We start from the raw sequence: 55497 nt of genomic DNA, 5'->3' as shown, positions 1-55497 counted from the left end.
GGCGTCAGCCCCTTCGTGACGTTCTTCGGCTCCATCGGCATCCAGGGCGTGGACGTCATCATGAACCTCGTCGTCCTCACCGCGGCCCTGTCCTCCCTGAACGCCGGGCTCTACTCCACCGGCCGGATCCTGCGCTCCATGTCGGTCGCCGGCTCCGCCCCGAAGTTCGCCCAGCGCATGAACAAGGCCGGCGTACCCTACGGCGGCATCGCCATCACCGCCGGGGTGTCCCTGCTCGGCGTGCCGCTGAACTACCTCGTCCCGTCCCAGGCCTTCGAAATCGTCCTCAACGTCGCCTCCGTGGGCATCATCGTCACCTGGGCCACCATCGTGCTCTGCCAGATGCAGCTCAAGCGCTGGGCCGACAAGGGCTGGCTGAAGCGCCCCTCCTTCCGCATGTTCGGCGCCCCCTACACCGGCTACCTGTCCCTGCTGTTCCTCGTGGGCGTGCTGGTCATGGTCTTCATCGACTCGCCCCTGACCCTGCTGGTGACCCTCGTCGCCTGCGCCCTCATGGTCGCCGGCTGGTACGCCTGCCGCAAGCAGATCCACGACATCGCCGAAACCCGCGACGGCTTCACCGGCATGTCCCCGGTCGTCGCCAACCGCCCCGGCCCTGGCGGAGCCGACCGCATCTAACCCCCTCCGGTTAAGCGCGAACGGACACTTGGGGCCCCGGGTTTGAGGGCCCCAAGTGTCCGTTCGCGCTTGGTCCGGGAGGCTTGAAAAGACGACGGCGGCACGTCCGGTTCTGTTCCCACGGAACCGGACGTGCCGCCGTCGTTCTGCTTTTAAGTAGGCGCAAATCCCCTTGACGGGTGCACTGCCCGGGTCTACCGTCAGCCTCATCCCGGGTATTCAACGACGGATCAATGTAGGGAGTCATCATGCCGGAATTCATGGATGTCCACCACAACATGAAGGGGATTACCAAGGAGGACCTGCTGGCAGCCCACAATGCCGACCTTGCCATTCAGGACGACGAAAAGGTCAACTTCAAGTCGGCCTGGGCAGACCCCGAATCAGGACTGGTCTACTGCCTGTCCGAGGCGCCTTCCGCGGACGCCGTCCAGCGCATTCATGAGCGCGCGGGCCATCGGGCAGACGAAGTCCACCCCGTTCCCCTGAAGGTCTGAACCCGCAGTCCGCATTTCTGCACCACTTCCACGCGCCCGCGGACACCCCGCCTGCATCCACCCGGGCCTGCACTCCGGGGTCACGGGGCAAAGTGGTGCAGAACTGCACAGTTTCTGCTCCAGATCCAGGATAACGGCCCTCAAAGGAAGCGGATGCATGGACGTTGTTGTCATCGATACCCCGCAGCTCGGGGACCGCAGCTACCTGGTGCACGACGGCCGCGTGGCCCTGGTGATCGACGCGCAGCGGGATACGGACCGGATCGAGGAAGCAGCGAGCGCCGCGGGAGTGCGCATCACGCACGTTGCTGAGACCCACATCCACAACGACTACCTCACCGGCGGCCTGATCCTCGCCCGCGCCCATGGTGCGAAATACCTCGTCAACGCTGCGGACGCTGTGGGCTTCGAACGGGAACCCATCGCGGACGGCCAGACCCTGCAGGTCGGCCGCCTTTCGCTCCGCGCCTTGGCCACCCCCGGACATACCCACACGCACCTGTCCTACATCGTCACGTCCGACGACGGGACACAGGCGGTGTTTTCGGGCGGCAGCCTGCTGTACGGCTCGGTCGGGCGGACGGACCTGCTCGGGCCCGCGGATACTGACGCCCTGACGAGGGACCAGTACGCCTCGGTGCGCCGGCTAGCCGACGAGGCCGGACCGGAGGCCGGGCTGTACCCCACGCATGGCTTTGGATCGTTCTGCTCGGTGGGGCCGTCGACTTCCTCCAAGGCCTCCACCATCGGCGAGCAGCTCGAGGTCAACCACGCGCTCAAGGATCCCGATCCGGACCACTTTGTCGCCGAACTCCTCGCAAACCTGGCGGCGTATCCCTCCTATTACGCCCACATGGCCCCGATCAACTTCACCGGCCCGCGGGAGGCCGAGCTGGCCCTGCCCGAGCCGCTTGATCCCGAGGAGCTGTCCGGCCGGCTGGCCCGGGGCGAATGGGTGGTGGACCTGCGCCGCCGCATCGCGTTCGCCAGCAGCCACCTGAAGGGCACCGTGAGCTTCGAATACGGTTCGGGACGGTTGTTCAGCTCTTACCTTGGCTGGGTCCTGCCCTGGGGTGAGAAGCTGACCCTGGTGGGCGGACGGGATGACGTGCAGAACGCCATCCGGGACCTCTCCCGCATCGGTATCGACCGGCCCGGCGCCGCCATCGGCACAGACCCCGCAGCACTCGTGCCAGGCGCCCCGTTGGCGTCCTATCCGCGGGCGGACTGGGCCGCCGTCGAGCATGAAAAGGCGGCCGGGGAGACCGTGCTCGATGTCCGGCGGGAGGATGAGTACGCCCAGTCCCACGTCACGGGAGCGGTGAACGTCCCGCTGCACGACCTGCTTGGCCAGCTCGACGAACTGCCCGAAGGCCGCCTCTGGGTCCACTGCGCCTCAGGATACCGGGCCGCCGTGGCCGCCAGCCTCCTCCAGCGGGAGGGCCGGGACGTGGTGCAGATCGACGCCCGGTTTGAAGATGCCGCATCGGCCGGCATTCGGCTCGAAACGGCCGGGCTGCACGCGCGCGGGCCGCAACACGCGCACGGAAGCCACAAGGATCAACACGTCGAAGGAGAACAGTGATGGCAACGGAAGGAAAAGTGGTCGTCGGCGTCGACGGCTCGGAATCATCCGTACAGGCTTTGCGCCTGGCGGCCCGGCTGGCCCCAGCCCTGGACGCCAGGGTCCACGTAGTCGCGTGCTGGGACTTCCCGCAGATGTACGCCGGGTACGTGCCGCCGGACTTCGCCGCGTTCGAGACTGCGGCGGCAAAAATGCTGTCCGAGACCCTCGACAAAGCCTTCGGCCCTGACGCCCCTGAAGGCATCACTCAGGACCTGATCCGCGGACCGGCACCGGCGAAACTGGTCGAGGCCGGTGCAGGCGCGGCGATGCTGGTGGTAGGACGGCGCGGCCACGGCGGGTTCCTGGGCATGCACCTGGGATCGGTGAGCTCGGCGTGCGTCTCCCACGCTGCCTGCCCGGTGCTCGTGGTCCACACCGATGGCAACCACCGCACCCACCACCTTTGGAAGGGCTCCAAGGGCCGCGGCGAGCCCGCCGCTTGAGTTCTGACTCGGCGAGGGCCCGTAACGCAACGCTCCCGCAACCCCGAGCGGCGGCGCGATCCCCTATGCTCAGCAGAGCACCTCAGCCTGGCTCAGCGACGAACCAAACAGGAGAAACTTCATGACCAACTGGCGGATCAGGGATTTTCACTCGTCTGACCTGGACGGCATTCTGCACCTCTGGGAGTCGCTCAAGGCCAACAACGTCGAACCCGTCTACGCGCTCTCCGAAGTGCTGGCATCCTGCGAAAAGGACCACGCCGTGGTGGCCGTGCAGGGAGACCTCGTGGTCGGTGCCGCCGTCGGCCGCGCCGCCCACGACCAAGGCTGGATTGTCTTTCTCGCGACCCTCCCCGAGTACCGCGGACGCGGGATCGGCACGTCGCTGCTGGCCGCCGTCGAAAACCGGATGGCCCCGCACGGGCTGAACAAGCTCTCCGCCCTGATGCCCGAGTCCGAGACCCGGGTGGAGGCCTTCCTGAGCCGGGGCTTCCTGCTGAAAAAGAACCTGCGCTACTTCGAGCGGACCATTCCCGTGCAGCGCCAGGAACTCGAGCCGCTCGGCCTGCTCGGCGGCCGGGTCCTCGCGCGTGACCTGTGGGAGAACGTGGCCGGCATGCGCCGGGAGAAGGAACTGCTGGAGCGCCGTCTGGTCCTCCCGCTGGCCGAGGCCGACCTCGCCGATGAGTACGGCGTGGTGCCGCCGCGCGCCGTCGTGCTGTTCGGACCGCCCGGCACGGGCAAGACGACCTTCGCGAAGGCAATCGCATCGCGCCTGGAGTGGCCGTTCGTGGAGGTGTTCCCCTCCCGGCTGGCGTCAGACCCCAAGGGCCTGGCGGGAGCTCTGCGCGAAACGTTCCTGGAGATCGCCGAGCTCGAGCACGCCGTGGTGTTCATCGACGAGGTGGAGGAAATCGCGGCCCAGCGGTCCGGCGAGCCGCCGTCGCCGCTGCAGGGCGTCACCAACGAGCTCCTCAAGATCATCCCGGCTTTCCGTGAACAGCCCGGCCGGCTGCTGGTCTGCGCCACCAACTTCATCCGCGCCCTCGACTCGGCATTCCTGCGCCACGGCCGGTTCGACTATGTCATCCCCATCGGCCTGCCCGATCGCCAGGCCCGCGAAGCCATGTGGCAGCGCTTCATCCCGGCCGCCGTGGTTGATGACGTGGACGTGGAGCTGCTCGTGGACCGGACCGAGGGCTTCTCCCCCGCGGACATCGAGTTCGCGGCCCGCAGCGCCTCCCAGCGCGCCTTGGAGAAGGCAGTGTACGACGACGGCGGGCTGGCCTCCGGGGGTGCCGTTGCCATCCGTGAGGCAGTCCGGAAGGGGCCCGCCACCCAGGATTACCTTGACGCCATCGCTGAAACTCGGACCACGGTGAGCAAGGAAGTCCACGAGCAGTTCCTCGAGGACATCGACGCCCTGGGCCGGGTCTAGCAGCGGGCATCGGACGTCACGGGCCTCCGTTTCGACGGTTCCCTGCCTGCTAGACGTCGGGTGCGGCCGTCGATCCGGCAGGGAACCATCGAAATGGCGGAGAGGAGGAGAACCGCAGAGCTGTCCTACAGTCGCACTGGCGGCGTACCCGGAGCAACCTCCCTCTGGTCGCGCTACTGTTTGATTCATGCCCACTAATCCGCTTCGGCACGCCATGGCCCGCATGGGCGGCCGCGATCCGCATGAAAAGCACCGCACAGCCACGCCTCTGGAGCTGTTCTTCGACCTGACGTTCGTCATAGCCTTCGGGGTGGCCGGGAGCCAGTTCGCCCATGAGATCGCGGAAGCCCGTTTCGGCACGGGACTGCTCGGCTTTTCCTTCGCGATGTTCGCCGTGATCTGGGCGTGGATCAACTTCACCTGGTTCGCCAGTGCCTACGACACGGACGACTGGGTGTTCCGAGTGGTCACCATGGTCCAACTGCTCGGCGTCCTGATCCTGGTCATGGGCATCGAGCCCATGTTCCACTCTCTGGTGGAGGGGGACCATGTGGACAACACCGCCATTGTTGGCGGTTACGTCATCATGCGGCTCGCCCTGGTCTTCCAGTGGATGCGCGCCGCACGGCAGGACCCTGCCCGGCGGCAGACCTGCCTGCGCTACGCGAAGTACCTGGCAGTGGTCCAGCTCGGCTGGATCGCTGTGCTGGTCATTCAGGCGGACATACCCACCACTTTCATGATGATTGTGCCGCTGTACGTGCTCGAGCTGGCGACGCCTTACGCTGCCGAGCGGAACGCGACCACGCCATGGCACGCACACCACATCGCCGAACGCTACGGGCTGCTGGCCATTATCGCCCTCGGGGAGTGCCTGATCGGCGCCATAGCGACGCTGCGGGCAATCGTGGCGAACCACGGCTGGACCCTGGACGCGGCACTGGTGGGTTTCGGCGGCACAGCCTTGGCCTTCAGCATGTGGTGGATCTACTTCATCGTGCCCGCCGGCCGCGCACTCCACCTGCAGCGGCACCGTTCGTACATCTTCGGCTACGGCCACATCTTCATCTTTGCAGCGATTGCGGCCACTGGGGCCGGCCTCCATGTGGCTGCCTACTACATCGACCACTCGGCCCACATCAGCGCGGCGGTCGCGGTGGCCAGCATCGCAGTGCCCGTCGCGCTCTTCAAGGTCTCGCTCACCGCGCTTTCCAGCGTCATGACCTGCGTCGACCGTACTCTCCTCGCCGTCACTGGCGGCCTGCTGGCGGTTCTGGCCGGAAGCGTAGCCCTGGCGGGCGCAGGCGTTTCTGTCCCCGTCTGCCTGCTCATCATTGTGGCGGCGCTCGGCACATCAATCGTCATTGACGAGAGGCGGAGCACCGCACGGCTGCAGGCCGCGCTCGAGAACCTGGAGCGGCGGGCCAAGACGGGGTGAAGCTTGGGGTCTCGACAAGCTCCACCAGCGGGGCGGCTGTTGCTACACTCCCGGCCAGACCCACGGCTCACGCGGCAGGGACGCCGGATTGAAGGCGCTCAGCGCCGCTTCCGGGCTGTCGCCGGGCAAGCCCAGTGAGACCAAAATTCTCCGGCGCGCCTCCCTCGCAGAGATCCCGACGGCGGCCAGGTCGCGCAGCGTGACCGCGCCGTCGCGCTTCGCCAGCCGGGCGCCGTCGGAATTCACCACAAGGGGCACGTGAGCATATTCCACGGAAGGAATAGCAAGGAGCGAGGCCAAATATGCCTGCCTGGGGGTCGAAGGCAGCAGGTCATCGCCCCTCACCACCTGGTCTATGCCTTGCTCGGCATCATCCACCACCACAGCCAGGTTGTAGGCCGTTACACCGTCGTTGCGGCGGAGCACGAAGTCATCCACCACCCCGGTAAAACTCCCGTGCAACGTGTCCTCCACCGTCCAGTGGTTAACCGCGGAGCGCAGCCGGATGGCGGCAGGCCTCCAAGTCCGCTTCGCCTGGATTTCTGCCGTGGAGAGGTCCCGGCAGGTGCCCGGGTAGGCGCCTTGCGGCGCGTGCGGCGCGGACGGTGCCTCTTGGATCTCCCTGCGTGTACAGAAGCATTCGTATGTCAGCCCAGCAGCTTCCAGCCGCCTGATCGCTTCCTGATACAAGCGCCCACGGTCGGTCTGGTGGACAACGGGCCCGTCCCACGTCACGCCGATTTCCGCCAGGTCTCGCAGCTGCTGAGTCTCCGCGCCGGCGCGGGCACGGTCCAGGTCCTCAACGCGAAGCAGGAAGCGCCGCCCCGTGGACCGGGCGAACAGCCAGGCCAGCACCGCGGTGCGCAGATTCCCGACGTGCAGCTCGCCGGACGGACTGGGGGCGAAACGGCCGGCGCGGGTCATGTCCTCCAGCCTAATCCGAACACCACAAGAGCCCCTCAGCTACCGCGCAGTCCCGGTACAAATCGGGGCTCGGTGGCTCACGGGCTCTTGCCGTGCCGGTCCGCGCTGAGGAGGTTCGGCACTGCTTGCGGAATGACGATGCGTGAACAAGTGTCAATCAGCGGCGGCTTCCTTGCAGGAAACGATGTCCAGGGGCCGGGTGGTGTGCCGGATGCCTGTAAGCCTACGGGCTCCGGCGGTGGCCTTTACCCGTGTTGCCACTATTTGAGCAGAGGCCCTACAGTAGGCGCAACGGGCACCTGCGGCAGTAGTCAAAGTGATCAACTGCTGCGGGTAGAACTGGTAGGAAGTGAGCACATTGCAGCAGCTGGACGCTACTGACAGGCGGATTTTGGCAGCGCTCGACGAGGATCCGCGACTCCCCATCATGGTGCTCGCCCAACGCCTTGGCCTGGCGCGAGGAACGGTCCAGTCGCGCCTGGAGCGAATGACGGGCTCCGGGGCCTTGCGCCCCAACAGCAGCCGCGTGCTTCCCGCCGCGCTCGGCCGGGGTGTGGCCGCGGCGGTCAGCGCCGAACTGGACCAGAGCCACCTGAATGAGGCCATCGCCGCCCTCCGGGAGATTCCGGAAGTGCTGGAATGCCATGCCCCCGCCGGCGATACTGACCTGCTGATCCGGGTGGTGGCCACCAGCCCGGATGATCTGTACCGGGTTTCGGAGGAGATCCGGCTGTGTCCCGGCATCATCCGTACGTCAACGAGCATGTTTCTCCGCGAGGTCATTCCCTACCGGACCACTGGGCTGCTCAGCACGTGACGGCGCGCCGGCCCGCCACGCCGATGCTGCGCGAATCATTGGGGAAAACTGCGCAAAATCTGACGGCAGCCCTGCGGTGCCGACTGTAGCCTGATTCAGCATCTGCCGCCGCATCCTGCGGGCCGGCCGGTGCGCATCCATCCCAAGGTCTCAGCCAGGGTTCGGTCTCAATAAGGAACTCCATGCGCTCTTTTTCCCGTTCAATCGCCGCAACGACCGGGCTGCTGGTCTTCGCCGCCGGACTGGTTTCCCTGCCGGCCAGCCCCACCTTCGCCGCTTCGGATCCCACTGCCGACGGCGCCGCACTGCCGGTGGAATCCCTCGAAGACTACGAGCACCACTCATATGAATCGGCCCCCGGGGTCCCGATGGACGGCCCGCCGGACGGGCTTGCCCTCGACACAGAGGCCGGAACCCTGGCGACCGCCCCCATCAAGGTCAAGCTGGTCACCGCGAAACTTGCCGATACGGGAGCCAGCATCGTCGACGTTGAGGCGGGCAAGCGGGCAATAGCCGCCACCAGCAACTACTGGAAGGCAATGTCAGGCGGCCGCGTCTCAATGACAGTGGAGCCGGCGTGGACGAAGGTCGGGCATCTGTCCAAAGCCACGTCCACCCAGCCGTACTGGGACGTGATCAACACGATCACGTCAGAATTGAAGTGGTCCTACAGCACCAACACAGCGCTGGTGATCTTCATCCCGACAGAACGACTGGGCGGCTGGGCCCTCGGCGTCGCCTACAGCAGCAACGGCAACAGCGGCCGTGTCCTGATGCCAAAAATCAGCGGCTTCACAAACCCGGTGATGACACACGAGTTCGGACACGTGCTGGGCGCCATGCATGCGGACTCATTGCAGTGCAGCAGCGGCGTTTCGGACGTGGGCACCACGAGCACAGGGCAATTCCAGGACGCGACCTGCTCCATCCGCGAATACGGCGACAGCACGGACCTCATGGGCATGTCCAACTTCACGATGCCGGTCATCAGCTCGCCCTCCTGGGAGGCCCGCGGGCTCGGCCAGGGGACAGAAGTGCGGAACATCGGCGTGGCCACGGGCATCAAGACCTATACCCTCCTGCCTTGGGGCGGAACCGCGCCAAATCGCGCCCTGAAGTTCACGGACCCGGTGAGCAGGGAAGTCTATTACCTGGAACTCAGGCAACCCGTCGGGTCCTACGACAGCTACCTCGGTGCCAGCACGGAGGCAGGAAACCGGGGCGTCAAAATCGTCCAGCGCGGCGGGGCTACCGCTGCATCAACACTGATCCTCATGCCCTCGACCCGGCCGTTCGCAGGAACGTACGCCACGAACCATGCGTGGCAGGCCGGACAGACTTTCGTGACCCACGCGGGGACCCGCGTCACCGTCAATTCCGTGTCGGCCACGTCCGCCACCGTCACCATCAATGCGGATCCGGGCACGAGGACAAAGATCCAGTTCTCTGCCGGTGACTTCAACGGCGACGGCCGCGCGGACATGATCTCCCGGGAGTCCGACGGATCCCTGTTCCTGCACGCCGGCCAAGCGGGCAACAAGATCGCGGCCCCGGTCATCATCGGCTCCGGCTGGAACGCTTTCAACTCTGTCTTTGGCAACGGCGACTTCGACGGAGACGGGCGGACGGACCTGATAGCACGCAGCTCCGACGGCGGGCTGTGGCTCTACCCCGGCAACGGGACAGGCGGCTTCCTGGCTCGGACGCAGATCGGTTCCGGCTGGTACATCTTCAAGCGCATTGTTCCCGCCGGAGATTTCGACGGCGACGGGCATACGGATCTGTTCGGCGTCCGCAGCAGCGACGGGACATTGTGGCTCTACCCCGGCAACGGCACCGGCCGCTTCCTTGCCCCCAAGCAGGTCGGCTCTGGTTGGAACGGGTTCGCCTCCCTGGCCCCTGCCGGTGAACTCGGCGGCAGCGAATCCGGACTCCTGGCCCGCACGAGTGCCGGCACCGTTTACCTCTACCCCGGCAACGGAACCGGCGGCTTCAGGGCAGCACGGACCCTCGCCACAGGGTGGAGCAACGTCTCGGACCTTATTGGCGGCCAGGACTTCACGGCCGACGGGACCACGGACGTCCTGGCAGCCAGCTCCACCGGTACGCTGACGTCCTATCCCGGCAGCGGGACGGGCTTAGCCTCAAAGCTGGCAATCGGAACCGGCTGGGGCACGTTCAGTCAGGTCTGGGAAGCCGGGGACTTCGATAGCGACGGCAAGCCGGACGTCCTGGCGATGTCAGCCCAGGGCGCCCTGATCCTCTACCCCGGCAACGGGTCGGGCGGGTTCCGGCCGCCACGTCAGATCGGCTCCGGCTGGCAGATCTTTGACCGGGTGCTGTCCGCCGGTAACTTCAACGGCGCCGGCGGACCGGACATCGTGGCTCGCACGGCGGACGGAGCCCTCTGGCTGTACCCGACGGACGGAAAGGGAAACTTCCAGTCCCGGAAGGCGATTGGCAACGGCTGGGGCATTTTCACGCAGATGCTCGCGCCCGGGGACTTCTCCGGCGACGGCCGCAACGACATCGTCGGCATGACGGCGGACGGCAAGCTCTGGCTGTATCCGGGCAACGGAACCGGCGGCTTCCAGACCAAGAAGCAGATCGGATCGGGCTGGGGCATCTTCGACCAGGTGGTTGCTGCGAACGACTTCAACGGCGACGGAAAGGCCGACATCATGGCGCGGACCGCAGCCGGCGAGCTGTGGCTGTATCCCGGCAACGGAACATCGGGTTTCCTGTCCCGCAGGCAGCTTGCCACCGGATGGACTGACCAGGAATCGTTCGCCAGCGTGGGCCGCTTCGGCGGGACGGCGAACCCCAATGTCATTGCCGTATCAGCTGACGGCAAGCTGTGGCTGTACACCGGCACGGGAACCGGGGCCTTCCAGAACGTGGTTCTGAACCCCCGCTGACCGGGCATCCTGCACAAGCGGCAGGCCGCGGAAGAACTCCTTCCAAGGCCTGCCGCTGTTTAACCCATTGCCGCTATACAGGCGGGCCGGCGTTGGACTTAAGGTTCTTCATTACCAGCGTCGACGTCAGCCGTTCGACGCCGGGCAGGACCGTCAGCTCGCTGTCGTAAAACCGCTGATAGGCGGGGAGGTCCTCGGCGATCACCTTGAGCAGGTAGTCCGGGGAACCGAAGAGCCGCTGCGCTTCCACAATATTCGGGTTCTCAGCTACGCGGTTCTCGAAAATCTCCATGGTGGACTGGTCAACCTGCCGCAGCGTCACGAAGACGATCGCTTCAAACCCCAGTCCCACGGCACTCGGATCGATATCGGCTTTATACCCGCGGATCACTCCGGAGCTTTCCAGGTCACGGAGCCGCCGATGGCAGGGGGCCACGGTGAGCCCGACCTTCGCAGCGAGGGCCGTGGCGGTCATGCGGCCGTCCTCTTTGAGGTGGCGCAAAATATTTCGGTCAATATGATCCAGCACGCAAGAATCTTACTCCTTAGGCGCGGGGTGGGGCGAAAAGAGGGAACACTTGTGGCCCCGAATTTCCTAGACTTTTCCCATAGCCCATCTAGGAGGAGCAGCACCATGAATCCCGAGTTATTCCTAGCCTTCGTGCTGATTGCGGCGGCCCTGGCCTGCACTCCGGGAGTGGACTGGGCGTACTCCATTGCGGCCGGGCTCGGCCGGCGCAGCTTCCTCCCCGCCGTTGCAGGACTGTGCAGCGGTTACATACTGCACACGGTGCTCATGGTGGCCGGTTTGGCAGCCGTGCTGGCAGCTTTGCCGGGGCTCCTCGGATGGCTCACCGTGGCCGGGTCGGCCTACCTGCTGTGGCTGGGCGCCGCCACCATCCGCTCGTGGCGTGGTGCGAGCTTCACGGTGGCGGACGACGTCAACACGAGCCGGAACCAGCTGCGCACGTTCTTCCAGGGCATGGGGACAAGCGGCATCAATCCCAAGGGCCTGCTGTTCTTCGTGGCCCTGGTGCCCCAGTTCGTCAGCCCGGAGGCTCCGCTGCCCGTACCGGTGCAGTCAGGCCTCCTCGGCCTGACCTTCGTGCTGCTGGCCGCCGTCGTCTACACCGCGGTGGCCCTGCTGTCCCGCCGGCTGCTGCAGTCGCGGCCGGGCGCAGCCCGGCGGGTGACCCTGGCCAGCGGAATCATCATGCTCGTCCTGGGCGCCGCGCTCCTGTCCGAACAGCTTCTGCCGCTCCTCGCAGGACACTGAGTCAAAACACTGACTCAGGGCTTACGCTCCATGAACCACTCGGTGAAGGCACTGGCACGCCCGTCCGGCGCGAGCCGGATCACCCACAGGTTCTCGTAGCTCGGCCGGTCATCCAGATAGGTGGTGCGGCCCTGGACGAAGGCGAGGTCGCCGTCCGAACCCAGCACGGACCACTCGAACCTCCAGTCCTCAGGCTCATCCGCGGAGGCGATCCAGCGCTCCACAATCTGCTCGCGGCCGCGCCAGGCATCGGGGTCGTAGGGCCGCGTGGCGTACACGGCATCCTCGGTGAAGAGCGCCCGGATGTCCTCGGGCTCATTCGTTTCCCACGCGGCGATGTACTTTTCCATCCACTGCCTGATCGCATCGGTCATTTGTCCGTTGTACTCCGGCGGCCACCTGCCCACAAGGTCCCGGGACACATGGGGCGGCCTCCGCGACAGAAAGCCTCAGTCCCCGTCCAGCCTCTTCCACTCCTGTTCCCAAACCCTGCGTGCCTCCACGTCCTTGCGGATGACCTCGAAGGTTTCCAGCTCCGCGCGCCGGCGCCGCCAGTCGCGCGGGTTCAGGGACTTCCGGCCGTTGTCCAAGGCCAGCATGGCCCGGTCGGTGATGGCGTCGTTGCGCAGCGCCATGCTGGTTTTCCGCCGCCGCAGCACCTCCCTCAGCGCCCGCTGCGCATGCTCGTGGGCGCCCAGGCGGCGGAGCGAACGGGCACGGACCAGCAGCAGGGCGGCGGACAGGTCATCGGCGTTGAGCAGGCCCTCTGTCCAGACCACCACCTCCTGGTCGCGTCCGAGCGTGTAGGCCAGGGCGCATTTGGCCAGTGCGGTAGGCAACGACGGCGGCAGCATGGTCAACGCTTCCAGCGCCGCTTCCGTCTGGCCAGTCTCCCGTAGGGACTGGGACAGGGCAAGGAACACCGCCTCCTCGCTGAACAGCACCGGAACCTCGACGCGCTCGGCGACCTCCACGCGGGTGACCACGCGGGTGAGGTAACTGGCGGCGAACTGGTTCGCTTCGTCGTCGTTCCTGATGCCCAGTCCGCGCTGCAGCAGTTCCACGGCACGCAGGTACCCGCCCTGTTTGTGGGACAGCAGCCCGGCCATCACGTAGCAGAGCCCGGCCCAGCCGGGATGTTCGCGGCCTACCGCGATAAGCCGGTTGGGATCGGTGCTGTTGAAGATGGCGTCGTAAACCGCCTTGGCAGGCCTCCCCGGGAGGAGTTTGAGCCTGGGGATGCTGCCTTCCACACCGATCAAATCGGAATCCCGGCCGCCCAAGACGCCGTGGATCATCCCGCCCACGCCTTCGGCGATCTCGCGCACTGGCGTCCGGACCTGTCCGGCGCCGAACGGGGTGAGGTCACGGCTGTCGCGGTAGATCGGTCCTGGAATCTGCCCGGCGCTCATTCTTCCATGCTAATAGCCAGGGAAATCTAGCCCGACGCCGCGCCCACCCACACGCCGATCAGCCAGGTGCTGGCGGCAAGGCAGGCCAGCCCGAATTCCACCAGGATGCCCAGGCCGGTGGCTTTGAGGGCCGCCCAGCTGGTGGTCAGGGCGGTGCCGATGTTCCGCGTCCGCTGGACCTCGCTCAGCAGCAGCCCGGCGGCAAACCCCACGAAAAGGCCCACGACGGGAATGACGAACATGCCCACGATGCCCAGCACGATGCCAAGCGCCACGCTTCGGTTCGGAATCCGGTGCTGCTTAAGCTTTCGCCCGGCGAGCACGGCACTGGCAGCCATGCCGGCGAGCACGAAGACCATGCCGACGCCGAAAACGACCCACCCGGTGACACCTTCGCCTCCCCAGATAGCCCAGGCCAGCAGGCTGAGGCCGATCAGGAAGCTGCCCGGCAGGACGGGGATAACGGTGCCGGCCACACCCACAAGGATGGCCAGGCCGCACAGGACAGTCACTACGGTCTGGGCGTTCATTCCACCAGTCTAGGGTCAGGCAGCGCGGCTGTTTTCGGGTGGGCGCCCTGACGTCACCCTCTGAGGAACGACGACGGCGGCGCCTCCTGCGAGAGGAGGCACCGCCGTCGTACTGCTGTTCAGTTGCACTGCCGTTCAGCTGTGGAGACTCAGACTGCTTCTTCCGCTGCCACTGCGGCGACAGCGGCCGTAACGGCCGGGGCCACGCGGGGGTCAAGCGGGCTGGGCACGATGTAGTCCGCGGACAGGTCCTCCGCGGCCAGCTCGGCGATTGCCCGGGCGGCTGCCAGCTTCATTGCCGGGGTGATCCGGCGGGCACCGGCGTCCAGGGCGCCACGGAAGATTCCGGGGAAGGCCAGGACGTTGTTGATCTGGTTGGGGAAGTCGCTGCGGCCGGTGGCGACGACGGCGGCGTACTTCGCAGCGACCTCGGGCAGTACTTCGGGGTCCGGGTTGGACAGTGCGAACACGATGGAGCTGTGGTTCATCAGCTTCAGGTGTTCCTCGTCCAGCTTGGAGGAGGAAACGCCGACGAAAACGTCAGCGTTCAGCAGGGCTTCGCCCGGGCCGCCGGTGATGCCGCGCGGGTTGCTCCGCTGCGCCATCTGCGACTTCTTGCTGGCGGGGTCAGCGGCGATGTCGGCACGCTCGCTGTTGATGACACCGCGGGAGTCGAGCAGCACCACGTCCTTGATGCCGGCGGTGAGCAGGATCTCCGCGACGGCGATCCCGGCGGCGCCGGCACCGGAAACCACAACACGCAGGCCTTCGATGTCGCGGCCGGTCACCTTGGCGGCTCCGGTCAGCGCGGCGAGGACCACGACGGCGGTGCCGTGCTGGTCGTCATGCATGACGGGGCAGTCGAGGGCTTCGATGAGCTTTTCTTCCAGCTCGAAGCAGCGCGGGGCCGAGACGTCCTCGAGGTTGACGGCACCGAAGCTGGGGCGCAGCCGGACGAGCGTTTCCACGATCTCGTCCACGTCCGTGGTGTTCAGGACCAGCGGAATGGAGTCCAGCTCGCCGAACGCCTTGAACAGGGCGGACTTGCCCTCCATGACCGGGAGGGAAGCGCTGGCGCCGATGTTGCCGAGGCCGAGTACGGCGGTGCCGTCGCTGACCACAGCCACCAGGCGCTGTGCCCAGGTGTGGGTCTTGGCCAGTTCCGGGTCGGCGTGGATCGCGCGGCTGACCTGGGCAACGCCGGGTGTGTACGCGATGGACAGGTCGCGCTTGTTGGCCAGCGGGACGGTGCTTGCGATGGAGAGCTTGCCGCCCTCGTGGGCGGTGAAGATTTCCTGCTCGGTCAGGGCTTCGGCCGCAGTGTTGTCGATAGAGGCGATCGTTTCGGTGGACATCGTTGTCTCCTGGGCTAGCCGTGGAAGCACGGCACGGGATGCTCAAGCGTGGAAGGCTCAAGATGGTCAGGTGCGCGCTTCTCCGACGGCCCGAGGGTGGGGGTCCGTCCGGAAGCCCGCGGCTACGGGGGTGCTAGCCACTCCGGTCCTGCAATCGTAAACGGCTGGGGGGGAGCGGCCTCGCCAGATCGGGCACGATGTCCGATATGCGGACACACTTGTGACCCAAGTCACGTGATTTGGCGTCCAAAGGCACCCGCTGGTCTAGACCTGTTACGCTGTGTGGCGCATGGACCGGGGCTTTGGGGCCACGAGCGCGCACGCTTTCTTGAGGTCTTCCTCCGCCTCGAACAGCGAGAGCCGCCGGCAGCGCACCGACTGGACTAGACCAGTGACGGTCAGCAGCAGCACTTTGGAGATAGTTTCGTCGCCACTGGCGGCCGTCACCGCCCGCTCCGACAGCGCGTCGATCTCGCGCAGCAGGGCTGTGGTGTCCCGGCCCTCGACGTAGACGCCCCTACTAAGGCACTGCTCGACGGCCGGCTGCATGACCCGCATGTGGAAGATTTCCATCACCACCCCGGACAGGGCATGCACGCGCACCGTGCCGCCGCCCGGCCACGTGTTCACCTTCAGTTCGCCCAGCTGGTGCCGGTAAAGGGCAAGCATGAGATGAGTCGCCGAGGGAAAGTAACGGTACAGGGTGCTGAGGGGGACGTTGGCCTTGGCAGCGACCTCGGACAGCGTCACCGATTTGAGTCCCTTGCGGGCAAAGCCGGCGGCTACGTCGAGAATGCGGGCATAGCGGGCCTGCTGCCGGGGAAGGGAGGGCGGAGCTGCCATGGGCGGAAGATCTGGATTAAATTCAAGCATCATCAGTCCGAGGGTTGTGATTCCTGCGGGAGCCAGGAGAGTCCCCATCCCGATCCTGCCCGCAATTCGGACTCAACTATACGGCACGGTGTTTACGAGGCCCGCGCCGCCCGTCAATCGACGCCCTTGATCTTGACCACGAACACGGCGCCCAGCAGCCCGATCACCGCAGCAGCCACGTAGAGAGAGACGTAACCGCCCCACAGCGAGATGAAGGGCCAGGCCAGCACCGGAGCGATGACCTGCGGCAGGGAGTTGGCGATGTTGATGACACCGAGGTCCTTGCCGCGGTCAACGGCGTGCGGCAGCACCTGGGTGATGAGCGCAGTGTCCACGGCGAGGTAGGCTCCGAAACCGATCCCCAGGACGCTGGCGCCCACGATGGCCCCGATCCACGTCGGCGCGAACGCCAGGATCAGTGAAGCCAGCGCAATGATCGCCGACGACGCTATGACCAGCGGCTTGCGCTTGCCCATCCGGTCGCTGAGCCGGCCTCCCAGGACGCTGGTGATGATCAAGAACACGGCGTAGAGCCCGGTCAGCACCAGCACGCCGAAGGCCGGTTCGAGGCCTGTGGTTTCCTTCAGTCGCACGGCATCCCCGAGGAAGAACAAAAGGTACAGCGTGACCATGTGGTTGCCGATGTTGACGAGCATCCGGGTGATCCACGCCCAGGCGAAGTCCGGGTGGCGCAGCGGCCGGACAAAGCTGACCAGGAACTCGGTCCAGTTCAGCGGCGGCCTGTCACCGGCGGGGAGGGGCACGTCGTCGCTCTTGAACAGGTACATCACCACGCCGGCGAGCAGGGCAGCGGCGCAGGCGATGTAGCCCAGGGCGAAGTTTCCGGTGACGACGGCGGCAATCACCGCGCCGAGCAAGATGCCCAGCGTCTGGCCCGTCGCCGCGAGACCGCCCACCGTGGCCCGTTGCGGCACCGGAACCCGGTCTGGAATGGTCGCCGTGATGGCGGCGTAGGCGCCGTTGCAGCCAGCCTGCACGAGGCACCAGAGCAGGGTCATGACGGCCACATTGGGAGCGCCGGCCAGGCCTATCAGCGCGGCCGCCCCCAGGATGGCTCCCACTACGACCCACGGCACGCGGCGGCCAAAGCGGGACGTAGTGCGGTCGCTGAAGGCGCCGACCAGGGGGTTCGCTACGAGCGACACCGCGGCTCCAGCGCCCGTCACCAAGGCGAGGATGGCTTCCTTCTGGCCGGGATCGAAATGCTCGGCCTGCTGCCCGAGAAGGACCTGGAGGGGCCCAAAGAAGGCCGCATTGATTCCGAGGTTGACCAGCACCACTCCGCTGATCCACAAGGGCCTCACGCGGGTTGTCGGCTCGGCGAGCGCGTTGGCCTGCCGTGCACCTATCAGACCGGGCTCGGGAACTGCACCCGGAATGTCGGACAGACTCATGGCAGGCCCCCTGGAACGGTATTGGTCGTGTGAATCAGACTAGCTGCAGGACGTGTAGAACATCACTCTTTGCGACGATAGAATGCCTTTCCTGCGCTGCTCTCGTTTCACGCCTCGACGCTGCCGCCGAGGTCGAAAGGATCAGGGGCCTTCCTCCGGTCTACGTTCCCCCGGCTCCTCCTGTGTATGTTCCGCCCGCGTATGTGCCACCGGCAGCTCCGGCGCCAGCACCAACCCGTACCCGGGCTACACGGGCCCGCGCTGCTACGCGCCCGGTGGTAAGACGTGGAGGCCGTGCGGTTAACTGAAGATCGACAGCGCCACATGATCCCAGGGAGAACCAATGACCGCTTCGCCTGCCAGCCCTTCCGCCACCGTCAACACAGCCGACCTCTATGACGAACGCGGCGAGGAACTGAATTCCATCTCCCTGCAGTTCCAGTCCCTGGGCGGCCGCTCACATTTCAGCGGGCCGGTCCGGACCATCCGCTGCTTCGAGGACAACGGGCTGGTCAAGTCCACCCTGGCCACGCCCGGCAATGGCGCGGTGCTGGTGGTGGACGGCTCCGGCTCCCTGCGGACCGCCCTGATGGGGGACATGATTGCGGCGAGCGCCGTGGCAAACGGCTGGGCCGGCGTCGTGATTAATGGCGCCATCCGCGACCGTGCGGCGCTTGCCGACATGCCCCTCGGCGTCAAGGCGCTGGGCAGCAATCCGCGGAAAAGTTCGAAGGCGGGCGCCGGGGAGACGGACGTGGACCTGCTGATCGACGGCGTGACTATCCGCACGGGCGTCATGATCTGGTGCGACCCGGACGGCATCCTCATCGAGCGCTGAGGGGCCCAATGCCCGGCACTGAGGCGTGAGATATCGGCAGATAGGACCGATCGAAGCGCCGAGATCCAACCCCTTGGTGGAGCCCAGAAGATTTTTCGTTGCCCTAGGGAACAAAGCGGGCGGTAACATAGTTACTGAAAGCAACTATCAATTGTGAATCCCGCCTTTCTTCCCTGGAGCACCCATGTCCACAACCACAGCCGGACGCGCGCCCGGAGATACCCTGACCAAACGGCAGACCATCACCGTCATGGTGGGGCTGATGCTCGGCATGTTCCTGTCCTCCCTGGACCAGACCATCGTGTCCACGTCCATTTACACCATCGCCAACGACCTCGACGGGCTCTCCCTGCAGGCCTGGGCCACCACCGCGTACCTCATCACGTCCACGGTGACCACCCCGCTGTACGGCAAGCTCAGCGACATCTTCGGCCGCCGCCCGCTTTACCTCGCGGCCATCGTGATCTTCCTGGCCGGCTCGCTGTACGCAGGGTCCGTGCACTCGATGACGGAACTCGCCATCGCCCGGGGCATCCAGGGCATGGGCGCCGGAGGCCTGCTGGCCCTCGCGCTGACCATCATCGGCGACATCGTCTCGCTGAAGGACCGGGCCAAATTCCAGGGCTACTTCATGTCCGTCTTCGGCATCTCCTCGGTGCTCGGCCCCGTGGTGGGCGGCGCCTTCGCCGGCTCCTCGAACATCCTCGGCTTCGACGGCTGGCGCTGGGTCTTCTTCATCAACCTGCCCATCGGCCTGGCCGCCCTGGTTGTGGTGTTCCTGTACCTCCACCTGCCCGCCAAGCACGTCAAGCAGAAAATCGACTACTGGGGCGCGGCAGCCATCACCCTGGCCATCGTCCCGCTGCTCCTCGTCGCCGAGCAGGGCCGCAGCTGGGGCTGGACCTCGGCTGAATCCCTCCTCTGCTACGGCCTGGGCGTCACCGGCATCGCCGGATTCCTGCTGGCGGAGAAGCGGGCCGGAGACTACGCGCTGATCCCGCTGCGCCTCTTCCGGAACATGACGTTCGGCCTGTCCTCGCTGCTGAACTTCATCATCGGCATCGGCATGTTCGGTGCAATCGCGATGCTCCCCATGTACTTGCAGCTGGTCAAGGGCCTCACCCCGACGGAGGCGGGCCTGATGATGATCACCTTCACCATAGGCATCCTCTCGGGTTCCATCACCGCCGGCCGCACCATCTCGGCGTCGGGAACCTACCGCATCTTCCCGATCCTCGGCACCGCAATCCTGACCTCGGCCGCCGTCGTCATGGGCCTGTCCCTCGGCACGGACACCGAGCTCTGGGCGCCGGGGCTGATCGCCGTTTTCTTCGGCCTGGGCCTGGGCTTCTGCATGCAGCCGCTCACCCTGGCCATGCAGGTTTCCGTGCCGCCGAAGGACATGGGCGTGGGCACCTCATCCGCCGCGTTCTTCCGTTCCATGGGCGGCGCAGTGGGCACGGCCGTGTTCATCTCCATGCTCTTCAGCCTGGCCGCCGACAAGATCGCCACCGCCATGAAGGACGCGACGCAAAACGCCGATTACCTGAAGGTCCTCAACGATCCCGCGGTGGCGTCCGATCCCGCCAACGCCAAGCTCTACGAGTTCTTCAAGAACGGTGCCAGCAATGAGTCGCTCAACGACACCAGCTGGCTGCACTCGGCGAACCCGGTGCTCACCCGGCCCATCACCGAGGGCTTCGCGCAGTCGATCGACGCCGTGATGCTCACCGCCGCCGCCCTCACCGGCATCGCATTCCTGATCAGCTTCGCCCTGCCGAACAAGAAGCTGACCGACCCTAAGGCTGCGAAGGCCGCTGAGGTGGCCGAGGCCGTGCCGGCACACTAAGGCGCGGTCAAGCACACGAAGGAAACGACGACGGCGGGACGTCCCGCCGTCGTCGTTCTTTGTCCCGAAGTGGAACAGCACGCGGTGACGTGCCACACTGTTAGGCGCGTGTGCGCCGGCTATCTGGCCGGTACCGCAGCCGACGACGTCCGCACCGCAGAAACCACCCCCAAAAGCCAAGGGAGATCCATGTCCACCGCCCATGAGCAAATCACCGCCAAGATCCCGAAAAGGGTCATTTGGCTGGCACTTGCCGGCGCCGTGGGAGGCTTCCTCTTCGGCTTTGACTCCTCAGTGGTGAACGGCGCCGTCGATGCCATGAAGGACGAATTCGCACTGAGCGAAGCCGTGACCGGCTTCGCCGTGGCCGTTGCCCTGCTCGGCTGCGCGGCCGGCGCGTACATGGCCGGAAAGGTCGCGGACCGCTACGGCCGCATCCCCGCCATGAAGCTCGGCGCCCTGCTGTTCCTGGTCAGCGCCCTCGGCACCGGGTTCGCCTTCAGCGTCTGGGACCTCATTTTCTGGCGCCTCGTCGGCGGCCTCGGCATCGGCCTGGCCTCGGTGATCGCCCCGGCCTACATCTCCGAGATCTCGCCCCGGCACGTCCGCGGCCGCCTCGCTTCCCTGCAGCAGCTGGCCATCACCACCGGCATCTTCGCCGCACTGCTCTCCGATGCGCTGTTCGCAACCTCCGCCGGCGGCGCGGAGCAGCCGTTCTGGCTCGGCATCGAGGCCTGGCGCTGGATGTTCCTGGGCGCGGCACTGCCCGCCGTCGTCTACGGCTGGATCTCCTACACGCTGCCGGAATCGCCGCGCTTCCTCGTGATCCAGGGCAAGGAAGCCGAAGCCCGGAAGGTCTTCGACTCCATCGCCCCGGACGAGGACACCGACCGCCACCTTCGCGAGATCCGCGAAGCCATCGAGGAAGACCAGCTCGCGGGACTGAAGGGATCGCTGCGCGGCAAAACCTTCGGCCTGCAGGCAGTCGTCTGGATCGGCATCACGCTGTCCGTCCTGCAGCAGTTCGTGGGCATCAACGTGATCTTCTACTACTCCACCACTCTGTGGAAGGCTGTTGGCTTCCACGAGAAGGACTCACTCACCATCTCGGTGGCCACCTCCATCACCAACATCCTGGTGACCCTCGTGGCGATCGCCCTCGTTGACCGCATCGGCCGCCGCCCCATCCTGCTGGCCGGTTCAATTGGCATGGCCGTCTCGCTGGCCGCCATGGCCGTGGCCTTCGCCTCCGCGCGGGGCACCGGAGCCGAGATCTCGCTGCCGGGCGCGTGGGGCCCTGTCGCCCTCGTTGCCGCGAACGTCTTCGTCATCAGCTTCGGCGCCTCCTGGGGTCCGCTGGTGTGGGTCCTGCTCGGTGAGATCTTCCCGTCCCGCATCCGAGCCCGTGCCCTGGGTCTGGCGGCCGCCGCACAATGGGTCGCGAACTTCGCCATCACCCTGAGCTTCCCCGTGATGGCTGCAGCTTCCCTGCCGCTGACGTACGCAATGTACGCGCTGTTTGCCGCCGCTTCATTCTTCTTCGTCATGTACAAGGTGCCGGAGACAAACGGCATGTCGCTGGAACAGGCTGAAACCCTGTTTGTTCCGAAGGGGTCCGTTAAGGTCTGACCGGCCCTTAGCCCCCGGACATGTGGAGGCGCCAACGTTCCGCCGGGACGTTGGCGCCTTTCTTGCTTTCCGGGCTTGTCCCGGCTTGTCCTGCGGTGCTTCGTGCGGCGTACCCGACGGCGGCCCCTGAGTTTCGCGCGGGCGGCTTGCGCCGCCGTCGTTATCGGACTACACCCCCCTGACCTGCCACGATGTAGGTTGGAAAGGCTGATTTTGTAACCGCCGCCATGGTGCGGCGGTCTTTCCGAAGGATTTGCGCACATGTCTGAGCAGACAACCACGGGGCAGAGAAGTGCCTCGAGCCAGGGCAGCGAGCCCCACCTTTCACGCTCGCTGAGCAACCGGCACATCCAACTGTTGGCCATCGGCGGTGCCATCGGCACCGGCCTGTTCATGGGCTCCGGCAAAACCATTTCGGTGGCCGGGCCGTCCGTCATCTTCGTGTACATGATCATCGGCTTCATGCTGTTCTTCGTGATGCGCGCCATGGGCCAACTGCTGCTGTCCAACCTGAACTACAAGTCCTTCAGCGACTTCGCCGGCGACTTGCTCGGCCCCTGGGCAGGCTTCTTCACCGGCTGGACCTACTGGTTCTGCTGGGTGGTCACCGGCGTGGCGGACGTAATCGCCATCGCGGGCTACGCCAACGAACTGTGGCCCGGCATCCAGCTCTGGGTCCCCGGCATCGCCACCGTCGTCATCCTGCTGCTGCTGAACCTCCCCACGGTCAAGGCATTCGGCGAAACAGAGTTCTGGTTCGCGCTGATCAAGATCGTGGCCATCGTGGCGCTAATCGCGGTGGGCCTCGTCATGATTCTCACGGGTTTCCAGTCCGGCGCCGGTACCGCCAGCTTCTCCAACCTCTGGAGCCACGGTGGCTTCTTCCCCCGGGAGTTCATGGGCTTCGTAGCCGGGTTCCAAATCGCCGTCTTCGCCTTCGTGGGCATTGAACTGGTGGGCACGGCGGCAGCCGAGACCAAGAACCCCGAGCACAACCTGCCGCGCGCCATCAACGCCATCCCGCTCCGGGTCATGCTCTTCTACGTGGGCGCCCTCATCATTCTGATGTCCGTCACCCCGTGGACCGAGTTCAAGGCCGGCCACAGCCCGTTCATCGGCATGTTCTCGCTGGCCGGACTTGGAATGGCGGCCATGGTCGTGAATCTCGTGGTGCTGACCTCGGCCATGTCCTCGGCCAACTCCGGAATATATTCCACCTCCCGCATGGTCTTCGGCCTGGCGAACGACGGCGATGCCCCCAAGGTCTTCGGCCGCCTCTCCAGCCGAAAAGTGCCCCAGAACGCACTGTTCCTCTCCTGCGTGCTGCTCCTTGCCGGCGTGGCGCTCCTGTACGCGGGCAAGGACGTCATACCGGCTTTCGACATGGTCACCACTGTCTCGGCCGTCTGCTTCATGTTTGTCTGGTCGATCATCCTGGCCAGCTACCTGGTGTTCCGGAAGCGCCGCCCCGAGCTGCACCGGTCCTCACCGTTCAAGATGCCCGGCGGCATCGTCATGGTGTGGGTGGTGTTCGCGTTCTTCGCGTTCCTGATCTGGGCGCTCACCACCCAGCCGGACACGCTCACGGCGCTACTTGTGACCCCGCTCTGGTTCGCTGTCCTCGGCGTGGCCTACGCCGTGGTCCGCCGCTCACCGCTGCACCAGGCGCGGGTGGCCGAATGGAAGGCCATGGCCGACGCCGAGACGGCCTCAGTCCGCTAGCCCCGGGTACGTCCCCGTGCAGGCTTCCGCAGCGACCGGGGCCCGGACGGCAGCCCCCTCTGCCGTTCGGGTCCGGCCGCTGCAGGACTACCCTGTTGTCATGAGCAACACGGAAGCCGTCCCACGGGAAATGCTGTGCGAGGCAGCGGAAGCTGCGAGCGACATCGAAATCCTCGTCCCCCGGGCCGTGCCGCTGGGCGGGCCGCGGGCCATGGACGTACGCCGCACCCTGCCCCAGCGGCAGCGCAGCCTCATCGGCGCCTGGTGCTTCCTTGACCACTATGGCCCGGACCGCGTTGGGGCAACGGGTGGGATGCACGTACCCCGCCACCCCCACACCGGACTTCAGACCGTCAGCTGGCTCTTCACGGGCGAGGTAGAGCACCGTGACTCTGCCGGTTTCCACGCCCTGGTCCGGCCCGGTGAGATCAACCTCATGACGGCGGGCAGGGGCATCAGCCACTCCGAGTTTTCCACGCCCGGCACCGACGTCCTGCACGGCGCCCAGCTCTGGGTGGCCCTCCCCGACGCTGCCCGGCACATGGAGCCGACCTTCGAGAGCTACCGGCCGGAACCCGTCGCTGGAGAGGGATGGGCGCTGCGTGTCTTCCTGGGCACGCTATCCGGCAGCACTTCCCCTGTGACCACACACAGTCCGCTGCTTGGCGCCGAAATCCTGCTCGAACCCGGAGCGAGCCTCGAACTGGCCCTGGAATCCGCCTTTGAGCACGGCGTTCTGCTCGATGCGGGAATCCTCCAGCTGGACGGACATCCGGTGGAGAAGGACCATCTGGCGTTCCTGCCGGCGGGACGCACCTCCCTCGCCCTCCATGCCGGCGAGGAGCCAGTGCGGATGCTCCTCATCGGCGGGGAGCCGCTCGGTGAACAGATCCTGATGTGGTGGAACTTTGTCGGCCGCAGCCATGAGGAGATCGTCGGCTACCGGGAGCAGTGGCAGGCCGAGATCGGTGCGGAGCCGGCGCCTGACAGTCCGGCACAGGACACCGCGGGCATGCTGCGCTTTGGCACGTTCCCTCCCGGCCAGCCCGCCCCTCTTCCCGCACCGGCACTGCCGACCACCCGCCTGCGGCCCCGGCGTTGAGCGGGCTTGCCGTTAGGCGGGCTTTCTGACGATGTCGCTTGCATGCTCAGCTATCCAAGCCACCAAGGGCAGCATCAGCGCGGCAAGCTCGATGCCGCGTTCGGTCAGGCTGTAATCCACCCTCGGAGGAATCGTCGGCTGGGCATCACGCTGCACAAAGCCGTCACCTTCGAGGGTCTTCAGTGTCTGCGCGAGCATCTTCTCGCTGATGCCCTCGGCCCGGCGGCGCAGGTCACTCCAGCGGTGCGGCCCCTCGGACAGAGCGACCAGAATCAAAACGCCCCACTTGCTGGTGACATGGTCCAGGACCGTCCTGCTCGGGCAGCCGGCCGGGAAAATGCCGTCGACGGAGGGGAAGACAGGCATAACGGCGGAGGGGCTTACTTTCATACCAGTAACTTACCTTAAGGTGCGTACTCTCTTTTGGGAAGTACTGCGGCAGGTGGCCGGTTGTAGACAGTGACAGTCATCAACGCGTGAAAGGAACACCATGACTTTTGTTATCACCGGCGCTACGGGCAGCCTGGGACGCCTCGTCGTCGAAGCACTCCTCGACCAGAACGTTCCCGCCGGGCAGATCGTGGCCGCAGGCCGGGACCTTGCCAAGATTGCGGACCTCGCGGAGCGGGGCGTTCAGGTGCGAGCGGTCGACTACAGCGAACCCGAATCGCTGCGGCAGGCATTCAAGGGCGCCGGGAAGGTGCTCCTGATCTCAGGCAGCGAGGTAGGCCAGCGGATTGAGCAGCACCGCAACGCCATCAATGCCGCCAGGGAAGCAGGCGTTGCGCTGATTGCTTACACAAGCGTGGCCAACGCCGACAACACGGGGATGCAACTGGCCGCTGAGCACCAGGCAACGGAAGAGCTCCTGCGTGCTTCCGGCGTGCCGTTTACCCTGCTCCGCAACAGCTGGTACTTGGAAAACTACACCGGGCAGCTGACCGTGCACCTCCAGCACGGCGCTGTCCTCGGCAGTGCCGGCGAGGGGAAGGTCAGCGCCGCCACCCGGGCAGACTATGCCCAGGCAGCCGCAGCGGTGCTACTCAAGGACGGACAGGCCGGAAAGGTCTACGAGCTCGGCGGCGACCAAGCCTTCACCCTCAACGACCTCGCCGAGGAGATCACGGCCGTCACGGGACAGCCGGTCAAGTACCAGGACCTGCCGGCCGAGCAATACGCGAAAGTGCTTCAGGACGCGGGACTGCCGGAGGCTTACGCCGCCATCCTGGCGGACAGCGACCTCGGCATAGCCCGGGGCGACCTGCTCGTCACCGGCAGCGATCTCAGCTCCCTCATCGGCCGCCCCACAACGCCGCTGCGGGAAGCAGTGCGGGCAGCTGCCAACAGCCTACCCGTCAGGTAACCGCCCGGCCCCGATCCTCCCTCACGTTCTGACGGCAATTTCCCGACGCTCCCGCAGCTTTCGCAGCCAAACCACGGACGCTCCCGCAGCTTTCGCAGCCAAACCACGGACGCTCCCGCAGCTTTCGCAGCTATTTCGCCGTCCCTCACCGGTTTCAGCATCTGACGGGAATCTGGGCGGGCATCGGCTGAGGGAGATGCCCCTTCCCTTTCCCTTCGAGGGAGGTGCAGGAGCGTCCGGTGAAAAGCCGCAAGATCTGCAGGAGCGTCCAGCTTTTTTATGCATGAGCTGAGGAAGCTTCCCATAAAAACCTGCGAAATGTGAGGGAGCGTCTGGTTGGGGTTAACGCACGACGCCGGAACTCGCTTGAGTTCCGGCGTCGCCTGCTTAGGGGCCGCGGTTTGTCGCCTGCTTAGGGGCTGCGGTTCAGTGCTGCATCCGTCCGTTCTGCTTGCCCGTCCGTTCTGCTTGCCCGTCCGTTCTGCTTGCCCATCCGTTCTGCTTGCTTAGACCGAGGCCTTCACGCCTTCCGCCTTGCGCTCCTCGACCAGACCGCAGACCGCCGTGAAGAGCGGGTGGTCGGGGGTGAGCCCGGTGATCCGCTCGGTCGCCTCAGCCGGTTCGGTGGAGGCGAGGATCTGCCCGAGTTCAACGGCTTCGGCGTCGGCCGGGTCGTTGAAGCGCAGCGCGGAAGCGATCGCCCCCAGCAGGGCCTCGGGCACGATGCCGCGCTCCGCCAGCTCGGCGGCCGGGCCGATGAAGCGTTCGTGCCGGCTGAGCTTGCGCAGAGGTGCCCGGCCCACGCGGTTCACCGTGTCCGGCAGGTGCGGGTTGGTGAAGCGGCCCAGGATCTTCTGCACATACGCTTCCTGCTCGTCGTGGCTGAACCCGTGCTTGGCCACCAGCAGCTGCTTTGTCTCGTCAAGCACGGCCCGCACATCCGCCGCCACGTCCTGGTCGGCCATGGAGTCAGAGATCTTCTCCAGCCCGGCTTCGAACCCGAAGTATGCGGCGGAGGCGTGCCCCGTATTAACCGTGAACAGCTTGCGCTCGATGTAGGGCCCCAGCTCGTCCACGAACGTCGCACCGGGAATCGCCGGCGCCGCCCCGCCGAACGGAGTCCGGTCGATGACCCACTCGTAGAACGTCTCCACCGTGACATCCAGACCCTGGCCCGGTTCCTGATTCGGCACGATCCTGTCCACCGCCGTGTTGGCAAACACTGCGACGTCTGACAGGGAGCCGGCGGCTTCGTCCCAGGACGAGACGATGGCCTCACGCAGGATGTCCGTGGCGTTGATGGCGTTCTCACAGGCCATCACCTGGAGCGGCGCCGCACCTGGAGCCCGGGCAGCGATGCCCTTCGCGATCGCCGGGGCCACGAACTTCAGGATGTGCGGCCCCACGGCGGTGGTGACGATGTCCGCCGTCGAGATTTCCTCGATCAGCTGTGCCTCCTGGGTGCTGGAGTTGATGGCACGGAAGTTGTCCACCGTGCGCACGGCGGGGTTCTCCCCCACCTCGTGCACCTGGTAGCTTTCCGCCTCCGAAAGCTGGCTGATGAGGGCCTCCGCGACGTCGGCGAAGACCACCTCGTACCCGGCGTCGTGCAGGAGCAGCCCCACGAACCCGCGGCCGATATTGCCGGCTCCGAAATGTACAGCCTTCACTATGCGTTGACCTTTCCGAAGAGTTCCAGGACTTCGTCCACGGAGGTCGCCGCCTCCAGCTGCGCCACTTGCGACTTGTTGGTGAAGACCTTCGCGATCGAGGACAGGATGTGCAGGTGCTCATTGTTGACGCCAGCGACGCCCACCACGAACTTCACCTGCTTGCCGTTCCAGTCGATGCCCTCCGGGTACCGGATGACGGACACGGCGGACTTCCTGATGTGGTCCTTGGCGGCGTTGGTTCCGTGCGGAATGGCCAGGAAGCTGCCCATGTAGGTGGACACCGATTCCTCGCGCTCGTGCATGGCGCGGATGTAGTCGGTGTCCACCGCGCCCCGCGCCAGCAGGAGCTGCCCTGCTTCGTCGATCGCGGCGTCCCGCGTGGTGGCGGAACCGTTGAGGACCACGCTCTCCGACACCAGAATGTCCGACGGCGCCGTGACAGTTTCCGGGGCGGCGTCAGCTGCGGTCGGTGCGGCGGCAGCCCCGCCGTCGGCCGTGCCCGCAGCGTTGCTTCGCTGGACCAGTTCCACGATCTCGTCATACCGCGGGCTGTTCATGAAGTTGTCCACAGAGACGTGCACGGCGCCGGACGTGGCAGGCTTGGCGCGTTCGGTGAGGTCCTGGTGCGTGACCACGACGTCGTAGGTGTCGCTGAGGTTCGCGATCGAGGCGTTGGTGACCTTGACGTCCGGGAAACCGGCATCCTTGATCTTGTTCCGCAGCACCGAAGCCCCCATGGCGCTCGAACCCATGCCGGCGTCGCAGGCGAACACGATGTTCCTGATGGGGCCCGCCATGACTGCAACGCCGCCGGCACCTGCGCCCGCACCGGTCAGGGTGGAGGCAACGGAGCTCTTCTTGCCCTTCATGGCTTCCATCTTGGAGGTCGCGGCGTTGAGGGCATCCTCCTCCGTTTCACCCACGGGAGTCTTGCTCGACTTCAGGATGATCGAAGCAATCAGGAAGGACACCGTGGCTGCCAGCAGGACCGAGAGGATCACTCCGAAATAGCTGTCACGTGAGGTCTGGGCGATGACAGCGATAATGGACCCCGGGGCCGCAGGCGCCACGAGGCCGGAGTTGGTGACGGCCAGTGTCGCGATCCCGGTCATGCCGCCTCCGATTGCGGCGAGGATGAGGATCGGCTTCATCAGCACGTACGGGAAGTAGATCTCGTGGATGCCGCCGAAGAAGTGGATGATGGCGGCACCGGGAGCCGATGCCTTGGCCAGGCCCTTGCCGAAGAACATATAGGCGAGCAGGATACCGAGGCCCGGGCCAGGATTGGCCTCAAGCAGGAACAGGATGGATTTGCCCTGCTCAAGGGACTGCTGGATACCCAGCGGCGTCAGCACGCCGTGGTTGATGGCGTTGTTCAGGAAGAGCACCTTGGCCGGTTCGATGAAGATGCTGGTCAGCGGCAGCAGGCCGTTGTTCACAAGGAACTGGACCACATTGCCGGCCCCCGTGCTGAAGGCGGTGACCAGCGGGGAGATGCCGTAGAAGCCGAGCATGGCCAGCAGGGCGCCCCAAATGCCGGCGGAGAAGTTATTCACCAGCATCTCGAAGCCCGGCCGGATCTTGCCCTCCCAGATGGAGTCGATCTTCTTCATGGTCCAGCCTCCCAACGGGCCCATGATCATGGCGCCGATGAACATCGGGATGCCGGCACCGACGATGACGCCCATGGTGCCGATGGCGCCCACGACACCGCCGCGGACGTCATAAACCATCCGGCCGCCGGTGTACGCAATCAGCAGAGGCAGCAGATAGGTGATCATGGGACCCACGAGGCCCGTGTTCGGCACGCCCTCGGCATTTGTGCCGAAGCCGCCAAGCTGCGGAACGGGAATCCAGCCCTTTTCGATGAAGAGCGCGGTAATGATGCCCCAGGCGATGAACGCCCCGATGTTGGGCATGATCATGCCGGAGAGGAACGTCCCGAACTTCTGGACGTGCACCCGGGCGCTGGTCTTAGGTTTTGCAACTGTCTCTGTTGCCATGTGATTTCCTAACCGTGATTCCTGCTGCTCCGCAGGATGGTGCGTTATTTTCGACGACTAGCTGGTGGGACTGGTGGAGATCCGGTGGAGCCATTCGAGAAAGAGCTTGAGTTCGGAGCTGGAGAGCTGGTCCGAGTGGGACGCCTGCAACGCCGCGTTCAGGGCGATGGCAGCCACCACCACTGAGGACTTCCCAGATTCGTCCTGTCCGGTTTTCCGTGCCTGGTCCGTGGACACCGCAAAGATCATGGCGTCCCGGGTCATGGTGGACAGTTCAAGATTCCGGTCGGCCGCGGCTTCCGAAATCAGCATGAGCGTGACACCAACGTTCGCTGCCAGGATGCTCCTGGCCGCTTCCCGCGGCTGCACGTTCAGCTGTCCGGCCGCAGCGGCCTTGTTCAGCATCTCCTCCATCAGCGCCTCGGCATCGGCCACAATGGCGGGGCGGCTTTCGGGGCGGATATTACCGAACATGACCAGATACAGTTCCGGCTGGTTAAGGCCGAACTGCACGTGGTTGTCCCACATCCGCCGGATGTCCTCCAGCGGATGCCCGGACGGGGCGAAGTCCCGCTCGCCCGCTACATATTCTTCAAAGCCAGCGGAAACAACCGCGTCAAACAGGCCTTCCTTATCACCAAAGTGGTGGTACAGGGTAGGCGCTGAGACGCCCGCCAGCTGCGTGATCTGGCGGGTGGAGACGGGCGCGCCCGCGGACTTGGCCAGCAATTCGGCTGCCGCACGCAGCAGCCTCATTTTGGGCGGCAACTGGCCATCGAAACTCATAACCGCTACCCTAGCACCTATAGCAACGCTATATGAACTGCATCACATACAATTTTTTCAGGCACCGTACAAAGAGCCGTACCGAGCAGCCCGGACCTTCCGGGAAGAGACCGCGGGCCTGGCTACCGGCAGAGAATGAGGACCTTCAGTGCAGAACTTCCCAGGAGTTGGCGTCAGCCCCGGCCGCATCATCGGCACCATCCGCCAGATGCCCAAGCCCATCAGCGAACCTCCGGCGGGCGAACAGCTGCCCGCCGGCACCTCCCCGGAAGAGGCGACAGCCGCACTGAAGGCGGCCGCCAACGCTGTCCATGATGAGCTGAGGGCCCGGGCCGACCACGCAACAGGTGACGGCAAGGCCGTCCTGGAAGCCACCGCCCTGATGGCCAAGGACACCATGCTGATCAAGGGCGCAGCCAAGCTCATCGCCCGCGGCGTCTCCGCCCAGCGGGCCATCTGGGAATCCGGGTCCTCGGTTTCGGAGATGCTGCACAACCTTGGCGGCTACATGGCAGAGCGCGCCACCGATGTGCTGGACGTCCGGGCGCGCATCGTCGCCGAACTGAGGGGCGTGTCCGCTCCGGGCATCCCGTCATCGGAGACGCCGTTCATCCTTGTGGCCGAGGACCTCGCGCCCGCAGACACGGCAACCTTGGACCCGAACAAGGTTCTCGCGCTCGTAACCGCCGGCGGCGGCCCGCAGTCGCACACCGCGATCATTGCCCGCTCGCTCGGCCTTCCGGCCGTAGTGGCCGCTGTGGGCGTGGATGAACTGCCGGACGGCACCGAGGTCTACGTCGACGGCGCCGCAGGCTCGATCACCGCCAACCCGGACGAGTCGCTGCGGGCCGCAGCCGAGGCATGGGCCACGACGGCCTCACTCCTTGCAGAGTTCAGCGGTACGGGCACGACGGCGGACGGCCACCAGGTGCCGCTGCTCGCCAACGTGGGCGGCGCCAAGGACGCGGAGGCCGCCGCCAAGCTCGGGGCCCAGGGCGTGGGCCTGTTCCGCACCGAGTTCTGCTTCCTGGAGCGCGACACCGAGCCCAGCGTTGAGGAGCAGGCCGCTGCCTACAAGGGAGTCTTCGATGCCTTCCCCGGCAAGAAAGTGGTTCTCCGCACGCTGGATGCCGGAGCCGACAAGCCCCTCCCCTTCCTGACCGACTCCACCGAGCCCAACCCGGCCCTGGGCGTCCGCGGCTACCGCACCGACTTCACCACTCCCGGTGTGCTGGAACGGCAGCTTGAGGCCATCGCCCTTGCCGAAAAGCAGTCCGAGGCCGATGTCTGGGTCATGGCCCCGATGATCTCCACGGCAGAGGAGGCCGCCCGGTTCGCCACCATGTGCGCGGAGGCCGGCATCAAGACCCCCGGCGTCATGGTGGAGGTCCCGTCTGCCGCGCTCACTGCGGACACCATCCTGCGCGAGGTTGCCTTCGCCAGCCTGGGCACCAACGACCTCACGCAGTACGCCATGGCCGCAGACCGCCAGCTCGGGCCGCTCGCGGGACTGAACACACCGTGGCAGCCTGCCGTGCTGCGCCTCGTGGGCCTGACCGTTGAGGGTTCCAGGGTTGAAGGCCACAACAAGCCGGTGGGCGTGTGCGGCGAGGCTGCCGCGGATCCTGCCCTCGCCGTCGTCCTGACCGGGCTCGGCGTGACCACGCTGTCCATGACGGCCAGGTCCCTCGCCGCCGTGGCCGCCGTCCTCAAGACGGTCACGCTGGCCGAGGCGCAGGAGCTGGCCAAGCTGGCCCTTTCGGCACCCAGTGCCGTCGAGGCGCGCGCCTGGGTCCGCGAAAAGCTCCCCGTTCTGGAGGAGCTCGGCCTGTAACCGAGCCACTGACAAGAGGCCGGCACCCGGAGAATCCGGATGCCGGCCTCTTCGTTTTAGTACGGAGCCTTTGGCGCTTAGGCGGTGACGCCGTCGTCCGCGGTGGTCGCCCAGTGGACGATCGCCCGGGCAACAGCCTCCGGCGCACTGTCCTGCACCACGTGGCCGCAGCCCGGCACTTCCACGAACGACCCGTGCCGTGGCTGGTGTGCGAGGTTTTCGCACCACTGCCTGCGGGCGATGGGGTCCCTTCCGCCGCGCAGCACAAGCACGGGCTGGGTCACTTCCCGGGTCCGCTGCTCCATTGGATAATTGAGCATCACGGGCAGCTGCGTCAGGTACCAGCGGAGGCCGGCCTTGAAATAGTCACTGAACACGACGATGTTGGTGGACGGCTTTTCGCTGAACACCGCGTCGCGGGTGAGCGCGAGGACATGCCAGGCCGCACTGTTCCGGGCGGGATCCACCACCGGGCCAATGAGCACAACACGGCTCACGAGGTCCGGCTGCTGCAGTGCGAGCTCCACGGCGAACTGCACGCCCATGGAATGGCCCACCACCACGCAGGACTGCACTCCCTCATCGGCCAGAACGGCCGCAACGAAAGCGGCATGTTCAGCCACGGACACCTGGTGTCCGGGGCGCGGCGTGTTGCCGTAGCCCGGCAGGTCGAACGTATAGACGACGGCGTCACGCGCCGGGGTGCCGGCGGCACCGCTCACGGCCAATTCCTGGTGCAGCTTTGCCAGATAGCGGTGCGAGACTCCGATGCCGTGCAGCAGCACGTAGACCTGGCGCCCGGTTTCCGCCGTGCCCGGCGTGGTTCCGGCGGCCGGGGTTCCGGCGGCCACGGCTCCTGCAGCCTCGGCTGCCACGGCCGGGCCGGCGTGGGGCCCGGAGTCCACTATCGAAGAGTAAAGGCGGCCCTTCAGGCCGTTCACCGTGACATCCCGTCCGTCTTGCAGCTGCATCCGCCGAGCATACCTGACCCGCATACCTGTCCAGCGAAGTGCCGGCCCTGCACCGCCGACAGCGGAACTGCACCGTCAGCAGTTAGGCTTTCTGCCATGGCACTGATAGCTCCCAGGGTGGCGGGCGCACTTCCCGCTGAGGACGCGGGGAAACTCCAGCAAGCGCTCGACGGCGGCACGGACATCACCGTCTTCGTGGACGGCACCGTCCACCGGCTGCCGCCCCAGGCGAGGGACGCCGTCGTCGACCTCCTGTCCAGGTTCAGCCGCGGCGAGTCGGTGACGGTCAGCAGCGTGGAGGAGTTGCTGACGACGTCGCAGGCGGCGGAGCTCGCGGGCATCTCCCACACCTACCTGCGGAACATGACGGACCGCGGCGAGATCCCCGTGGAGTACCGCGGCACCCACCGGCGGATCCGGCTGGCGGCCATCATGGCGTGGCTGGAGGGGCAGCGCAAGAAAGAGGCCGCCGCGGAGCGGGCCGCGGAGGCCGACACTGACCGCTCCCACAACGGGGGCGGCGGTAAGGCAAAGATCGGCGGGAAGCCGGGCCGAAAATGACGCGGCGCCGCCTTTCAATGACACGGTGATAAGGATCAAGCAACGATCCCCCCAAACCCGGGAATCAGGACACTGCCCGGGGTTAGTCTTTATTCGTGTTGAGATTCCGGGGGTTGCACATCGTGGCGGGCATTGCCGCCATGGGCGTGGCTGCCGTCCTCGGAATGGTCATGGAACTGAACAACACGGCCATTTTCACGTCCAGCTGCGTGGCTTATGTCGCGGTCTCGATGTGGACGGAAAGCAGGATCGCCAAGCGCCGCAGCCAGCTCCAAGACACGCCGCCGGCCGCTGAAACCCGCGAGACCAGGGGCGGCAACGCCGCCTGACGTCCGGCCTGGCTGAACCCGCAGGCCCGGCGAATCAGGACGGCTAGATCCTAGGCCGGCTAGATTCTGGGCCGGCCGGCCCAGCGCCGCGCCTTCAGCGCGGCGTGCAGCTCCAGCCGGACCATGCCCTTCAAAGGGTCCACTCCCAGCAGTTGCCGGATCCGGCCCAACCGGTTGTAGATGCTGCTGCGGTGCAGGTGCAGTTTCGCGGCGACATCCTGGACGGAGCCGTCGTTGTCGTAAAGCAGCTCCAGGACGGGGAGCAGCTCGCCATTGCGGTCGTGGTCCTCCAGGGCGCGGAAATTCACCGACCCGGCGTCGCCCCAGACGCCGGCACCCGCGCCGGCCGAGGCAAGGAGCTGGTAGACACCCGTTGCCCGGCATTCCACCAGCTCGCCCAGCAGGGCATCCACCGCCGCTGCCTGGGCCGCCACCTTCGACTGCCGGTACGCCTCGGCCAGCTCCTTTGGCCGGCTGAAGCCCTCGCTGATGCCCAGGATGATGCGCTGCACCGGGCGGCCCGCCCGTTTCGCCAATTCCAGCTGGTAGTGCACCAGGACCTGCGCGTGGCTGGCCCGGCCTGTCGATTCCCGGAACAGCACCACAGAATGCGTTTCGGCTCCGGCGCTGAACAGCGCAGCGTCCACGCCAATGGTCGCTTGCAACGCTGCGGAGCGGTGGATCAGCGTGGCCGCGATCGGGTCCGGTCCGGCCGCCCAACCATCAGCATCAAGGACCGTTACCAGCTGCCAGGGCCCGCGGTCCTGCACCTCTTTCCAGCCCGCCACGGAAGCCACGGCATTGGCCTCCCCCGCGCACGCCGCCAGGAACTCGCGTTCACGGTTCCGCCGGAATTCCGACTCGGCCGTGTTCGAGTCCAGCAGCAGGCCGGAAAGCAGCTCCAGCTCTTCCCGGACATCGGGCAGCTGGCCGAGAATCGCCGTCGCGCTTTCCTCCTCAAGATCCTGCTGGACCCAGAGGTAGCCGACGCGGAAGCCGCGGACCATCAGCGGGACGCAGACTCGTCCGAGCATTCCCAGTTCCTCGTTGGCAGGAACGACGACGGGACGCACCGCGGTGGCGATGCCATGCGAGAGCTGCCACGCCTTGACGTCGACCGGCACACGTTTGCTGAGGAGGAAGTTCACCCGGACCCGGTCGGCGTGGGACTGGTTGGAGCTGTAGGCGAGCAGGAGCCCGTCCAGGTCCTCGAGCGACAGCCCGCGGCCAAGCTTCTGCGCCACCCGCTCCACGAGCTGTTCCGCGTCCTGCTGCATGCAGCAACACTACGTCCGGACGGTCACTTCCCGCGAACGGACAGCAGGCGACACTTGACGCTTGCTGGCTCGACAAACGTCGAGCTCAGGCGGAGGAAAACCGTGTAGATCCGCGGGTTTCGCCCCCGGCCTGCGCCGCCCATCCTGTCATCTGCCTCACAGCCGGATCTATTCTGGAAACACAGATCCCCCGCAACTTCCGGCCCACAAAGCCCAACGACCTTGGAGCCCACAAATGATCATCGGTGTCCCCAAAGAGATCAAGAACAACGAATTCCGCGTCGCCATCACGGCCGCCGGCGTCCACGAGTTCCGCACCCACGGCCACACGGTCCTGGTGGAGCGCGGCGCCGGCCTGGGCTCCGGCATCACGGACGAGGAGTACGCCATCGCCGGCGCTGAGATCGTCGCCGACGCGGACGACGTCTGGGGCCGCGCCGACATGGTCATGAAGGTCAAGGAACCCATCAAGGCCGAATACCACCGCTTCCGCAAGGGCCTGATCCTCTTCACCTACCTCCACCTCGCCGCAGAGCCGGAACTGACCCGGGAGCTCATCAACTCCGGCGTCACCGCGATCGCCTACGAGACGGTCCAGGAAGGCCGCACCCTTCCGCTGCTCGCCCCGATGTCCGAGGTCGCAGGGCGGCTCTCGGTGCAGGTCGGCGCCACCTCCCTCATGGCCCCCGCCGGCGGCAAGGGCGTGCTCCTGGGCGGCGTCCCCGGCGTCCGCCCAGCCAAGGTCGTAGTGCTGGGTGCCGGCGTGGCCGGCACCAACGCAGCCGCCATGGCCCTGGGTCTCGGCGCCGACGTCACCATCCTGGACATCAACATCAATCGCCTGCGCGAACTCGACGCCCAGTACCAGGGCCGCCTGAAGACCGTGGCCTCCAACAAGTACGAGATCGAAAAGTCCGTGGTCGACGCCGACCTGGTCATCGGCTCCGTGCTGATCCCGGGCGCCAAGGCCCCCAAGCTCGTGACCAACGAACTCGTGGCCCGCATGAAGCCGGGCTCCGTGCTCGTGGACATCGCCGTGGACCAGGGCGGCTGCTTCGAGGACACCCACCCCACCACGCACCAGGAACCCACGTACAAGGTCCACAACACGATCTTCTACTGCGTGGCCAACATGCCCGGCGCGGTCCCGAACACTTCCACCTACGCCCTGACAAACGTCACGCTCCGCTACGGCGTGGCACTGGCCAACCTCGGTGTGAAGGCCGCCTTCGAGAAGGACCCCGCCCTCGCCGCCGGGCTGAACATCGCAGCAGGCCACGTGGCGCACCACTCCGTCTCGGAGGCCCACAACCTGCCCCTGGTGGAGGACTGGCACAAGCTCGTCACGGCGTAAGTCCCAACCCGTCCTGCTGCGCTGGACGACACACATCCTCGGCGTGCTGCTCCTTCGTCGCTTTGACGCACGCTGCCGGATGCCTGTCGTCCAGCGCTGCCGGGTTAACTTTGCGCCGATGCCAGCTGGCGTGCTTGTTCTATTAATTTGAGGACTTCGACCGACCCGGCCGGGTCCACCGGCAGGGGCAGTGCGGAGGCGGTGCCGCCGTCGGAAATCTTATCCGCAAGGATCCGGTAGAACTCCGGGTAGGCACCGCGCTCGGTGGACAGCCGGTCGAGATGTCCGTCGCGCCCCAGCTTTCCGGCCCACTCGGGGTCCTCCACACCGTACTCTTCGTCCAGCGGGCCTCCGCCGGCCACAATATAGGGTTCCTGCGGATCCACACCGTGCTTCGTAAAGGCGCCCTCGGTACCAAGCAGCCGGTACCGGGGGCCCTGCTGCGCGCAGAGCATGTTCATCCAGAGATGGCTCAGCACCCCCGACCCGTGCTTCAGGACGAGGAAGCAGTCGTCGTCCGTGTTTTCACCGTGCCGGCGGGCCTCGAGCTCCGCGTGGACAATCTGACCGGGCCCGAACAGTTCCAGTGCCTGGTCTATGAGGTGGGTTCCGAGGTCGAAGAGGACGCCGCCGCCGGTCGCCGCGGTCGCTTCCGCTTTCCACGCCTTGGACACTTCCGGCGACCAGCGCTCGAACCGGGATTCGAACCGCGTCACCTGTCCCAGCGCCCCAGCGTCGAGCAGCTTTTGGACGGTCAGAAAGTCGCCGTCCCAGCGCCGGTTCTGGAACACCGTCAAAACGCGGCGGTGGCGCTGCGCAATCCCAATCAGCTCCTCCCCTTCTGCACTCGTTACGGCGAACGGCTTATCCACCACGACGTCGAGCCCCGCCTCCAGCGCTGCCTTCGCCAGCGGATAGTGCGTCGCCGGAGGCGTTCCGAGGACCACAAGATCAAGGTCAGCCGCGAGCGCCAGGACAGCGTCGCCGTCGGGCACTGTTTTCACGCCCGGATAACGCTCGACGGCGGCCGCCTGGCGGGCGGGGTCCGACGTCGCGATGACGTCCAGCGAGTATCGGGCATCGGCCGCGAGCAGCGGCGCGTGAAAGACGCTTCCGGCGAGGCCATAACCGACGACGGCGGTCCGGATGGGTGCGCGTTCACTGGAGGGCTGCTGTCCGGACGAGGAAAGTGGCGATGAGGAGGATTCGGTGCTCATGGGGCAACGCTACTCCGCGTTCCCAGCCCTGGAGTCAGATCGGGAGTCAGACCCGTGCCCGGCCAGGCGTGTCACCAGCTCCCGCCAGGACCCCTCGAGCCGCTCGGGCGAAACGCCGTGCACACGGACGGCGTGGAGCAGGCGTTCGGGATCGAGGGTGGCACTCAGCGACATCGCCATGAGCCACGGGTCCGCGTCGAAACCTGCCTCGCGCAACAGGTACTCGATGTGCCGATGCCACAGCACGGCGGCGGGCACCTCGAAGCGGTTGTACACCGAATGATCGGCCGCCCTGGCGAGGTCACCGTATTGCAGCACGTAGCCGACGCGGGCAGCCCCGAAGGCAACCAGCCGCTCAAGAGGCGGTGCGCCAGGTCCCAGCGGCGGAGGGCCGAACATGAAACGGCCCTGGAACTCCGCCTCCGCGTCGCTGAGCAGCGTCATCATGAGGCCCGCCCGGCTGCCGAAGCGCCGGAAAACCGTTCCCTTGCCGACGCCGGCCCGTTCAGCCAGCTTGTCCATGGTGAGGCCGTCCGCTCCGCATTCCTCGATCAGCTGCCTGGCTGCGCACAGCAGCAGCTCCCGGTTGCGCGCGGCGTCGCGGCGTTCCTGGCCCGCAGCCGGCGCTGCGGAGCGGATTGGGATGAGGCTCACAATCAATATTCTAGACCGGGGAATAATATCCGGACCGTAGTCCGTTTAGTATCAGTGAAGGCATCAAACGCCTCCACAACCAGACGCCGGCGGACCTTCCGCGGCCTGACCCAAGGAGTTCACATGTCCAAGAACACCGTACTCGCCCTGGTCGGCAGCCTTCGCGCCGATTCCATCAACCGCAAGCTTGCGGAGGCCATCCAGCTGAACGCTCCGGAGGATCTCGAGATCGTCATCTCGGAGAGCCTGGGCAACCTCCCCTTCTACAACGAGGACATTGACGTCGAAGGCCAGGTCCCCGAGGCTGCCGCAAAGCTCCGCGCCGCAGCCGGCGAAGCCGACGCCCTGCTCCTGGTCACCCCCGAGCACAACGGCACCATGCCCGCTTCCCTGAAGAACGCCATCGACTGGCTGTCCCGCCCGTACGGGGCCGGCGCCCTCGTAGGCAAGCCCACTGCCGTCGTCGGCACCGCCTTCGGCCAGTTCGGCGGCGTCTGGGCGCAGGACGAGGCCCGCAAGGCTGCCGGCATCGCCGGCGCCCGCGTCCTTGAAGATGTCAAGCTCGCTGTCCCCGGCTCCATGGTCCGCTTCGCCGAGACCCACCCGAAGGACGACGCCGAGGTTGTTGAGCAGATCCAGGGCATCTTCAGCGCCCTCGCAGCTGCCGAAAAGGCCGGAGCCGCAGCCTAGTCTGCCCGCCCTTTCCACCCCTCGAACGTCCCTGGCGCCTGACCGGCGCCGGGGGCGTCGGCGTTCCCGCCTTGATCCTCCGCGGCGTCCTCCTTTACCCACCGCAGCCGGCGGCGCAACCATTCTGTGACTGAGCTGCGGCCGAACTGACACCGGCACCGCATTCCCCGCCGACTTCCCCGGATCTAACGTTGATGTACGGGACGTACCGGAGCAGAGAGTGCGGTGCAGATGAAGACCAGCCCAGGAGGCAGGGCACGTACGACGGCGGCTGCCGCCTTCTGCCTGCTGCTTCCGTTGTGGCTGGGGTCCTGCGTGCCGGCGCCCGGAGAGTCGGGAAGCTCCGGCGGCACTCAGCCGCCTGCCGCCGCGCCGGCGCCGGAGCCTGCGCCGGCTCCCAGTCCGGCCACTTCCGCCGAAGCGCCCGCTCCGGGCGGGTCAGTCCAATCATCCGGCGCAGAACCCGGTGCTGTGTCCGGAATGGAGCCCGGCTCCGCGGCCCTCCCGCCGCAAAACGTTGCACCCCCAGTCCCGCCGGCAGGAGCCTGGCAGGGCAGTACTGGGCAGCCCGGCGGCGGGCAGGGCGGAGCCGGGTCGCCGGGGGCCGCTGAGGAACCCGTTTCCGGACCGGCTCCGCATGGACTTCCGGCGGCTGGGACACCGGCAACACCCCCACAGGCAGGCCAGGCCCCGGCCACCGGGACCGGCGGTGCCGCCGCGGGTCCCGCACCAGGCGCCGGTGCACCCGGTTCAGGCGGGTCCGGTGCCGCCGGTTCAGGTGGAGCCGGTTCAGGCGGGCAGACGGGCAGCGCCGAAGGCACAGCGGTCTACTATGTGGCGCTGGACGACGGCGGCAGCTCCGGGGTGCGCTTCGGCTGCAACGACAGCCTCGTGCCCGTCCACCATGCCGACCCCGTCATCCGCGAACCGCTGCAAGCCGCCATGAGCCGGCTACTCTCCGAAGGCGCTGCGCCGGCCGGGCTGTACAACGCCCTGTCATCCTCGGCGCTGCAGTATGTATCCGGATACCTTGACGGTGCCACGGTGGTGGTTAATCTCACCGGCGCTGTCCAGCCGGGCGGGACCTGCGACATTCCCCGGATCGACGCCCAGCTGACCCACACTGCGGTCACGGCTGCGGGTGCCATCCGCGCGGAAATCTACGTCGACGGCGTCCGGCTGGCCGACGTGCTGAGCCTGCGCTAGGGACGCGGGGGGTCCTGCGCCGGCTGCCTCAGCTGATCGCCGCCGGACCGTTAATTGATGGACCGCCAGCAGCCGGAGCTGCAGCAGCAGAGTCAGCGGCAGCTGTTGCAGCGGCGGTTTCAGGCTTCGGCGCAAACAGGGCATCCATCTCGGCATGGCTCCGGGCTCCAGCCAGTTTGGACCAGTTGCCGTCGCCGAGGACCTCCTCCGCCACACGGGAGACCGTTGCGTAAGCCGCCTTCGCCGTGTTGCCGCCGATGCTGATCCGCCGCACACCGGCGTCGTGCAGTTCCCCCACGGAGGGCGCGCCCACGCCGGCGAGCGCGTTCAGCGGCGCCGGTATACGCCGGGAGAGCTCGTGCAGCACGTGCAGGTCCGTCACACCTGGAACGAAGATACCGTCCGCGCCTGCCGCGAGGAACGCCGGCACGCGCCGGAGCGTCTCCTCGAACTCGGATTCCGGGAAGTGGCCCGAGAGGTAGGTGTCGGTCCGGGCGTTGATGAAAAGGCGGACCCCCGATTCCTCTGCGACCGTCCTGATGATGGAGATCCGGCGCGCCTGTTCGGCGGGATCCGTCAGCGCGTCACCGCCAGAGTCCTCAATGTTGACGCCCACGGCGCCGGCCGACAGCACTGCCTTGATGGTCCTCTCCAGCAGGGCGTCGTCAAAGGCGCCGCCCTGTCCCGCATAGCCGGCTTCAACGTCCGCCGTCACCGGCAAATTGGTAGCAGCGACGATCCTGGTTAGCGCCTCCATGGCCAGCGCAGGAGGCAGCTGGTTGCCGTCCTGAAAGCCCAGGCTCCAGGAGATGGCCGAACTCGAGGTGGCCAGGGCGTGTGCTCCTGCCCGCTCCACCAGTTTTGCCGAAGCTGCATCCCACACGTTCACGAGCACCAGCGGCACCGGTCCCTCCGCATGGAGTTCCCGGAAGGCTGCGGCCTTGTCGGACGGGGCAGGAAATGCCGGCAAGCTGGTCATTGCTCCATCCAATGCGGTCCGGGGAGGAAGGTAAAGGGACCAAACGGTGGAATTTCGCGCCCCGTCAACAAGTGTTGCCTCTACAGCAACTGTTCGTTGTATCCTTGGCATTGTGACCCACGAGACATTAGACGGCGCCGAGGCCGTCCTCCCCGCCGAAGCCATTGACGCCATCGAACGGGCGGCTACCTCCGCCCACCGCCACGAGCAGCTGTTTTCCGAGCGGGCGGCGAACATCAAGCAGTCGGCCGTCCGGGACGTCTTCGACATCTCCCTCCGGCCCGGTCTCGTCTCCCTGGCAGGCGGCAGCCCCTACCTGCAGCCGCTTCCGCTGGACAGGCTGGCCCGGACCGCCGCCGGCATCATCGCCGAAGACGGGCTGACCGCCCTGCAGTATGGCGGGGGCCAGGGCACGGAAGAACTCCGCACCCAGATTTGCGAGGTGATGGCCGCCGAGGGCATCCTGGATGGCCTCCCCGAGAACGTGGTGATCACCGCGGGCTCGCAGTCGGCTCAGGACGTGGCCACCAAGGTGTTCTGCAATCCGGGCGACGTCGTTCTCGTTGAGGAACCCACATATGTCGGAGCCCTGAACACCTTCGAGTCGTACCAGGTGCAGGTAGAGGCCGTGGAGATGGACGACGACGGGCTGGTGCCTGAGCTTCTCGAGGCCCGGATTGCCGCGCTCCAGACCGCCGGAAAGAACATCAAGTTCCTGTACACGATCCCCAACTTCAACAATCCCTCCGGCATCACCCTTGCCCAGGAGCGGCGCCAGCAGATTGTGGACATCTGCCGACGCGCCAACATCCTCGTGCTGGAGGACAACCCCTACGGCCTGCTGCGCTACGAGGGGCAGCCGCTGGAACCGCTGCGCGCCGGCAACCCGGACGACGTCATCTACATGGGATCGTTCTCCAAGATTTTCGCGCCGGGGCTTCGCATCGGCTGGGCTCTGGTGCCCGCACACCTGCAGCGCCGGTACTACCTCGCGGCGGAGGCCGTGACCCTGTGCCCGCCCACCTTCAACCAGATGCTGGTCTCGGCCTACCTCCGTGACTACGACTGGAAGGGCCAGATCGAGACCTACCGCGGCCTGTACGCGGAACGGTGCCACGCCATGCTGGCGGCGCTGGAGACGTACATGCCGGAAGGCCTGACGTGGACACGGCCCGAGGGCGGCTTCTTCGTGTGGGTCGCCCTTCCCGAGGGCGTGGACACCTACCCCCTGCTGCACAAAGCGATCGACGCCGGGGTCGTCTTCATCCCGGGTGCGGCGTTCAGCCACTCGGATGAGCCGTCCAACAAGCTGCGGCTGGCGTTCAGCGCCGTGCCGCCCGACGCCATCGCCGAGGGCGTCCGGCGGCTCGCCCCCGTGCTGCAGGAAGCCATAAATGAACTCCGGACAGGGCATACTGGGGTCTGACGCGGCGAAGCAGGCGAAGCAAAGGAGCGGAACCATGAGCGGAATCATTGTTGTGGGCGTGGACACCAGCGGCACCGCGCGCAAGGCGGCGGAAACCGCCCGGGACCTGGCCGTGGCGCTGGGCGCGACGCTGCATGTGGTGTCGGCCTTCGACACCGACCGGACCGAGGTGTACGGCAGCGGCAGCGACAAATGGATCGTTTCGGATGCTGGAGAAGCCGAGAAGGTTGCCCGCGACATCGCCGCCAGCCTTGCGGTTGCCGGACTCGCGGTCACGTACTCGTCCGCCCGCGGCAAACCGGCCGACGCCCTCATCCGGGAAGCCGAACGGCTTGAGGCCCGGATGATCGTGGTGGGAAACCGCCGCATGCACGGCCTGGGCCGGGTGCTGGGCAGCATCGCCAACAGCGTTGCGCATAATGCCTCCTGCGACGTATACATCGCCAACACCTACGGCGCGGACTAGGGGCTGGGCAACCCCTCCGGAGGTGAGCGGACTAAGTTGGCCCTTGCGGAGGTGAGCCGGCTGAGTTGACCCGGGTCACGCCTCCTGGTGGGCAGTCTCACCCGGTTTTCCCGGGAATGCGGGATGGCGCGACGATAAAATTGAAGGTGCCCCCGATGGTGCGGACAACCCCAGCACCTACCAGCGCCAGGACCCTAAATGCTTACGCTTCAGCGACGCCAGCTCGTCGGCCACGACATCCTCCTTGCCCGCCACGGCAACCACATCTGCTCAATGCGGCTCGACCGCAGCGCCGGCCGGGTCATCGCCCTGCTTGACGACGGCTCTGTGGACAGCGCCCCGAACGTCATCTCCCCTGACCTGCAGCTTCCCGAAACCATCCAGAGCGTCATGCGGGAAGACTGGAAGTTCCTGGCCACCGTCACCGGCTCCGTGGCCGCCCTCGCAGGCGTCATGATCGCCGCCGCGTTCAGCCTCGCCGGCCTTTCTGCCGATCCCGCATTGGCCGAGCTGATGACTACGTACCCGGCGTACTAAGCCGCCGCAAATTCCGAAAACGCCGCAGGAGCGGGCCGCACGTCGCGGCCCGCCCCTGCGGCGTTTTGGCGTTCACTTGGGCCGGACGGTTCAACTGCGGACCGACCCCCTGCCCCCAATCCAGGAGGCCCGTCCAAGGAGCAAGCTCAGTCCAGCAGCAGGGCCGGCTCTTCCAGGATGGCGGCGACGTCGGCCATGAAGCGGGCGGACAGGTCACCGTCCACCACCCGGTGGTCGAACGACCCGCCGAGCGTCGTGATCCAGCGCGGAATGACCTCGCCGTCCAGCACCCACGGCTTCTGCTTGATGGTGCCGAAGGCCACGATTGCCACTTCACCGGGGTTGATGATGGGCGTTCCCGTATCGATGCCCAGGGCGCCGATGTTCGTGATCGTCAGCGTGCCGCCCTGCATCTGCGCAGGCTGGGTCTTGCCGGCACGGGCCGTGGTGGCCAGATCGTTCAGCGCCAGCGCCAGCTCCTTGAGGGACAGGTCCTGGGCATTCTTGATGTTCGGAACCATCAGGCCCCGGGGCGTGGCGGCAGCGATACCGAGGTTCATGAAGTGCTTGACCTGAATCTCGGCGGAACCGTCCGGGCTGTCCACCCACGTGGCGTTGACGCTGGGGTTGCGCGCGGCAGCCCAGATGACCGCCTTGGCCAGGATCAGGAGCGGGGAAATCCGGATTCCCTCGAAGTCGCGCGAGGCCTTGAGCCGCTTGACGAATTCCATGGTGCGGCTGGCGTCCACGTCCACGAAAATGCTGACGTGCGGGGCGGAAAAGGCCGAGTCCACCATGGCCTTCGCCGTGGCCTTCCGAACGCCCTTGACCGGAATCCGCTCGATCCTCTGTTCCTGCGGCCGGCCGGACTTGCCCCAGAAGGTGTCCGCCTTGTCCAGCTCGGCGTCGCGCTGCGCCTGGTAGCTGACCAGGTCCTCCCGGGTCACCTCGCCTCGGGCGCCGGTGGGAACAACATCCGCAAGGTCGATCCCCAGGTCCCGCGCAATCTTGCGGACCGGAGGCTTGGCGAGCACCTTGTTCACCAAGCCGGTAATGGCCCCGCCCAACGTGGGCTTGTCAGCCTCGATTGCGGGAGTCCACTCGGGCCGCCTCGCCGGGACAGGGCCGGCCACCGGCCCTGCGCTGGCCGGAACATCCAGGAGCGCGTCCTCGGCGGAGCGGGGCTGGACCGGCTCGACTTCCGGAGCGCCGTGGACTGCATCTGCCGGGATCGCCGGCTTCGCCTTGCGTGGGCGGCGTTTCACGGCGTCGGCTTTGGGGCCGGAACCCACCAGCGGACCGGCGGCCAGTCCGCCGTCGGCAGCTTCACCGTCGGCCGGAAGCTTGCCGTACATCAGTGCAGGCTCAGTGGCCTGAACCGCAGGCAGCGGCGCGTCTGCCGGCGTGGGATCGCCGGACATGGTGTCGGAGACACTGATGATGGCGGTTCCGACGTCGACCGTCACCCCTTCGGCTACGAGCAGTTCCGTGACGGTCCCCGCGAACGGCGACGGCAATTCGACGAGTGACTTGGCCGTCTCGATTTCGCAGAGGACATCGTTGATGGCGACGGCGTCGCCCGGCTTGACCTTCCAGGAGACGATCTCGGCCTCGGTCAGGCCTTCGCCCACGTCGGGGAGGTTGAACTTGTTAAGAGTCATGGTGTCCTCGGGTTTCGAAAGCTCAGGCCAGCCCGTGCATGGAAGGAGCCACGGGCGGAACGGCAGTAGCGGAAGCGTCAGTAGGAAAAGGCCCGGTCCAGCGCCTCAAGGATGCGGTCGATGTCCGGCAGATAGTCCTCTTCAACCTTTGCCACGGGGTAGGGCATGTGGAAACCGCCCACGCGGATGACCGGCGCTTCCAGGGAGTGGAAGGCGCGTTCACTGATGCGGGCCGCGATTTCCCCGCCGATGCCGCCGAACGTCGGGGCCTCGTGGGACACGATCAGCCTGCCGGTCTTCTTCACAGACGCTTCGATGGTGTCGAAGTCGATCGGCGAGATGGACCGCAGGTCAATGACCTCGATACTGCGCCCGTCCTCCTCGGCGGCGTTTGCGGCTGCCAGGGCGACAGGCACGAGCGGGCCGTACACGACAACGGTGGCGTCAGTGCCTTCACGGACAATGTGGGCCTTGAACGGATCCTCGGCCAGGCCGGCCGACTCCGTGTCCACCTCGCCCTTGAGCCAGTAGCGCCGCTTGGGTTCGAAGACGATCACGGGATCCTGGCACGCTACGGCCTGTTGGATCATCCAGTAGGCATCGTGCGGGTTGGACGGGGTGATGATGCGGATGCCGGCCGTGTGCGCGAACAGCGCTTCCGGGGACTCCGAGTGGTGTTCAATCGAGCCGATCCCGCCGCCGTAAGGAATGCGGATGACCACGGGCACCGTGAGGTTGCCGTTGCTGCGCGAATGCATCTTCGCGAGCTGTGTGGTGATCTGGTTGAAGCCGGGGAAAACAAAGCCGTCGAACTGGATCTCGGCCACGGGCAGGTAGCCGCGCAGCGCCAGGCCGATAGCCGTGCCGATGATGCCGGACTCGGCGAGCGGCGTGTCCACGACACGGTCCTCGCCGAACTCAGCAATCAGCCCGTCTGTCACCCGGTAAACGCCGCCCAGAGGCCCGATGTCCTCGCCCATCAGCAGAGTCTTGGGGTTGTTGCTCAGCGTGGCGCGCAGGCCCTCGTTGATGGCCTTTGCAATCGTCATGGTGGTCATCAGTGGCCAGCCCCTTCTGCGGTCTCCTCGCCGGCAAATCCCGCGCTGTAGTCCTCAAACCAGGCCAGCTCCTCGGCTACCAGCGGGTGTGCTTCGACGTAGGTGTTGGCGAAGGCCGTCCGGATGTCCGGGGCGTCCGCATCGTAGGTGGACTTGCGGATGTAGGCGGCCAGTTCGTCCCCGTCGGCCGCGACCTGCTTGAAGAACGCGTCGTCGGCCATGTCCTCCGCGCGGAGGTACTTCTCCAGCCGCTCCAGCGGATCCTTGGTCCGCCACAACGCCTCTTCGGAGGACTCACGGTACTTCGTGGGGTCATCGGCGGTGGTGTGCGCACCCACGCGGTAGGTGAATGCCTCAATCAGCACCGGGCCGTTGCCCTGCCGCGCGTGCTCGAGGGCCCATTCAGTGACTGCGTGCACGGCAATGACGTCGTTGCCGTCCACCCGGATGCCGGGGAAGCCGTAGCCCTTGGCGCGGTTGGACAGCGGAATGCGGGTCTGCACCGCGGTGGGCACGGAGATGGCCCAGTGGTTGTTCTGGCAGAAGAAGACCACCGGGGCCTTGTAGGAGGAGGCGAACACCATCGATTCGTGGACGTCGCCCTCGGAGCTGGCGCCATCGCCGAAGTAGACCATGACGGCGGCCTTGGGTTCGGCGGAGCCGTCCGCTCCCTGCGCCTCCACGCCCTGGGACTCGGCTCTCCGCGCCTCGGCCAGCCGCTGGTCGCGTTGGATCCCCATGGCGTATCCGACTGCGTGCGGCGTCTGGGCAGCGAGCACCAGCGTGTACAGGTGGAAATTGGTGTCCTTCGGGTTCCAGCCACCGTTGGAAATACCGCGGAACTGCCGGAGGAGCTCTGCCAGGTCCACGTTCCGGGTGAGGGCGACACCGTGCTCGCGGTACGTGGGGAAAATGTAGTCCTGCGGCTGGCTGGCCCGACCGGAGCCAATCTGGGCCGCCTCCTGCCCGGTCAGGGGCACCCAGAGCGCCAGCTGGCCCTGGCGCTGCAGGGCAGTGGCCTCCTGGTCGAAGCGCCGGATGGCTGCCATGTCAGCGTAAAAGCCCCGCAGCGTCTCCGCGTCCAGACGGTCGGCGTACTCGGAAAACACAGAGTCGCTCCCGAGCTTTCCATCGGGTCCAAGCAGCTGGACCATCTCCGCCGGGGGTTCGCCCAGGGCAGCCTCGGCCTCGGCCTCTAGCTGGTCGTCCACCTCGGTTCCTTCGAACTCGGTGGAGGGCAGATGTGTGGCGCCCATACCGTCTCCTTGCCTGCCGCATCCGGATGCGTTGCAATGTCGCTGGGATATATGCCTCAGAGGGAATGCATTCCCGCTGAGGCATATATTTTGGCTTACTGTTCCTTACTTTATCCGGCGTAGGTAGGGCCGGGGGTTTGTTAATCGCTAGGAACGCCGTGGCGGTTTTGTATAAACCGCACAGAGCTCGAGAAACCGGGTGTTCGCCTCGGGCTCGCCGATACTGACCCGTACGCCCTCGTTGCCGAAAGCGCGAACCGAGAGGGCACGTTCACCCGCCAGCGCAGCGAATTCGGCGCTGTCAGCGCCGAGTCCAAGCCACACAAAGTTCCCCTGCGCCTCCGGAACGAACCAGCCCAGATCGCGCAGACCGGCCCTCACCCGCTCCCGCTCGTCCACCAGGCTTTGTACCCTTTCTACAACCTGATCGAAATGCTGCAGCGACACTACGGCGGCTTGCTCGGCAATTTGCGACACGGCAAACGGGGTGGCGGCGACCCGGAGATGCTGGGTGAGCTCCGGCTGGGAGATGGAGTAACCGACCCTGAGGCCGGCCAACCCGTGGGCCTTGGAGAAGGTCCGGAGCACCGCCACGTTGGGGTACTTCCGGTACATCCGGATGCCGTCGACTGCATCCTCTGCCCGCACGAACTCCTGGTACGCCTCATCGATGACCACCACGACGTCCGATGGAACCGCGTTGATGAAGCGCTCGGTTTCCTCGGCCGTCAGGATAGGGCCGGTGGGGTTGTTCGGCGTGCAGAGCAGGATCACCTTCGTGCGGACGGTGACGGCCGCGGCCATGGCTTCAAGGTCGTGCCGGCCGTCGGGGGTGAGGGGGATCTGCACGCCCTGGGCGCCGGCCAGGCCCACACAGATGGGATAGGCCTCAAAGGACCGCCAGGCGTAGATGACTTCATCGGCCTTCCCGTCCTCATTCTGGCCTGCGAAGGTTGCCAAAAGCTGGTTCAGCGCCCCAAGGCTTCCGGCGCCCGTAACGATGTCCTCGGCAGGCACGTCCAAAAAGTCAGCAAGAGCGGTCCGGAGCTTGGTGCTCAGCGGGTCCGGGTAGCGGTTGAAGTCTGTCTGCGCGGCGATGGCCTGGGCCACAGCCGGAATCGGGGGGAGCGGGTTCTCGTTCGAGGACAGTTTGTAGCTCGCCAGGCCGTCAACGGTGACGGGGGGCTTGCCCGCGGCGTAGCGTGGCAGGCGGTCAACGACCGGCCTCGGCCTGACGCCACCCGCCATGGTCTCTGATGAAGTCATGCCAACTAGCCTACTTCGCCTCTCCAGCACGGTTGGGTTGCTGTGCGGGCCACCATGTGAGGGACTGTGTCAGCCGGAGACTGCCCGGTGGCGGCGGCCAGTGTGAAAGCATGGGCGCATGCGGTCTTTCATTGTGCGGGTGCTCATCAACGGACTGGCTCTCTGGATCGCCAGCTGGATTCTGCCCGGGCTAGACATCACCACGTCAGCGACCACCGAAGCCATTGCGAAGACCGGCATCAGCCAGGGAACGGACGCAGCGGGCGTGGTTCTGGCCTACCTGTTCATCGGCCTGATTTTCGGCCTGGTCAACGCCTTCGTTCGCCCGATAGTCAGCTTCCTCTCACTGCCCATCACCATCCTCACCCTGGGCTTGTTTACCGTCGTCATCAACGCGGCCATGCTGTACCTGACCTCATGGATCAGCAGCTACACCCCGGTCAACTTCTCCATCGACTCCTTCTTCTGGACGGCGGTGCTGGCGGCCATCATCATCACTGTGATTTCCCTCGTGGCCGACAGGATCCCAGGCGCCCGCCACCGCTGACACCCGGGCTCAAGGGATCCTATCGGCCGCGCCCTTTTCCGCGGCCTCCTTTCCCGTGGATCCCTTCTCGGCCGATGTCTTTTCAGCGGATGTCTTCTCAGCCGCCACCTTTCCTTCCGCGGATTTGCCTTCGAGGGTCCGGATGCCCGGTTCGATTGCAGGGATTTGGCCCACGAATGGATGCTGCGTCTTTGGAGTGCGGACCAGTTGAAAGCGTGTCGCCGTTGCCCCTCCCCCTGCGCCCACCACGGCAGCGAGAGCGGCTGTGGATGCCATGAGGGACGGGTCCCTGCTGGCTGCGACCGCCCGCGCTCCTTCTTCATAGTTGGCGAGCCAGTGGCCGGGCCCGAGCCCCGGGTCCTCGCCGGGCGGCGTGAGCAGACGGCCCTGGAGCGTCACGGTCACACGGTCTCGCGTATCCGGATTCGGCGCTCCGTCGCCGCCCGGCACCCAGTCCTGCCGGTGCTCCAGGTGCAGGCTGCTAATGCCCGGTTCTGGAGTAATGCCACCAACGGGCGACCCCGCCGTCAGGACGTATTTGAGGTCGTACTCTGCAAGGAAGGCCTTGTCCTGGCTCAGGTTCATGGCATGGATCCCGCCCTGGCTGTAGCCAACGGCCACCACCTGCGCGCCCGCCTCCGCCCCCGCCTGCCGCAGTGCCGACCTGATTGCCGCACTCGTATGCTCGGACCCATATCCCAGCGCTTCTGCAATGCCGGCCTCGTCAAACGGGTTGGGGCCGCCGGTGTTTCCCGGCTGCGTGCCGGGGACAATCACAATGAATGCTTCACTCCCACCACTGGCCGTCCTGATGACTTCGATGCTCCCAGGACCTCCATCCAGCGAGCGCGCCCGGGCAAGCAACCCGGCCGGGGAGGCGTCCAGATCGACGTCTGCGCTCGTACCGGCGAAGGCGTCAACCCGGCGAGGCACGAGCTCAGGCCTCACTCCCTCGGCCAGCGCACGGGTCACGAAAGGGATACCCGTTCCTTTCATGCCGGACCCGGCAGCCATGGAGAGCGCCTCACCCAGCAACAAGGGATTCGTTCCGACCAGGGCCAACATCATCACGGGGTAGCTGCCCGTCAGCGCCTCGAAACTGTCTCTGTTAAACAACCGGCTGAAGTCCGGGCTGAGCGGTTCGGCGGCTCCGCCGGGGAACGCATCCTGTAGCTGCGGGGCCACCAGTTTCAATGAGTCGGTGCTAAGCCGCAGCTGGGCCGCGGTTTCGTATTCGGCCTCCTCATATTCCTGCAGACAGGCCTGCACATGGATTCCGATGTCCTGCAGTTCTGCCCGCACGGCGGCGACAGCGCGCCGCCCCTCCCAGATGGCCGTGACGGATTCCACCCCGCTGGACGGCGGATCATTTTGGTACTGCCCCAGCTCTGACCAGATCCTGTAGGCCGCCGCCTCCACCGCTGCGAGGTCCCGCGCCAGGCCACCCAGCCCTCGTGCTCCCTCGCTGAGTTCCTCCAATTGGAACGAGATGCCAGCCACACCGCCCCGAACCAGCAGCTGCCCGTCCTGCCCAGGCTCCTGCGGCCGAAGGGATCCTCCGCTCCCGAACGGCGACACTTCGGGCATCAGTAGTCCGCCGCCCTGGCCGGGAGGGAGGACAACGTCACGTTCCGGGCATGCCGGCGGATACTTTGCGCTGCGAGTTCCATGCGTTCCCTGGCCCTGCGCAGGGCTGCGGCCTGCAGCCCGATGCTTGCCCTGTAAGCCAGGCCTGCAGGGGACTGCCAGTCCGCCAGTTGCAGCTGCGAAAGCCTGGCCAGGACCGCATCAACCTCCGCCGCGCACGTGTCGGCCTGCGCTGCCAGTAGCTGCACGTCGAAGCTGCGCGATGAGCACGCGGCCGCATCCGCGGCGGTGATGTTGGCACTCATTGGATCCCCCTGTTCTTCCAGTCGGCGCTGGCTGATTCCGACGTTAGGGAAGGAAGCAGCGCACGCGTAACACCCGCCGTCGTCCATGTGGAGAAGTCCGCAACCCCGCCGCCTGGTGAGGAGAGGTCACAGGCAACCGTAAGCTTCAGCGGGCGTCGAAGTTCATGAAAGAATCAGGGCATGCCTGAAACTGCCGCCACAGCTGACACCCGTACGCCTTCCGGACGCCTGGCCCTCGCCGCGTCCCAGGAACACATCGCGCTCGGCCCGCTGGACGGCCGCTACCAATCCGCCGTCGCCCCCCTCGTTGACTACCTGTCCGAGGCCGCCCTCAACCGGGACCGTGTCGCAGTTGAGGTGGAGTGGCTTATCCACCTGACCAGCAATAACGTACTGCCGGGCGCTGGCCCGCTGAGCGACGGGCAGCAGCAGCAGCTGCGCGGCATCGTCACCGAGTTCGACGCCGGCTCCGTCGCCGAACTGGCCGAAATCGAGGCCGTGACGGTCCACGACGTGAAGGCTGTGGAGTACTACATCGGCCGCCGCCTGCCTGCCATCGGCATCGAGAACCTCACCGCGATGGTTCACTTCGGCTGCACGTCGGAGGACATCAACAACCTCTCCTACGCCCTCGGCGTGAAGGGTGCTGTGGAGGACGTGTGGCTGCCCGCCGCACGTGCTCTTGTCGCCCAGATCAGCAAGATGGCGGCGGACAACCGCTCGGTACCGATGCTGTCCCGCACCCACGGGCAGCCCGCAACGCCAACGACGCTGGGCAAGGAACTCGCCGTCGTCGCGCACCGCCTGGGCCGCCAGCTGGACCGCATTGCCAAGACGGAGTACCTCGGCAAGATCAACGGCGCCACCGGCACCTACGCCGCGCACGTCGCCTCCGTCCCCCGCGCGGACTGGCAGCAGGTCGCCAAGTCGTTCGTGGAGAACCTGGGCCTGACCTGGAACCCGCTCACCACACAGATCGAAAGCCACGACTGGCAGGCCGAGCTGTACGCCGACGTCGCCCGCTTCAACCGGATCCTGCACAACGTCTGCACGGACATCTGGAGCTACATCTCGATCGGCTACTTTGCGCAGATTCCCGTTGCAGGCGCCACCGGCTCCTCCACGATGCCGCACAAGGTCAACCCGATCCGCTTCGAAAACGCCGAGGCCAACCTGGAAATCTCTTGCGGACTGCTGGACGTGCTGGGCTCCACGCTGGTGACTTCCCGCTGGCAGCGCGACCTCACGGACTCCTCCAGCCAGCGCAACATCGGCGTGGCATTCGGCCACTCCCTGCTGGCGATCTCCAACGTGGCCAAGGGCCTGGAGCGCCTCGACGTCGCAGAAAGCGTGCTCGCCGAAGACCTGGACACCAACTGGGAAGTCCTGGGTGAGGCCATCCAGATGGTGATGCGGGCAGAGGCGATCGCCGGCGTCGCAGGCATGGAGAACCCGTACGAGCGCCTCAAGGACCTCACCCGCGGGCAGCGCGTGGACGCCGCCCGCATGCAGGAGTTCGTCCAGAGCCTGGGCCTGTCCCCGGAAGCCGAGGCACGGCTGCTTGCCCTCACTCCGGGCAAGTACACCGGCATCGCGGAGCAGCTGGTGGACCACCTGAAATAGGTACGACGGCGGTGCCGGGCTTTGCTGCCCGGCGCTGCTTCCTTTCCGGCCGCCTTTCAAGAAGGCGCCCGCCGCCTGCCACCCGACCACGACAAGGAAACGCGAACCATGAGGCTGCTGCTCATCCGCCACGGTGAAACTCCCGGGAACGTGCTGGGGCAGCTGGACACCGCCCACCCCGGTCCCGGCCTGACCAAGCTGGGCGAGCGCCAGGCGGAAGCCCTCCCACGGGCTCTGGTGAACGAGCCCATCGGTGCGCTGTACGCCTCGACACTGGTCCGAACCCAGATCACTGCCCGGCCGCTGAGCCGGGAGCTTGGGTTGGACGTCCAGGTCCTGGACGGCATCCATGAAATCGAGGCCGGCGCCCTGGAAAAGCTCACCGACCACGAGTCCCACCGCCGGTACATGAGCACCGTGTTCGCTTGGGCCGACGGCGACTTTGACCGCCAGATGCCAGCCGGGCCGAACGGTCATGAGTTCTTCGAACGCTACGATGCGGCCATCGCCAAGGTGGCAGCCGAGGCTCCGGACTCAGCCGCAGTCGCCGTCGTAAGCCATGGCGCCGCCATCCGCGTCTGGGCCGGTCACCGGGCCGGCAACATCGACATGGAATTCGCCGCCCGGCACGTCCTTGCGAACACCGGCATCGTCGCCCTGGACGGCGATCCCGATGCCGGCTGGAACCTGATCCATTGGGACGCCAGCCCGGTGGGCGGCCTGGCGTTGGCGGATCCCACCGCCGAGGACCCGATGGGGAAGACCACCGGCTGAGGCGCCGAGCACGAGGCGGCTGTGAGCGGCCGCCAGGCCGCCTGGGCCCGCTGCGCCAACTGTTCCCACGCCGCTTACCGGCAGGAAACACCGCGGTAACGGTGCGCTTCTAGCCTTGATCTGCATAACCCTTCGGCGAATCGAGGCAGACATGCAGACCAATCCCAGGCTCAACATCCGGAAAGTCAGCTGGTCAAACCCCGTGGGGGCTGACCTGCGTGCGGCACAGCAGGCGGAACTCGACGCCCGTTTTGGGTGCGCTGACCACGAGCCGGGGCCCAAACCCTCCGAAGCGGATACCGCCGTCTTCCTGGTCGCCTATGACAAGGGGTCCGGCCAGCCGGTCGGCTGCGGAGGGCTCCGGTTGCTCGATCCCACCACCGCCGAGATCAAGCGGCTCTACGTCCTCCCCTATACCCGGGGCTCCGGCGTTGCCAGCTCCATACTTGCGGCCCTCGAGGCGGAGGCGCACGCCCTGGGCATCACCCGAATTACAGCAGAGGCAGGCTCAGCCCAGCCCGACGGCCGGAACTTCTACCAGAACGCCGGCTTCGAACCGGTGCCCAACTTCGGTCCCTACATCGGCGTCGCGCACTCCTACTGTTATGCCAAGCCCATCAACTCCCGCAGCGCGGCCCAAACGGCCATGGCCTAGTTGGTCCTCTTGGCACGACCGGCCCCCGCCCGCTTGTGCGGCCTTGGCCAGGGCCGCCCGTGCGGGGCAGGGCCGCGCGTGAAGGAAACGGCCGCGCGTCACACTCGGAACCGTCTGGCCGCCGTCGACTAACCTCGCTGTATGGCAACCGCAGACATCACTTTCCGCACCCGCAAGTGGGTGCGCCCTGAAGACCTCAACGCCAACGGCACACTCTTCGGAGGAAGCCTGCTGAAATGGATCGACGAGGAAGCGGCAATCTACGCCATCCTCCAGTTGGGCAACGGCCGGGCTGTCACCAAGTACATCTCCGAAATCAACTTCGTCAGCTCGGCCGTCCAGGGCGACCTGATTGAAATGGGCCTGACGGCCACCCGCTTCGGACGCACGTCGCTGACCATGAGGGCCGAAGTGCGCAACATGATCACCCGCCAGAGCATCCTCACCATCGAGGAGATTGTGTTCGTGAACCTGGACTCCAGCGGCAAGCCGGAGCCACACGGCTACACCGAGATCACCTACGACCGCGACCGCATCCCCACTCACCACCTGACGGAGACGGTCCCGCAGAACTAGCTCCCGGCGTCGGCCCTTCCGCCGCAACCGGCCCTCGCCTGCTTGACCGGCCCGGACCAAGGCCGCTGGTGCGGGCCCCGGCCGTTTCATGCGGGGCAAGGCCGCGGTCAGGAACGCCCGA

Annotated in this window: 53 protein-coding genes (1 of these 53 running past the window's edge); 29 read left to right on the top strand and 24 right to left on the bottom strand. The window is 66.3% G+C overall.

Going from position 1 to position 55497, the window contains the following annotated elements; genetic code table 11:
- The 6 genes from ACIP9X_RS04480 to ACIP9X_RS04455 form a co-directional block, all read left to right on the top strand.
- On the top strand, positions 1-639 hold a 639-nt coding region (locus ACIP9X_RS04480), incomplete at its 5' end, for an amino acid permease (RefSeq protein WP_400478501.1).
- A 248-nt stretch (positions 640-887) separates the two neighbouring features.
- Positions 888-1136, top strand: coding sequence for an SCO4226 family nickel-binding protein (locus ACIP9X_RS04475; RefSeq protein WP_400478500.1), 249 nt, complete (start codon positions 888-890; stop codon positions 1134-1136).
- A 157-nt stretch (positions 1137-1293) separates the two neighbouring features.
- On the top strand, positions 1294-2721 hold the full coding sequence (locus ACIP9X_RS04470; protein WP_400478499.1) for a rhodanese-like domain-containing protein: 1428 nt from the start codon (positions 1294-1296) through the stop codon (positions 2719-2721).
- The gene (locus ACIP9X_RS04465) at positions 2721-3206 is read left to right on the top strand and encodes a universal stress protein (RefSeq protein WP_400478498.1); all 486 of its coding nucleotides are present in this window, start codon (positions 2721-2723) and stop codon (positions 3204-3206) included. The genes ACIP9X_RS04470 and ACIP9X_RS04465 overlap by 1 nt, the downstream gene beginning before the upstream one ends.
- Before the next feature lie 121 nt (positions 3207-3327).
- The gene (locus ACIP9X_RS04460; protein ID WP_400478497.1) at positions 3328-4644 is read left to right on the top strand and encodes an ATP-binding protein; all 1317 of its coding nucleotides are present in this window, start codon (positions 3328-3330) and stop codon (positions 4642-4644) included.
- Positions 4645-4831: 187 nt separating this feature from the next.
- Positions 4832-6082, top strand: a complete 1251-nt coding sequence (locus ACIP9X_RS04455) for a low temperature requirement protein A (RefSeq protein WP_400478496.1) — start codon at positions 4832-4834, stop codon at positions 6080-6082.
- Between the two features lie 42 nt (positions 6083-6124).
- On the opposite strand, the gene gluQRS is transcribed toward ACIP9X_RS04455, so the two are convergent.
- Positions 6125-7006 (bottom strand): tRNA glutamyl-Q(34) synthetase GluQRS, encoded by an 882-nt coding sequence (gene gluQRS / locus ACIP9X_RS04450; protein ID WP_400478495.1) that lies wholly within the window; start codon positions 7004-7006, stop codon positions 6125-6127.
- A 358-nt stretch (positions 7007-7364) separates the two neighbouring features.
- Between gluQRS and ACIP9X_RS04445 the strand changes: the two genes are divergently transcribed.
- Complete coding sequence (locus ACIP9X_RS04445) at positions 7365-7823, top strand: Lrp/AsnC family transcriptional regulator (protein ID WP_400478540.1); 459 nt, start codon at positions 7365-7367, stop codon at positions 7821-7823.
- A gap of 182 nt (positions 7824-8005) precedes the next feature.
- A complete protein-coding gene (locus ACIP9X_RS04440; RefSeq protein WP_400478494.1) occupies positions 8006-10741 on the top strand; it encodes an FG-GAP repeat domain-containing protein in 2736 nt (911 codons plus the stop codon).
- 73 nt (positions 10742-10814) lie between these two features.
- Here the strand turns inward: ACIP9X_RS04440 and ACIP9X_RS04435 are convergent, their stop codons facing one another.
- The gene (locus ACIP9X_RS04435; RefSeq protein WP_400478493.1) at positions 10815-11270 is read right to left on the bottom strand and encodes an Lrp/AsnC family transcriptional regulator; all 456 of its coding nucleotides are present in this window, start codon (positions 11268-11270) and stop codon (positions 10815-10817) included.
- Between the two features lie 105 nt (positions 11271-11375).
- On the opposite strand from ACIP9X_RS04435, the gene ACIP9X_RS04430 reads away from it, so the two are divergent.
- A complete protein-coding gene (locus ACIP9X_RS04430) occupies positions 11376-12017 on the top strand; it encodes a LysE family translocator (RefSeq protein WP_400478492.1) in 642 nt (213 codons plus the stop codon).
- Between the two features lie 14 nt (positions 12018-12031).
- Here ACIP9X_RS04430 and ACIP9X_RS04425 read toward each other — a convergent pair whose 3' ends face one another.
- The 6 genes from ACIP9X_RS04425 to ACIP9X_RS04400 all read right to left on the bottom strand — a co-directional run bounded on the left by ACIP9X_RS04425 (position 12032) and on the right by ACIP9X_RS04400 (position 17602).
- Complete coding sequence (locus tag ACIP9X_RS04425; protein WP_400478491.1) at positions 12032-12391, bottom strand: nuclear transport factor 2 family protein; 360 nt, start codon at positions 12389-12391, stop codon at positions 12032-12034.
- A gap of 75 nt (positions 12392-12466) precedes the next feature.
- Positions 12467-13429: a hypothetical protein gene (locus ACIP9X_RS04420; protein WP_400478490.1), complete on the bottom strand. Its 963-nt coding sequence runs from the start codon at positions 13427-13429 to the stop codon at positions 12467-12469.
- A 26-nt stretch (positions 13430-13455) separates the two neighbouring features.
- Complete coding sequence (locus tag ACIP9X_RS04415) at positions 13456-13959, bottom strand: DUF456 domain-containing protein (RefSeq protein ID WP_400478489.1); 504 nt, start codon at positions 13957-13959, stop codon at positions 13456-13458.
- A 149-nt stretch (positions 13960-14108) separates the two neighbouring features.
- Complete coding sequence (locus tag ACIP9X_RS04410) at positions 14109-15314, bottom strand: NADP-dependent malic enzyme (RefSeq protein ID WP_400478488.1); 1206 nt, start codon at positions 15312-15314, stop codon at positions 14109-14111.
- A gap of 273 nt (positions 15315-15587) precedes the next feature.
- The gene (locus tag ACIP9X_RS04405) at positions 15588-16187 is read right to left on the bottom strand and encodes a TetR/AcrR family transcriptional regulator (RefSeq protein ID WP_400478539.1); all 600 of its coding nucleotides are present in this window, start codon (positions 16185-16187) and stop codon (positions 15588-15590) included.
- A 113-nt stretch (positions 16188-16300) separates the two neighbouring features.
- Positions 16301-17602 carry an MFS transporter gene (locus ACIP9X_RS04400; protein ID WP_400478487.1) on the bottom strand — a complete coding sequence of 434 codons (1302 nt, stop codon included), beginning with the start codon at positions 17600-17602 and terminating at the stop codon, positions 16301-16303.
- A 343-nt stretch (positions 17603-17945) separates the two neighbouring features.
- On the opposite strand from ACIP9X_RS04400, the gene rraA reads away from it, so the two are divergent.
- The 5 genes from rraA (at position 17946) to ACIP9X_RS04375 (ending at position 24742) form a co-directional block, all read left to right on the top strand.
- Entirely contained in the window at positions 17946-18440 is a 495-nt protein-coding gene (gene rraA, locus ACIP9X_RS04395; RefSeq protein WP_400478486.1) for a ribonuclease E activity regulator RraA, read from the top strand.
- A gap of 184 nt (positions 18441-18624) precedes the next feature.
- Positions 18625-20289: an MDR family MFS transporter gene (locus ACIP9X_RS04390; RefSeq protein WP_400478485.1), complete on the top strand. Its 1665-nt coding sequence runs from the start codon at positions 18625-18627 to the stop codon at positions 20287-20289.
- Positions 20290-20478: 189 nt separating this feature from the next.
- Positions 20479-21918, top strand: coding sequence for a sugar porter family MFS transporter (locus tag ACIP9X_RS04385; RefSeq protein WP_400478484.1), 1440 nt, complete (start codon positions 20479-20481; stop codon positions 21916-21918).
- Between the two features lie 261 nt (positions 21919-22179).
- Complete coding sequence (gene cycA, locus ACIP9X_RS04380) at positions 22180-23640, top strand: D-serine/D-alanine/glycine transporter (RefSeq protein ID WP_400478483.1); 1461 nt, start codon at positions 22180-22182, stop codon at positions 23638-23640.
- A gap of 100 nt (positions 23641-23740) precedes the next feature.
- Positions 23741-24742 (top strand): pirin family protein, encoded by a 1002-nt coding sequence (locus ACIP9X_RS04375; RefSeq protein WP_400478482.1) that lies wholly within the window; start codon positions 23741-23743, stop codon positions 24740-24742.
- A 12-nt stretch (positions 24743-24754) separates the two neighbouring features.
- Here ACIP9X_RS04375 and ACIP9X_RS04370 read toward each other — a convergent pair whose 3' ends face one another.
- Complete coding sequence (locus ACIP9X_RS04370; protein ID WP_400478481.1) at positions 24755-25132, bottom strand: winged helix-turn-helix transcriptional regulator; 378 nt, start codon at positions 25130-25132, stop codon at positions 24755-24757.
- Between the two features lie 100 nt (positions 25133-25232).
- Here ACIP9X_RS04370 and ACIP9X_RS04365 point away from each other — a divergent pair, with 100 nt between their 5' ends.
- Complete coding sequence (locus tag ACIP9X_RS04365; RefSeq protein ID WP_400478480.1) at positions 25233-26105, top strand: SDR family oxidoreductase; 873 nt, start codon at positions 25233-25235, stop codon at positions 26103-26105.
- Positions 26106-26611: 506 nt separating this feature from the next.
- Here the strand turns inward: ACIP9X_RS04365 and ACIP9X_RS04360 are convergent.
- The 3 genes from ACIP9X_RS04360 to ACIP9X_RS04350 are packed head-to-tail and all read right to left on the bottom strand — an operon-like array spanning position 26612 to position 30567.
- Positions 26612-27775 carry a mannitol-1-phosphate 5-dehydrogenase gene (locus ACIP9X_RS04360; RefSeq protein ID WP_400478479.1) on the bottom strand — a complete coding sequence of 388 codons (1164 nt, stop codon included), beginning with the start codon at positions 27773-27775 and terminating at the stop codon, positions 26612-26614.
- Positions 27775-29781, bottom strand: coding sequence for a PTS mannitol transporter subunit IICBA (locus ACIP9X_RS04355; RefSeq protein ID WP_400478478.1), 2007 nt, complete (start codon positions 29779-29781; stop codon positions 27775-27777). Before ACIP9X_RS04355 ends, ACIP9X_RS04360 begins: the two co-directional genes overlap by 1 nt.
- A gap of 57 nt (positions 29782-29838) precedes the next feature.
- Entirely contained in the window at positions 29839-30567 is a 729-nt protein-coding gene (locus tag ACIP9X_RS04350) for a TetR/AcrR family transcriptional regulator (protein WP_400478477.1), read from the bottom strand.
- 148 nt (positions 30568-30715) lie between these two features.
- On the opposite strand from ACIP9X_RS04350, the gene ptsP reads away from it, so the two are divergent.
- Positions 30716-32401 carry a phosphoenolpyruvate--protein phosphotransferase gene (gene ptsP, locus ACIP9X_RS04345; protein WP_400478476.1) on the top strand — a complete coding sequence of 562 codons (1686 nt, stop codon included), beginning with the start codon at positions 30716-30718 and terminating at the stop codon, positions 32399-32401.
- A 77-nt stretch (positions 32402-32478) separates the two neighbouring features.
- Here ptsP and ACIP9X_RS04340 read toward each other — a convergent pair whose 3' ends face one another.
- Positions 32479-33372, bottom strand: coding sequence for an alpha/beta fold hydrolase (locus ACIP9X_RS04340; RefSeq protein WP_400478475.1), 894 nt, complete (start codon positions 33370-33372; stop codon positions 32479-32481).
- Positions 33373-33468: 96 nt separating this feature from the next.
- On the opposite strand from ACIP9X_RS04340, the gene ACIP9X_RS04335 reads away from it, so the two are divergent.
- Together ACIP9X_RS04335 and ACIP9X_RS04330 are read left to right on the top strand one after the other, a co-directional pair.
- A complete protein-coding gene (locus ACIP9X_RS04335; protein WP_400478474.1) occupies positions 33469-33933 on the top strand; it encodes a helix-turn-helix domain-containing protein in 465 nt (154 codons plus the stop codon).
- 95 nt (positions 33934-34028) lie between these two features.
- Positions 34029-34262, top strand: a complete 234-nt coding sequence (locus ACIP9X_RS04330; RefSeq protein WP_400478473.1) for a hypothetical protein — start codon at positions 34029-34031, stop codon at positions 34260-34262.
- A gap of 59 nt (positions 34263-34321) precedes the next feature.
- Here ACIP9X_RS04330 and ACIP9X_RS04325 read toward each other — a convergent pair whose 3' ends face one another.
- Positions 34322-35539: a PucR family transcriptional regulator gene (locus ACIP9X_RS04325; RefSeq protein WP_400478472.1), complete on the bottom strand. Its 1218-nt coding sequence runs from the start codon at positions 35537-35539 to the stop codon at positions 34322-34324.
- Positions 35540-35774: 235 nt separating this feature from the next.
- On the opposite strand from ACIP9X_RS04325, the gene ald reads away from it, so the two are divergent.
- Entirely contained in the window at positions 35775-36893 is a 1119-nt protein-coding gene (gene ald / locus ACIP9X_RS04320; protein ID WP_400478471.1) for an alanine dehydrogenase, read from the top strand.
- Between the two features lie 104 nt (positions 36894-36997).
- Here the strand turns inward: ald and ACIP9X_RS04315 are convergent, their stop codons facing one another.
- Both ACIP9X_RS04315 and ACIP9X_RS04310 read right to left on the bottom strand, forming a co-directional pair.
- Positions 36998-38110, bottom strand: coding sequence for a Gfo/Idh/MocA family oxidoreductase (locus ACIP9X_RS04315; RefSeq protein WP_400478470.1), 1113 nt, complete (start codon positions 38108-38110; stop codon positions 36998-37000).
- A gap of 9 nt (positions 38111-38119) precedes the next feature.
- The gene (locus ACIP9X_RS04310) at positions 38120-38764 is read right to left on the bottom strand and encodes a TetR/AcrR family transcriptional regulator (protein WP_400478469.1); all 645 of its coding nucleotides are present in this window, start codon (positions 38762-38764) and stop codon (positions 38120-38122) included.
- Positions 38765-38887: 123 nt separating this feature from the next.
- Here ACIP9X_RS04310 and ACIP9X_RS04305 point away from each other — a divergent pair, with 123 nt between their 5' ends.
- Positions 38888-39454 (top strand): NAD(P)H-dependent oxidoreductase, encoded by a 567-nt coding sequence (locus tag ACIP9X_RS04305; protein ID WP_400478468.1) that lies wholly within the window; start codon positions 38888-38890, stop codon positions 39452-39454.
- 231 nt (positions 39455-39685) lie between these two features.
- Positions 39686-40660: a GerMN domain-containing protein gene (locus ACIP9X_RS04300; RefSeq protein ID WP_400478467.1), complete on the top strand. Its 975-nt coding sequence runs from the start codon at positions 39686-39688 to the stop codon at positions 40658-40660.
- 28 nt (positions 40661-40688) lie between these two features.
- Here the strand turns inward: ACIP9X_RS04300 and ACIP9X_RS04295 are convergent, their stop codons facing one another.
- Complete coding sequence (locus tag ACIP9X_RS04295) at positions 40689-41639, bottom strand: isocitrate lyase/phosphoenolpyruvate mutase family protein (RefSeq protein ID WP_400478466.1); 951 nt, start codon at positions 41637-41639, stop codon at positions 40689-40691.
- Positions 41640-41751: 112 nt separating this feature from the next.
- Between ACIP9X_RS04295 and ACIP9X_RS04290 the strand changes: the two genes are divergently transcribed.
- The 3 genes from ACIP9X_RS04290 to ACIP9X_RS04280 all read left to right on the top strand — a co-directional run bounded on the left by ACIP9X_RS04290 (position 41752) and on the right by ACIP9X_RS04280 (position 44068).
- Entirely contained in the window at positions 41752-43065 is a 1314-nt protein-coding gene (locus ACIP9X_RS04290; RefSeq protein WP_400478465.1) for a PLP-dependent aminotransferase family protein, read from the top strand.
- A gap of 34 nt (positions 43066-43099) precedes the next feature.
- Entirely contained in the window at positions 43100-43531 is a 432-nt protein-coding gene (locus tag ACIP9X_RS04285; RefSeq protein WP_400478464.1) for a universal stress protein, read from the top strand.
- Positions 43532-43729: 198 nt separating this feature from the next.
- Positions 43730-44068, top strand: a complete 339-nt coding sequence (locus tag ACIP9X_RS04280; RefSeq protein WP_400478463.1) for a hypothetical protein — start codon at positions 43730-43732, stop codon at positions 44066-44068.
- Positions 44069-44214: 146 nt separating this feature from the next.
- Here the strand turns inward: ACIP9X_RS04280 and ACIP9X_RS04275 are convergent, their stop codons facing one another.
- The 4 genes from ACIP9X_RS04275 to hisC form a co-directional block, all read right to left on the bottom strand.
- Entirely contained in the window at positions 44215-45729 is a 1515-nt protein-coding gene (locus tag ACIP9X_RS04275; protein WP_400478462.1) for a 2-oxo acid dehydrogenase subunit E2, read from the bottom strand.
- A gap of 77 nt (positions 45730-45806) precedes the next feature.
- Positions 45807-46787: an alpha-ketoacid dehydrogenase subunit beta gene (locus ACIP9X_RS04270; RefSeq protein ID WP_400478461.1), complete on the bottom strand. Its 981-nt coding sequence runs from the start codon at positions 46785-46787 to the stop codon at positions 45807-45809.
- Positions 46787-48043, bottom strand: a complete 1257-nt coding sequence (locus ACIP9X_RS04265; RefSeq protein WP_400478460.1) for a thiamine pyrophosphate-dependent dehydrogenase E1 component subunit alpha — start codon at positions 48041-48043, stop codon at positions 46787-46789. Before ACIP9X_RS04265 ends, ACIP9X_RS04270 begins: the two co-directional genes overlap by 1 nt.
- A gap of 147 nt (positions 48044-48190) precedes the next feature.
- A complete protein-coding gene (gene hisC, locus ACIP9X_RS04260; protein WP_400478459.1) occupies positions 48191-49309 on the bottom strand; it encodes a histidinol-phosphate transaminase in 1119 nt (372 codons plus the stop codon).
- Positions 49310-49427: 118 nt separating this feature from the next.
- Between hisC and ACIP9X_RS04255 the strand changes: the two genes are divergently transcribed.
- The gene (locus tag ACIP9X_RS04255) at positions 49428-49856 is read left to right on the top strand and encodes a phage holin family protein (protein WP_400478458.1); all 429 of its coding nucleotides are present in this window, start codon (positions 49428-49430) and stop codon (positions 49854-49856) included.
- 9 nt (positions 49857-49865) lie between these two features.
- Here the strand turns inward: ACIP9X_RS04255 and ACIP9X_RS04250 are convergent, their stop codons facing one another.
- Entirely contained in the window at positions 49866-51443 is a 1578-nt protein-coding gene (locus ACIP9X_RS04250; protein WP_400478457.1) for a hypothetical protein, read from the bottom strand.
- A complete protein-coding gene (locus tag ACIP9X_RS04245; protein WP_400478456.1) occupies positions 51443-51748 on the bottom strand; it encodes a hypothetical protein in 306 nt (101 codons plus the stop codon). Before ACIP9X_RS04245 ends, ACIP9X_RS04250 begins: the two co-directional genes overlap by 1 nt.
- A 180-nt stretch (positions 51749-51928) precedes the next feature.
- Between ACIP9X_RS04245 and purB the strand changes: the two genes are divergently transcribed.
- The 4 genes from purB (at position 51929) to ACIP9X_RS04225 (ending at position 55376) form a co-directional block, all read left to right on the top strand.
- Positions 51929-53371: an adenylosuccinate lyase gene (gene purB, locus ACIP9X_RS04240; protein ID WP_400478455.1), complete on the top strand. Its 1443-nt coding sequence runs from the start codon at positions 51929-51931 to the stop codon at positions 53369-53371.
- Positions 53372-53479: 108 nt separating this feature from the next.
- On the top strand, positions 53480-54145 hold the full coding sequence (locus tag ACIP9X_RS04235) for a histidine phosphatase family protein (protein WP_400478454.1): 666 nt from the start codon (positions 53480-53482) through the stop codon (positions 54143-54145).
- Between the two features lie 151 nt (positions 54146-54296).
- Positions 54297-54800 carry a GNAT family N-acetyltransferase gene (locus ACIP9X_RS04230; protein ID WP_400478453.1) on the top strand — a complete coding sequence of 168 codons (504 nt, stop codon included), beginning with the start codon at positions 54297-54299 and terminating at the stop codon, positions 54798-54800.
- A 141-nt stretch (positions 54801-54941) separates the two neighbouring features.
- Positions 54942-55376 carry an acyl-CoA thioesterase gene (locus ACIP9X_RS04225; protein ID WP_400478452.1) on the top strand — a complete coding sequence of 145 codons (435 nt, stop codon included), beginning with the start codon at positions 54942-54944 and terminating at the stop codon, positions 55374-55376.
- Positions 55377-55483: 107 nt separating this feature from the next.
- Here the strand turns inward: ACIP9X_RS04225 and ACIP9X_RS04220 are convergent, their stop codons facing one another.
- Positions 55484-55497, bottom strand: partial view of an FAD-dependent monooxygenase gene (locus ACIP9X_RS04220; protein ID WP_400478451.1) — the final stretch only. It continues 1048 nt past the right edge of the window; 14 of the gene's 1062 nt are visible here — the last part of the coding sequence; its start codon lies beyond the right edge, outside the window — the gene reads right to left on this strand; the stop codon is at positions 55484-55486.

Origin of the sequence: Arthrobacter sp. NPDC093125 (assembly GCF_044754225.1) — a bacterium.
GTDB lineage: Bacteria > Actinomycetota > Actinomycetes > Actinomycetales > Micrococcaceae > Arthrobacter.
Note: the sequence above shows the minus strand (reverse complement) of the source record. Positions and strands in the feature narration are given on the sequence as shown.

Bases quoted from the DNA above. Each gene is read 5' to 3' on its own strand.
- ACIP9X_RS04225 (WP_400478452.1), top strand. From the start codon at position 54,942: ATGGCAACCGCAGACATCACTTTCCGCACCCGCAAGTGGGTGCGCCCT.
- ACIP9X_RS04415 (WP_400478489.1), bottom strand. From the start codon at position 13,959: ATGAACGCCCAGACCGTAGTGACTGTCCTGTGCGGCCTGGCCATCCTT.
- ACIP9X_RS04295 (WP_400478466.1), bottom strand. From the start codon at position 41,639: ATGACCAGCTTGCCGGCATTTCCTGCCCCGTCCGACAAGGCCGCAGCC.
- ACIP9X_RS04270 (WP_400478461.1), bottom strand. From the start codon at position 46,787: ATGACCACCATGACGATTGCAAAGGCCATCAACGAGGGCCTGCGCGCC.
- ACIP9X_RS04370 (WP_400478481.1), bottom strand. From the start codon at position 25,132: ATGAAAGTAAGCCCCTCCGCCGTTATGCCTGTCTTCCCCTCCGTCGAC.
- ACIP9X_RS04245 (WP_400478456.1), bottom strand. From the start codon at position 51,748: ATGAGTGCCAACATCACCGCCGCGGATGCGGCCGCGTGCTCATCGCGC.
- ACIP9X_RS04230 (WP_400478453.1), top strand. From the start codon at position 54,297: ATGCAGACCAATCCCAGGCTCAACATCCGGAAAGTCAGCTGGTCAAAC.
- ACIP9X_RS04465 (WP_400478498.1), top strand. From the start codon at position 2,721: ATGGCAACGGAAGGAAAAGTGGTCGTCGGCGTCGACGGCTCGGAATCA.
- ACIP9X_RS04355 (WP_400478478.1), bottom strand. From the start codon at position 29,781: ATGGCAACAGAGACAGTTGCAAAACCTAAGACCAGCGCCCGGGTGCAC.
- ACIP9X_RS04250 (WP_400478457.1), bottom strand. From the start codon at position 51,443: ATGCCCGAAGTGTCGCCGTTCGGGAGCGGAGGATCCCTTCGGCCGCAG.
- ACIP9X_RS04300 (WP_400478467.1), top strand. From the start codon at position 39,686: ATGAAGACCAGCCCAGGAGGCAGGGCACGTACGACGGCGGCTGCCGCC.
- ACIP9X_RS04280 (WP_400478463.1), top strand. From the start codon at position 43,730: ATGCTTACGCTTCAGCGACGCCAGCTCGTCGGCCACGACATCCTCCTT.
- ACIP9X_RS04265 (WP_400478460.1), bottom strand. From the start codon at position 48,043: ATGGGCGCCACACATCTGCCCTCCACCGAGTTCGAAGGAACCGAGGTG.
- rraA (WP_400478486.1), top strand. From the start codon at position 17,946: ATGACCGCTTCGCCTGCCAGCCCTTCCGCCACCGTCAACACAGCCGAC.
- ACIP9X_RS04475 (WP_400478500.1), top strand. From the start codon at position 888: ATGCCGGAATTCATGGATGTCCACCACAACATGAAGGGGATTACCAAG.
- ACIP9X_RS04460 (WP_400478497.1), top strand. From the start codon at position 3,328: ATGACCAACTGGCGGATCAGGGATTTTCACTCGTCTGACCTGGACGGC.
- ACIP9X_RS04400 (WP_400478487.1), bottom strand. From the start codon at position 17,602: ATGAGTCTGTCCGACATTCCGGGTGCAGTTCCCGAGCCCGGTCTGATA.
- ald (WP_400478471.1), top strand. From the start codon at position 35,775: ATGATCATCGGTGTCCCCAAAGAGATCAAGAACAACGAATTCCGCGTC.
- ACIP9X_RS04405 (WP_400478539.1), bottom strand. From the start codon at position 16,187: ATGCTTGAATTTAATCCAGATCTTCCGCCCATGGCAGCTCCGCCCTCC.
- ACIP9X_RS04335 (WP_400478474.1), top strand. From the start codon at position 33,469: ATGGCACTGATAGCTCCCAGGGTGGCGGGCGCACTTCCCGCTGAGGAC.
- ACIP9X_RS04315 (WP_400478470.1), bottom strand. From the start codon at position 38,110: ATGAGCACCGAATCCTCCTCATCGCCACTTTCCTCGTCCGGACAGCAG.
- ACIP9X_RS04365 (WP_400478480.1), top strand. From the start codon at position 25,233: ATGACTTTTGTTATCACCGGCGCTACGGGCAGCCTGGGACGCCTCGTC.
- ACIP9X_RS04470 (WP_400478499.1), top strand. From the start codon at position 1,294: ATGGACGTTGTTGTCATCGATACCCCGCAGCTCGGGGACCGCAGCTAC.
- ACIP9X_RS04325 (WP_400478472.1), bottom strand. From the start codon at position 35,539: ATGCAGCAGGACGCGGAACAGCTCGTGGAGCGGGTGGCGCAGAAGCTT.
- ACIP9X_RS04340 (WP_400478475.1), bottom strand. From the start codon at position 33,372: ATGCAGCTGCAAGACGGACGGGATGTCACGGTGAACGGCCTGAAGGGC.
- purB (WP_400478455.1), top strand. From the start codon at position 51,929: ATGCCTGAAACTGCCGCCACAGCTGACACCCGTACGCCTTCCGGACGC.
- ACIP9X_RS04390 (WP_400478485.1), top strand. From the start codon at position 18,625: ATGTCCACAACCACAGCCGGACGCGCGCCCGGAGATACCCTGACCAAA.
- gluQRS (WP_400478495.1), bottom strand. From the start codon at position 7,006: ATGACCCGCGCCGGCCGTTTCGCCCCCAGTCCGTCCGGCGAGCTGCAC.
- ACIP9X_RS04255 (WP_400478458.1), top strand. From the start codon at position 49,428: ATGCGGTCTTTCATTGTGCGGGTGCTCATCAACGGACTGGCTCTCTGG.
- ACIP9X_RS04425 (WP_400478491.1), bottom strand. From the start codon at position 12,391: ATGACCGATGCGATCAGGCAGTGGATGGAAAAGTACATCGCCGCGTGG.
- ACIP9X_RS04455 (WP_400478496.1), top strand. From the start codon at position 4,832: ATGCCCACTAATCCGCTTCGGCACGCCATGGCCCGCATGGGCGGCCGC.
- ACIP9X_RS04385 (WP_400478484.1), top strand. From the start codon at position 20,479: ATGTCCACCGCCCATGAGCAAATCACCGCCAAGATCCCGAAAAGGGTC.
- ACIP9X_RS04430 (WP_400478492.1), top strand. From the start codon at position 11,376: ATGAATCCCGAGTTATTCCTAGCCTTCGTGCTGATTGCGGCGGCCCTG.
- ACIP9X_RS04305 (WP_400478468.1), top strand. From the start codon at position 38,888: ATGTCCAAGAACACCGTACTCGCCCTGGTCGGCAGCCTTCGCGCCGAT.
- ACIP9X_RS04275 (WP_400478462.1), bottom strand. From the start codon at position 45,729: ATGACTCTTAACAAGTTCAACCTCCCCGACGTGGGCGAAGGCCTGACC.
- ACIP9X_RS04420 (WP_400478490.1), bottom strand. From the start codon at position 13,429: ATGAGCGCCGGGCAGATTCCAGGACCGATCTACCGCGACAGCCGTGAC.
- ACIP9X_RS04235 (WP_400478454.1), top strand. From the start codon at position 53,480: ATGAGGCTGCTGCTCATCCGCCACGGTGAAACTCCCGGGAACGTGCTG.
- hisC (WP_400478459.1), bottom strand. From the start codon at position 49,309: ATGACTTCATCAGAGACCATGGCGGGTGGCGTCAGGCCGAGGCCGGTC.
- ACIP9X_RS04375 (WP_400478482.1), top strand. From the start codon at position 23,741: ATGAGCAACACGGAAGCCGTCCCACGGGAAATGCTGTGCGAGGCAGCG.
- cycA (WP_400478483.1), top strand. From the start codon at position 22,180: ATGTCTGAGCAGACAACCACGGGGCAGAGAAGTGCCTCGAGCCAGGGC.
- ACIP9X_RS04410 (WP_400478488.1), bottom strand. From the start codon at position 15,314: ATGTCCACCGAAACGATCGCCTCTATCGACAACACTGCGGCCGAAGCC.
- ACIP9X_RS04440 (WP_400478494.1), top strand. From the start codon at position 8,006: ATGCGCTCTTTTTCCCGTTCAATCGCCGCAACGACCGGGCTGCTGGTC.
- ACIP9X_RS04350 (WP_400478477.1), bottom strand. From the start codon at position 30,567: ATGAGTTTCGATGGCCAGTTGCCGCCCAAAATGAGGCTGCTGCGTGCG.
- ACIP9X_RS04285 (WP_400478464.1), top strand. From the start codon at position 43,100: ATGAGCGGAATCATTGTTGTGGGCGTGGACACCAGCGGCACCGCGCGC.